The organism is Paeniglutamicibacter selenitireducens (assembly GCF_051550675.1).
Taxonomy (GTDB): Bacteria; Actinomycetota; Actinomycetes; order Actinomycetales; family Micrococcaceae; genus Paeniglutamicibacter.
Genome location: NZ_JBPULF010000001.1, coordinates 57672 through 115342 on the forward strand (window position 1 = coordinate 57672; position 57671 = coordinate 115342).

The 57671-nt window shown below is 67.9% G+C and carries 49 protein-coding genes (2 of these 49 cut by a window edge); 8 read left to right on the forward strand and 41 right to left on the reverse strand.

The features are described 5' to 3' along the window. Window positions 1–352, forward strand: the 3' portion of a protein-coding gene (locus tag ACSYDW_RS00215; RefSeq protein WP_438336688.1) for an HNH endonuclease. The gene continues 647 nt to the left of window position 1, outside the view; 352 of the gene's 999 nt are visible here — the last part of the coding sequence; its start codon lies off the left edge, out of view; the stop codon is at window positions 350–352. Between the two features lie 154 nt (window positions 353–506). On the opposite strand, the gene ACSYDW_RS00220 is transcribed toward ACSYDW_RS00215, so the two are convergent. Both ACSYDW_RS00220 and ACSYDW_RS00225 read right to left on the reverse strand, forming a co-directional pair. After that, window positions 507–1523: a helix-turn-helix domain-containing protein gene (locus tag ACSYDW_RS00220; RefSeq protein WP_438336689.1), complete on the reverse strand. Its 1017-nt coding sequence runs from the start codon at window positions 1521–1523 to the stop codon at window positions 507–509. 79 nt (window positions 1524–1602) lie between these two features. Further along, window positions 1603–2565 carry an alpha/beta hydrolase gene (locus ACSYDW_RS00225; RefSeq protein ID WP_438336690.1) on the reverse strand — a complete coding sequence of 321 codons (963 nt, stop codon included), beginning with the start codon at window positions 2563–2565 and terminating at the stop codon, window positions 1603–1605. A gap of 267 nt (window positions 2566–2832) precedes the next feature. Here ACSYDW_RS00225 and ACSYDW_RS00230 point away from each other — a divergent pair, with 267 nt between their 5' ends. Continuing rightward, window positions 2833–3258, forward strand: coding sequence for a DUF4190 domain-containing protein (locus ACSYDW_RS00230; protein WP_438336691.1), 426 nt, complete (start codon window positions 2833–2835; stop codon window positions 3256–3258). Between the two features lie 65 nt (window positions 3259–3323). Here the strand turns inward: ACSYDW_RS00230 and ACSYDW_RS00235 are convergent, their stop codons facing one another. The 11 genes from ACSYDW_RS00235 to ACSYDW_RS00285 all read right to left on the reverse strand — a co-directional run bounded on the left by ACSYDW_RS00235 (window position 3324) and on the right by ACSYDW_RS00285 (window position 19075). After that, window positions 3324–6320 carry an aminotransferase gene (locus ACSYDW_RS00235; protein ID WP_438336692.1) on the reverse strand — a complete coding sequence of 999 codons (2997 nt, stop codon included), beginning with the start codon at window positions 6318–6320 and terminating at the stop codon, window positions 3324–3326. Window positions 6321–6417: 97 nt separating this feature from the next. After that, window positions 6418–7365 (reverse strand): LysR family transcriptional regulator, encoded by a 948-nt coding sequence (locus ACSYDW_RS00240; RefSeq protein ID WP_438336693.1) that lies wholly within the window; start codon window positions 7363–7365, stop codon window positions 6418–6420. A gap of 33 nt (window positions 7366–7398) precedes the next feature. Further along, complete coding sequence (locus ACSYDW_RS00245) at window positions 7399–9036, reverse strand: amidohydrolase (RefSeq protein WP_438336694.1); 1638 nt, start codon at window positions 9034–9036, stop codon at window positions 7399–7401. Continuing rightward, window positions 9033–10040 carry a P1 family peptidase gene (locus ACSYDW_RS00250; protein ID WP_438336695.1) on the reverse strand — a complete coding sequence of 336 codons (1008 nt, stop codon included), beginning with the start codon at window positions 10038–10040 and terminating at the stop codon, window positions 9033–9035. Before ACSYDW_RS00250 ends, ACSYDW_RS00245 begins: the two co-directional genes overlap by 4 nt. Before the next feature lie 28 nt (window positions 10041–10068). Next, complete coding sequence (locus ACSYDW_RS00255; protein ID WP_438336696.1) at window positions 10069–10869, reverse strand: ABC transporter ATP-binding protein; 801 nt, start codon at window positions 10867–10869, stop codon at window positions 10069–10071. Beyond that, window positions 10866–11840, reverse strand: coding sequence for an ABC transporter ATP-binding protein (locus tag ACSYDW_RS00260; RefSeq protein ID WP_438336697.1), 975 nt, complete (start codon window positions 11838–11840; stop codon window positions 10866–10868). The genes ACSYDW_RS00255 and ACSYDW_RS00260 overlap by 4 nt, the downstream gene beginning before the upstream one ends. Beyond that, on the reverse strand, window positions 11837–12742 hold the full coding sequence (locus ACSYDW_RS00265; RefSeq protein WP_438336698.1) for an ABC transporter permease: 906 nt from the start codon (window positions 12740–12742) through the stop codon (window positions 11837–11839). Before ACSYDW_RS00265 ends, ACSYDW_RS00260 begins: the two co-directional genes overlap by 4 nt. Then, window positions 12739–13710: an ABC transporter permease gene (locus ACSYDW_RS00270; RefSeq protein ID WP_438336699.1), complete on the reverse strand. Its 972-nt coding sequence runs from the start codon at window positions 13708–13710 to the stop codon at window positions 12739–12741. The genes ACSYDW_RS00265 and ACSYDW_RS00270 overlap by 4 nt, the downstream gene beginning before the upstream one ends. Before the next feature lie 4 nt (window positions 13711–13714). Next, complete coding sequence (locus tag ACSYDW_RS00275) at window positions 13715–15301, reverse strand: ABC transporter substrate-binding protein (RefSeq protein ID WP_438336700.1); 1587 nt, start codon at window positions 15299–15301, stop codon at window positions 13715–13717. A gap of 483 nt (window positions 15302–15784) precedes the next feature. Then, entirely contained in the window at window positions 15785–17356 is a 1572-nt protein-coding gene (locus ACSYDW_RS00280; RefSeq protein ID WP_438336701.1) for a cation:proton antiporter, read from the reverse strand. A 282-nt stretch (window positions 17357–17638) separates the two neighbouring features. Beyond that, complete coding sequence (locus ACSYDW_RS00285; protein ID WP_438336702.1) at window positions 17639–19075, reverse strand: CitMHS family transporter; 1437 nt, start codon at window positions 19073–19075, stop codon at window positions 17639–17641. Window positions 19076–19304: 229 nt separating this feature from the next. On the opposite strand from ACSYDW_RS00285, the gene ACSYDW_RS00290 reads away from it, so the two are divergent. Both ACSYDW_RS00290 and ACSYDW_RS00295 read left to right on the forward strand, forming a co-directional pair. Further along, window positions 19305–20999 carry a sensor histidine kinase gene (locus tag ACSYDW_RS00290; RefSeq protein WP_438336703.1) on the forward strand — a complete coding sequence of 565 codons (1695 nt, stop codon included), beginning with the start codon at window positions 19305–19307 and terminating at the stop codon, window positions 20997–20999. Window positions 21000–21004: 5 nt separating this feature from the next. Beyond that, entirely contained in the window at window positions 21005–21673 is a 669-nt protein-coding gene (locus tag ACSYDW_RS00295; RefSeq protein ID WP_438336704.1) for a response regulator, read from the forward strand. 51 nt (window positions 21674–21724) lie between these two features. Here the strand turns inward: ACSYDW_RS00295 and ACSYDW_RS00300 are convergent, their stop codons facing one another. From ACSYDW_RS00300 to pyrR, 9 genes are all read right to left on the reverse strand, one after another. Next, window positions 21725–22204 carry a subtilase-type protease inhibitor gene (locus tag ACSYDW_RS00300; RefSeq protein WP_438336705.1) on the reverse strand — a complete coding sequence of 160 codons (480 nt, stop codon included), beginning with the start codon at window positions 22202–22204 and terminating at the stop codon, window positions 21725–21727. 49 nt (window positions 22205–22253) lie between these two features. Continuing rightward, the gene (locus tag ACSYDW_RS00305) at window positions 22254–23159 is read right to left on the reverse strand and encodes a 3-methyladenine DNA glycosylase (RefSeq protein WP_438336706.1); all 906 of its coding nucleotides are present in this window, start codon (window positions 23157–23159) and stop codon (window positions 22254–22256) included. 130 nt (window positions 23160–23289) lie between these two features. Then, complete coding sequence (gene pyrF / locus ACSYDW_RS00310) at window positions 23290–24162, reverse strand: orotidine-5'-phosphate decarboxylase (RefSeq protein ID WP_438336707.1); 873 nt, start codon at window positions 24160–24162, stop codon at window positions 23290–23292. Further along, the gene (gene carB, locus ACSYDW_RS00315; RefSeq protein ID WP_438336708.1) at window positions 24155–27469 is read right to left on the reverse strand and encodes a carbamoyl-phosphate synthase large subunit; all 3315 of its coding nucleotides are present in this window, start codon (window positions 27467–27469) and stop codon (window positions 24155–24157) included. Before carB ends, pyrF begins: the two co-directional genes overlap by 8 nt. Next, window positions 27469–28674 carry a glutamine-hydrolyzing carbamoyl-phosphate synthase small subunit gene (gene carA / locus ACSYDW_RS00320; RefSeq protein WP_438336709.1) on the reverse strand — a complete coding sequence of 402 codons (1206 nt, stop codon included), beginning with the start codon at window positions 28672–28674 and terminating at the stop codon, window positions 27469–27471. The genes carB and carA overlap by 1 nt, the downstream gene beginning before the upstream one ends. Then, entirely contained in the window at window positions 28671–29216 is a 546-nt protein-coding gene (locus ACSYDW_RS00325; protein WP_438336710.1) for a PH-like domain-containing protein, read from the reverse strand. Before ACSYDW_RS00325 ends, carA begins: the two co-directional genes overlap by 4 nt. 1 nt (window position 29217) lies before the next feature. After that, window positions 29218–30549, reverse strand: a complete 1332-nt coding sequence (locus ACSYDW_RS00330) for a dihydroorotase (protein WP_438336711.1) — start codon at window positions 30547–30549, stop codon at window positions 29218–29220. Window positions 30550–30574: 25 nt separating this feature from the next. After that, entirely contained in the window at window positions 30575–31555 is a 981-nt protein-coding gene (locus tag ACSYDW_RS00335; RefSeq protein ID WP_438336712.1) for an aspartate carbamoyltransferase catalytic subunit, read from the reverse strand. Further along, the gene (pyrR, locus tag ACSYDW_RS00340; RefSeq protein WP_438336713.1) at window positions 31552–32142 is read right to left on the reverse strand and encodes a bifunctional pyr operon transcriptional regulator/uracil phosphoribosyltransferase PyrR; all 591 of its coding nucleotides are present in this window, start codon (window positions 32140–32142) and stop codon (window positions 31552–31554) included. Before pyrR ends, ACSYDW_RS00335 begins: the two co-directional genes overlap by 4 nt. Window positions 32143–32258: 116 nt before the next feature. Between pyrR and ACSYDW_RS00345 the strand changes: the two genes are divergently transcribed. After that, on the forward strand, window positions 32259–33470 hold the full coding sequence (locus tag ACSYDW_RS00345) for a PrsW family intramembrane metalloprotease (protein WP_438336714.1): 1212 nt from the start codon (window positions 32259–32261) through the stop codon (window positions 33468–33470). A gap of 57 nt (window positions 33471–33527) precedes the next feature. Further along, the gene (locus ACSYDW_RS00350; protein WP_438336715.1) at window positions 33528–34166 is read left to right on the forward strand and encodes a hypothetical protein; all 639 of its coding nucleotides are present in this window, start codon (window positions 33528–33530) and stop codon (window positions 34164–34166) included. Between the two features lie 55 nt (window positions 34167–34221). On the opposite strand, the gene ACSYDW_RS00355 is transcribed toward ACSYDW_RS00350, so the two are convergent. From ACSYDW_RS00355 to ACSYDW_RS00430, 16 genes are all read right to left on the reverse strand, one after another. Continuing rightward, window positions 34222–35712, reverse strand: coding sequence for a peptidase M16 family protein (locus tag ACSYDW_RS00355; protein ID WP_438336716.1), 1491 nt, complete (start codon window positions 35710–35712; stop codon window positions 34222–34224). Window positions 35713–35913: 201 nt separating this feature from the next. After that, window positions 35914–36324 carry a transcription antitermination factor NusB gene (gene nusB / locus ACSYDW_RS00360; protein ID WP_438336717.1) on the reverse strand — a complete coding sequence of 137 codons (411 nt, stop codon included), beginning with the start codon at window positions 36322–36324 and terminating at the stop codon, window positions 35914–35916. Next, a complete protein-coding gene (efp, locus tag ACSYDW_RS00365) occupies window positions 36324–36884 on the reverse strand; it encodes an elongation factor P (protein ID WP_438336718.1) in 561 nt (186 codons plus the stop codon). The genes nusB and efp overlap by 1 nt, the downstream gene beginning before the upstream one ends. A 242-nt stretch (window positions 36885–37126) precedes the next feature. After that, window positions 37127–37711 (reverse strand): hypothetical protein, encoded by a 585-nt coding sequence (locus ACSYDW_RS00370; protein WP_438336719.1) that lies wholly within the window; start codon window positions 37709–37711, stop codon window positions 37127–37129. Beyond that, entirely contained in the window at window positions 37708–38799 is a 1092-nt protein-coding gene (gene aroB, locus ACSYDW_RS00375; RefSeq protein ID WP_438336720.1) for a 3-dehydroquinate synthase, read from the reverse strand. The genes ACSYDW_RS00370 and aroB overlap by 4 nt, the downstream gene beginning before the upstream one ends. A gap of 174 nt (window positions 38800–38973) precedes the next feature. Beyond that, complete coding sequence (locus ACSYDW_RS00380; protein ID WP_438336721.1) at window positions 38974–39567, reverse strand: shikimate kinase; 594 nt, start codon at window positions 39565–39567, stop codon at window positions 38974–38976. Beyond that, entirely contained in the window at window positions 39564–40766 is a 1203-nt protein-coding gene (aroC, locus tag ACSYDW_RS00385) for a chorismate synthase (RefSeq protein ID WP_438336722.1), read from the reverse strand. The genes ACSYDW_RS00380 and aroC overlap by 4 nt, the downstream gene beginning before the upstream one ends. A 32-nt stretch (window positions 40767–40798) precedes the next feature. Beyond that, window positions 40799–41713 carry a shikimate dehydrogenase family protein gene (locus ACSYDW_RS00390; RefSeq protein WP_438336723.1) on the reverse strand — a complete coding sequence of 305 codons (915 nt, stop codon included), beginning with the start codon at window positions 41711–41713 and terminating at the stop codon, window positions 40799–40801. A gap of 11 nt (window positions 41714–41724) precedes the next feature. Continuing rightward, window positions 41725–43926, reverse strand: a complete 2202-nt coding sequence (gene mltG, locus ACSYDW_RS00395) for an endolytic transglycosylase MltG (protein ID WP_438336724.1) — start codon at window positions 43924–43926, stop codon at window positions 41725–41727. Between the two features lie 178 nt (window positions 43927–44104). After that, window positions 44105–44593 (reverse strand): Holliday junction resolvase RuvX, encoded by a 489-nt coding sequence (gene ruvX, locus ACSYDW_RS00400; RefSeq protein ID WP_438336725.1) that lies wholly within the window; start codon window positions 44591–44593, stop codon window positions 44105–44107. 26 nt (window positions 44594–44619) lie between these two features. Continuing rightward, the gene (gene alaS, locus ACSYDW_RS00405) at window positions 44620–47301 is read right to left on the reverse strand and encodes an alanine--tRNA ligase (protein WP_438336726.1); all 2682 of its coding nucleotides are present in this window, start codon (window positions 47299–47301) and stop codon (window positions 44620–44622) included. Window positions 47302–47396: 95 nt separating this feature from the next. Next, entirely contained in the window at window positions 47397–47630 is a 234-nt protein-coding gene (locus ACSYDW_RS00410; RefSeq protein ID WP_438336727.1) for a hypothetical protein, read from the reverse strand. 137 nt (window positions 47631–47767) lie between these two features. Then, a complete protein-coding gene (locus tag ACSYDW_RS00415) occupies window positions 47768–48139 on the reverse strand; it encodes a DUF948 domain-containing protein (protein ID WP_438336728.1) in 372 nt (123 codons plus the stop codon). Window positions 48140–48309: 170 nt separating this feature from the next. Beyond that, window positions 48310–48936 carry a 30S ribosomal protein S4 gene (rpsD, locus tag ACSYDW_RS00420; RefSeq protein ID WP_438336729.1) on the reverse strand — a complete coding sequence of 209 codons (627 nt, stop codon included), beginning with the start codon at window positions 48934–48936 and terminating at the stop codon, window positions 48310–48312. A gap of 241 nt (window positions 48937–49177) precedes the next feature. Then, the gene (locus ACSYDW_RS00425) at window positions 49178–50686 is read right to left on the reverse strand and encodes a replication-associated recombination protein A (RefSeq protein ID WP_438336730.1); all 1509 of its coding nucleotides are present in this window, start codon (window positions 50684–50686) and stop codon (window positions 49178–49180) included. A gap of 120 nt (window positions 50687–50806) precedes the next feature. Then, entirely contained in the window at window positions 50807–52537 is a 1731-nt protein-coding gene (locus ACSYDW_RS00430) for an HNH endonuclease signature motif containing protein (RefSeq protein ID WP_438336731.1), read from the reverse strand. 251 nt (window positions 52538–52788) lie between these two features. On the opposite strand from ACSYDW_RS00430, the gene dtd reads away from it, so the two are divergent. After that, window positions 52789–53229 carry a D-aminoacyl-tRNA deacylase gene (dtd, locus tag ACSYDW_RS00435; protein ID WP_438336732.1) on the forward strand — a complete coding sequence of 147 codons (441 nt, stop codon included), beginning with the start codon at window positions 52789–52791 and terminating at the stop codon, window positions 53227–53229. Between the two features lie 694 nt (window positions 53230–53923). Further along, window positions 53924–54229, forward strand: a complete 306-nt coding sequence (locus tag ACSYDW_RS00440; protein WP_438336733.1) for a hypothetical protein — start codon at window positions 53924–53926, stop codon at window positions 54227–54229. Window positions 54230–54364: 135 nt separating this feature from the next. Here the strand turns inward: ACSYDW_RS00440 and ACSYDW_RS00445 are convergent, their stop codons facing one another. From ACSYDW_RS00445 to aspS, 3 genes are all read right to left on the reverse strand, one after another. After that, window positions 54365–55480 carry a hypothetical protein gene (locus tag ACSYDW_RS00445; protein WP_438336734.1) on the reverse strand — a complete coding sequence of 372 codons (1116 nt, stop codon included), beginning with the start codon at window positions 55478–55480 and terminating at the stop codon, window positions 54365–54367. Between the two features lie 58 nt (window positions 55481–55538). Then, a complete protein-coding gene (locus tag ACSYDW_RS00450) occupies window positions 55539–55862 on the reverse strand; it encodes a PadR family transcriptional regulator (RefSeq protein ID WP_438336735.1) in 324 nt (107 codons plus the stop codon). Window positions 55863–56321: 459 nt separating this feature from the next. Continuing rightward, a protein-coding gene (gene aspS / locus ACSYDW_RS00455) for an aspartate--tRNA ligase (protein ID WP_438336736.1) crosses the window boundary here: on the reverse strand, window positions 56322–57671 show its 3' portion. Its footprint extends 447 nt past the window's final position; only the last 1350 of its 1797 coding nucleotides appear in the window; its start codon lies off the right edge, out of view — the gene reads right to left on this strand; it ends in the stop codon at window positions 56322–56324.

The window sequence follows — 57671 nt, forward strand, 5'->3', positions numbered from 1 at the left end:
ATACAAATTCCAATATACTTCCGCTGGTGGAAACAGCGGACAGACGACGGGCATTAAACTTAACACCTCAACGCTTGACACATTGTCTGCGGTTCTCGTTGATAAAATACGCTGGACGAAATCTGCAGCGGGTCAGCGGGCTCTAATGACAGCGAAGCTGCGTGGCCAAATCAAAGAACGTGACGGGTATACATGTTTGCAGTGCGGTGTTTCGATTGCCGCCGAGCCGCATCTGCTGCTAGAAGTCGATCACATTATGCCAGTGTCCAAGGGAGGCCTCAGCACTCCCGAGAATCTTCAGACACTCTGCTGGAAGTGCAACCGTTCAAAGGGTGCAAAAATCACCGTCTAGGAGGGTGCCGCCAACTCCGGAAACAATCGCCAGATGCGAGATTCCGCCACTGAACATTTCGGGGCATTGCCCTCGGAGCTCGTTGTCGAATCTCAGAAATTTGCACGATATTTCCAGCGATTGACTAGTACTGTCCGAGGCAATCTTTTCCGGGCTACACCTCGTCGTCGAAACGCACGTTGGCAAGTCTGTGCAGCATGAGCGCGACATCGAGCCGGGTGCGACCAGCCGAGGTCGACGGGTCGTAGCCCAGGGTTTCGGGCAGTTTCTGCAGCCGGGCGCCCATGGTCGAGTGGTGAACCCCGGCCTCCGCCGCGAGGGCGCGTTGGCTCGCCCCGTCAACGAGGGCACGCAGCATCCGTTCGGTCCATGGACCCTTGGCCAGGGCGTCGATTGCCCGGGCGTCGGCGTGCGTCGTGGGCCGGCGGTCTTCGACCTCGGCAAGGGACAGCAGCGCGCCGAGATCGGCGGCCCGGACGACGGGGCGTTCACCGTCGGTGAGTCGCAACGCGATGAGTGCGGAACGCCAGGACTCGCGCAGGCCGTCGGCGGAATGCGCCGCGATGCCGATGCCCGCCTGCGAGGCCGGGGCCCCGCCGCCTGGAGCAATCACGGCGCGGACGATTCCGAAGCGGGTCCCGAGCACTGCCTGGGGGAGCGCCCGGTCCAGGTGAAGCGATGCAGGAACCGCGATGGCGTGGGTGGTTGCGTGGGCGCCGAGGGACAGTCGGGCGGCCGCCTCGGCGCGTTCGCCGTCGGTGGCATCCCCGGCCAGCAGCACCTCGACCGCGCGCCGGGTGGGCGCCAAGGTATCGAGCCGCCGGGAGAGGATCGACAGGGCAATCGCCAGCCGCTCAAGCACCATCGCGTCGTTCGCGTGAACCGCGTCCGCGCGCTCGAGCCACACCACGGATCCCTCGCCAGCCGGGGTCGAGGGCCAGCCATCGGGAGACCCCGAGGGCAGTTCGGTTCCGTCCGCGGCGAAGCGCCGGCCCGGTTCCCGGCCACCCAGACGGTGGCCGACGGGTGCCCCGCAGAGCACGGCAGCCCCGCGCAGCATGCCCTCGGCCCCGACGCGGCCGTCGATGAGCTTGTCGAAGTAGGCGATGACCTTGAGCGATTCGCTCGCCGCCGGGTCCAGGGCGCTGAGCCGGCCCGAAAGTTCCTTCATCGCCCATGTCCCTCTCGTCTGGCCGGTGCACCCCATCCTATGCGGACGAGGTGCACCGAATACCTGTCCGTGGTCTGTGTCAGGCCTCGAGCATGCGGGTCAGCCAGCGGTTGCGGGTGTCCACCATGGCGATCGAGACCTGGGCCTGCGGGGCGAGGCCGTCGAACCCGTGGAAGCCGCCGGGCCAGACGTGCAGTTCGGCGTTGCCACCCGCGGCCCAAATGCCCGAGGCGTACGCGACGCACTCGTCGCGGAACACCTCGGCGCTGCCCACGTCGATGAAGGTCGGGGGCAGGCCGGAGAGGTCCTCGGCGCGTGCTGGAGCGGCGTAGATGGACACGTCGCCGGTGCCCCGGCGCTCTCCGAGCAACGCGTTCCAGCCGGTGAAGTTGCTGGTGCGGTCCCAGACGCCGATGCCCTGGAACTGGTGGGAGGAGACTGTCTCGTTGCGGTCATCGAGCATCGGGTAGATCAACAGCGAGGCGCGCAGGGCCGGCCCCTGCCTGTCGCGGGCCAGGAGCGTGACGCCCGCGGACAGCCCGCCCCCGGCGGATGCGCCGCCGACGATGATGCGGTCCGGGTCGATTCCGAGCTCCGCGGCGTTCCGGGCAGTCCAGACGAGTCCCGCGTAGCAGTCCTCGACCGGGACGGGATCCGGGAACTCGGGGGCGAGCCGGTACTCGACGCTCACGATTACGGCCCCGTGGCTGGCGACGTAGGGGAGGAAGGCCTGCACACCGGCGAAGCGGTTGCCGATCACCATGCCGCCGCCGTGGATGTGGAAGATCCCGGGGCCGGTCGTGTCCTGGCCGGGACGGCGGTAGATCGACAGCACGATTTCAGCGCCGTCGAAGCCGGGGATCCTGCGCTCCTCGTGCACGGCCCCGACGGCGGCGACCTGCCCGTCGAGCGTAGGGTCGGCCGGCATCTGCCGCATGAGCGGGATCATCTCCGGGGTGATGGTGGCGGGGATGGACTCTGCGACGAGGCCGAGCGCGGCGTCGAGCTCTGGGTCGAACGGCGGTGCTGTGTAGGTGGACATGGTGGACCTCCAGTGTTCGGGTGGCCGCGTCGATGCGGCTTTGTTCCAAGGTGGTTCAATGCTGGCAAAGACATCCAACGGCCGCGACCGCCACCTGCGGCGGAATACGGCCTTGGCGCCCGCCACATGGCGGGAGACCCGGGAAGTACGCGTCGGAGGGACGCGAACCGCTCCGTGCAATTGCCAATGCGGGGGAAGGCTTCAGGTGGTCGGGTAGCATCATGGAGCTGCGGTGGATCGCCGCAGCAGCATGCAAAGGGGAATGTCGTGGTGGGTGGATTGCAGGGTTGGCACTTGATGGTGCTGCTTTTTGTTGTTGCCGTAGTTGTGGTCATTGTTCTGGTCGTCAAGGCCGCAAGCAAGCCCAAACAACCCGTTGTCATTGGCCCGAACGGGCAACCGGCGGTGCCTTCCCCCTACCCGCAGCACGTCCCTCCGGTGCAGATCGGCTACACCATGGATGGGCAGCCCATCTACCAGCAGCCAGCCCAGCCGGGAACAAACACCTTCGCAATTCTGGCCCTGGTGCTGGGGTTGGCGACAGGGGTACTTGGCATCGTGTTCGGGCATATCGCCCGGGCCCAGATCAGGCAGACCGGAGAGTCGGGGGACGGCATGGCCTTGGCCGGCCTGATCATCGGATACGCCTGGCTGGGCTTGATCGTTGTGGTCGTCATGGGCGGCGCCTTCTGATTCAGGCATGGCTCAGGGAAGTGCCCCTCCTCCCCTGAAGCCAACTGCCGATCCGTGCCGCAGAACTACCCGGCGAGTACCCGGTCAAGTGTCTCCACCACGAAGTCCGCGCTTGCGCGCGTCAGGCACAGGGGCGGCTTGATCTTCAGGACGTTGCGCCGCTCCGAGGTGGGCTGCGTGATGATGCCCAGGCCCAGCAGCCGCTCGCAGGCCAGCAGCGTTTCCTCGACCGCCGGTTCGTTGGCGGTTCCCGGTTTGACCAGCTCGACGCCGAGGAACAAACCCGTGCCATGCACGTGGCCGATGAGCGGGCGGCGCGTTGCAAGCTCGGCGAGCCTGCCCTGCAGGTACTCGCCCATGGTTGCGGCGTTTTCCATGAGCTTCTCGTCGCGCAGCACGTCGAGCACCGCGATGCCCACCCGGCAGGCCGCGGGTGAGCCGCCGGTGGAGGAGAAGAACTGGCCCTCGTTCACCAGCGACTCGGCGATTTTCCGGGTGGTGAGCACGCCGCCGAGCGGGAAGCCGTTGCCCATGGGCTTGGCGATGGTGACGATGTCCGGGATGACGCCCTGCAGCTCGAACGCCCACTGGCGGCCCAGGCGGCCGAACCCGACCTGCACCTCGTCCGCGATGCACACCCCGCCCGCGGCGCGCACGGCCCGGTACACCCCGGCCAGGTAGCCGTCGGGCAGCAGTACGCCGCCGGCGTTGCCCAGCACCGGTTCGGCGATGAACGCGCCGACCGGGGTGCCCGCTGCGCCGAGTTCGGCGATGCGTGCTGCGGCATCGGCGGCGTACGCGGTTCCGGCGCCCGGGCCGGTGTGGCTGCCGCGCAGCGGGTGCGGGACTTCCAGCAGCTCGACCCATTCGGGCCGGCTGTCCCCGGCATGCGGGTTGTCGAAAGCGCTGGTGGTCACGGCATCGGCGGCCATGGACCACCCGTGGTAGGCCTCGCGCAGCGCCAGCACGGTGTCCCGGCCGGTGGCGGCGCGGGCCAGTTTCAGCCCGAGCTCCACGGCCTCCGAGCCGCTGTTGACCAGCAGGAGCGTGTCCAGCCCGGAGCCCGCGGGGGCGAGGTCGACCAGCCGCCGGGAGTAGTCGGCCAGGGCGCGGTAGAGGAAGCGCGAGTTGGTGTTCAGCAGCCGCAGCTGGGCCGCTGCCGCATCGGCGATCGCGGGGTGCCCGTGCCCGATGGAGGTGACGTTGTTGACCAGGTCCACATAGGCGCGGCCCGTGGTGTCCACCAGGTGGTGGCGCCAGCCGCGCTCGAACTGCGGCGGGTCATCGAAGAAACGCTCCTGGGCGGGGGAGAGCACGGTGTTGCGGCGGTCCTGCTCCGTGTGCGGGTCGGGCTCGGGAGCCGCCGGCTCCAGCCCGAGCAGCACGGCCGGGTCGAGGGCCAGCCGCAGCCAAGCCGGTGCCAGGTCCGGGGTGGTGAACAAGGGAACCTCGGCGGGCGCCCCGGCGTCGATTCGTTGGAGGCAGACCGGGACCGGCAGCGCACCGGATCCGGCAAGCTCGGCAGGCCTCCGGGCAATGAACTCGCCGCGGGACACCTCCCGGGATCCGCCCTCGGGCAGCGCCCCGGTGAGGACCATGCGCTCGCCGGATCCCGAAACCACCTCCACCCGGTGTTCCGCCCCGTCGGAGCCGGCCACCAGCCGGCCGTCCCACGGCGCGGTGAAGCCGAGCGGCCCGCGGGTGTAGAGCTGCAGGGCCAGCGGGATGGTTGCCCCGGGTTCCGCGGAATCCCGCACGGTCCGGGTCAGCCGGGCCCGCCCGTAAGGCAGCAGGAGAACCGGGTGTTCCTCCAAGGCCTCGGAGAGCAGCTCGGCCTCGATGCCGGGACGGGTCCAGCGCCCGTCATCCAGCAGCGGGGATTCCACTCCCAGGTCCAGCACCGCGTGTCCGTCCAGGGTGGCGATCGGCGACGCGGCGGTTTCCGGGTTCGCGCCCGCGTCCCGCCGCGGGAAGCCGAGCACGGCAAGCACCGCCTGGGTGCCGACTTCCAGCGGCATGGCCGTGGCCGACTCGAAGATCGTCCATTCGTGGTCCATGCGCTCGGCCGCGTAGTCGTTGTCGGCTTCGAGTCCCACCTGCTCCCACCCCGAGGCGATCAGCACGGCGGCCCGCAGCACCAGCAGCGGCCACAGAGCCCGGGCCTCGGCCTCGGAGAGCGGGTTCTCGCGGTGGAACGCCGCGGCGGCCGCCAGCACGGATAGCGGATTCTCCGGCCGGTGGTGCAGCAGCGAGGAACAGAGCACCGCCAGCTCGGCCACGCGCCAGCCGTGGCCCAGGTCGCCGAAGTCGATCACCGTTCCCCGGACCCGGCCCGATTCCGGGTCGATGCGGAATGCGACGATGTTGTCGTCGGTCAGGTCGCCGTGGAGCGGCTGGACGGGAAGCGCATCGGCAAGCGGCGCCAGCAAGGCCCGGGCGGACTCGGCCGCCGCGGCAACCGCCCCGGCCTTGGCACCGTCCGTGATGGCCGGCAGCAGCCGCTGCACCACCCCGAACCCGCGGCGCAGGTCCCATTGCAGCTCGCGCTCCAGCCCCGGGTGCTCGAACTTTTCCAGCGTGCGCGATACCGACGCGGCAAGGCTGCCCAGCCCGGCAAGTGTCGCATCGCCCAGGTAGCCGGCGTCGACCAGAGTGCCGCCCTCGACGAATTCGAAGAGCCGCAGGTGCCGCACGGTGTCCCCGGCATCGGTGGCCAGCTGCAGCGTGTCGCCGTCCAACCCCGGCAGCACCCGCGCCGCGGACACCCCGCCGACGGCGGCACCGGAGGCGAAGAGCGCGACGGCCTGGTTCTGCGACAGCAGCTCTGCTTCGCCGAAGACCGCGTTGTCGAACTTCAGCACGTGGCACCGCCCGTCGCCGGAGGCCAGCAGGAAGTTCCGGTCCTGGTTGCTGCCCAGCTCCACGGCCGTGGCCTGCAGTCCGAAGTGGCGCAGTGCGAGCGCGGCGGCCCGCTGTTCATCCACGGCCGGGCGCACCAGGGGAATGGCGTCGAAATTCGGTCCAGAAACTGCGGATTCGCTGGCACTGCCGGGAGTTTGCAACGGATTCCTCCAAAAATGAGGGGCGGTAATGTGGTCTGCACCACATTACCGCCCGTGTCGGGTTCGCTCCAGAGCCGGTGCCTCCCGGACGGTCGCGTTACGGCACCGGGGAGGCCGGCGGGTGCAGTTGGGCCGCCGTAATCTCCTCGCCGATGGCCCGGATCGCATTCTTGATGGCGTTGATCTTGGCGCTTACCACCTCCGTGGGTCGCTGCACCAGGGCGATGCGCGGGATCTCGATGTCGCCGCGCAGCGGGACGGCGCTGACCTTCTCACCGCCGATCGCGTAGTCGTGGCGCGGGAGCTGGTTCAGGATCGCAAAGGCGTTGCTTGTGGCCACCACGCCGCGCAGCGCCTCCATGCTCGTGGTTTCACACACCTGTTCCACGCGCGCTCCGGCGCGGCGCAGTACCTGGTGGACGTATTCTCGGCTGGTGGCCAGGTCCAGCTGGACCAGCTGCTCGCCGTCGAGTTCCTCGAAACCGACGGAATCGCGGTGGGCCAGCCGGTGGTGCTCGGAAACCAGCAGGTATGGCCGGCAGCTGGCAATGTACTCGACCTCGAGGTCCACCGGGATCCCGTCGTCGTAGAGCAACCCGAAGGTCACGTCGGCGGCCCGCAACCGCTGCAGCACCCCGGAATACGACGAATCGACAAGCTCCACGCGCAGGTGCGGGTAGGTCTCGCTGATCCGCTTGTACAGCGGCGGGAAGAATGTCGGGATGAGCGTCGGGTAGCAGGCGATGCGCACCGTCCCGGCCACCAGCATGCGTGAGGCGTTGCTGAAGCGGGAGAGTTCCTCGCTGCGTGCCAGCAGGTCGGCCGCGATGCGCCGGACCTCGCGACCGTCGTCGGTCAGCCGCAGGCCCTTGGCGGGGACGCGCAGGAAGAGTGTCACGCCCATCTCCGATTCGAGGTGGAGGACGGCGGTGGAGATGCTGGACTGGGAGACCCGCAGCAGCTCCGCCGCACGGGCAGTGTTCAGCGTTTCGCAGGCCGTGACGAAATACCGCAATTGCGTCAGGCTGAACCCCGGTCCGCTCATGGCACCCCTCGGCTGTGTTGTTTTCACCACAGCCTAGCGTTCGCCGGAGCCGCCCGCGGCGTTGAAGACCTCCCGTGACCCGACCCAGGTGCTGCGCACCGTGGCCGTGCCGAGCGCGGCGGCCTCGAGCCGTTCCAGGTCCTCGTCGAACACCGCGAAGTCGGCAAGCTGCCCGGGCAGCAGGCTGCCCTTGAGGTTTTCCTCGCCGGAGGCCTCCGCCGACCCCCGGGTGTACATCTCGATGGCCTCGGCTAGGGACACCTTCTGGCTCCCGCCGACCTCCACCCCGTCGGATCCGGCCCGGGTGACGCAGCTGAGCAGTCCGAGCAGCGGCTCGAAGGGGCCGCACGGGAAGTCGGAGGAACCCGCCACGGTGACCCCGGCATCGCGCAGGGAACGGTGCGGGAACATGCGTTCGGCGCGTGCTGCTCCGTACCAGTTCAGGATCTTGGTGCCGTGGTAGTGGGCATAGGAGCCGAAGGGGACGGTGATCAGGTCCAGCGCCGCGATGCGCTCGATGGTGGGTTCGTCGGGCATCGAGCAGTGTTCGATCCGGTGCCTGACCGGGGCGGGTCCGTGGAGCCGGACATCGCGTTCCAGCGCAGTGACAAGTTCGCGGATCGCCGCGTCGCCGTTGGCGTGGACCGCCAGCCGGCTGTTGGCCCTGCGTGCGCGCCCGGCCAGCTCGGTGAGCTCCTCGACGGTGGCCACCTGCAGCCCGCGGTCCGTCGAGTCCTCGAAGGGCTCGTCGACCAGGCAGGTCCGTCCGGCCACGGCGCCGTCGACGAACGCCTTGTAGCCGCCGATGCGTACCCATTCGTTGCCGAGCCCGGAGACGATCCCGAGGCCCGCGTAGTCGTCGAGGAACCGGGCGGCGAGCAGTGCGTTGATGCGGACGGGGAGCTCGCCGGATGCCCGCAGGTCGCTGAAGAGGCGCAGTTGGTCCGGGCCGCAGAGCGCGTCGGTGGCCGAGGTGGTGCCGTGGGCGCTGAGCATGCCCAGGAACCCGAGCATGGCGCGGCGGATTTCCTCGGGGCCCGGCTGGGGCACCACGGTGCCGCCGGTGCGGGAGGCCGCGCTGTCCACGTAGTCGAAGATGGCCTGTTCGTGGAGCACCCCGTCCAGTTCGCCCCGTTCGTCGAGCCCCACGAACCCGCCGTCGGGGACGTCCCGCGCGGTGTGCAGGCCTCCCCGGCGCAATGCCTCGGAGTTCACCACGCCCCAGTGGCAGGCGGTGTGCAGCAACAGCACCGGGTGCGCGGGCGCGAGGGCATCGAGCTCCCGGCGGGTGGGCCCGGGGCCGTCCGGGTAGCCGGAGGGGTCGTAGCGTGTGCAGCGGATCCACTGCCCCTCCGGCGTGGTGGCGGCGGCCTCGGCGATGATGCGTTCCAGCTGCGCCCGGGTGCGGACGCGGGCCGGCGAGACGTCGTGGGCGGTGGCATCCCGCGCGGCGATCGAGGGGTGCATGTGGGCGTCGTTGAGGCCCGGAATGGCCAGCGCGCCGTCAAGCCTGACGACCTCGGCGCCGGCATCCCGCCAGGTCTCCAGCGGGCCGAAACCGACGATGCGATCGCCCAGCACGGCCATTGAGTCCCCGTCCCCGGCCTGCGGGCTGAAGAACCGCGGGCCGGTGAAGACGCGCAGCGGCGCGGCGGCCGGCTGCGGGCTCACCGGGCGGCCTCCGGCTCCGCGACCCGTGGCAGTGCTGCAGCGGGTTCCGCGGAGCGGGTGGCGCCCCCGCGCAGCGTGCTGCCGCTGGGGCTACCGTGCAGGTCGGTGGCGGCGCGTGCGGCGTCCCGGATGGCGTCGGCCACCACCGCTATGGCAGCCGATTCCAGCATGAACAGGTCCTGGGTCTCGACCTCGCCGGTGGCGATCGCGAAGGCCGTGTCCCCGTCGAAAGCCGAGGCCGAGGGGTGCACTGCCCGCGCGATGCCCAGGTGGGCGTCGCGGGCCAGCAGCCAGGCGCGGCGCTTGTCCAGCCTGGCGTTGGTTGCCACCACCACGAGCGTCGTGGCCATGCCCTGCTCCTTGCCGAATTCCCCGGAGCCGTTGGCGCACAGGTGCTCGGTGACCCCGACGAAGTTCCCGTCGACGTGGGCGCCGGCCAGCGTTGTGCCGTCGGTGTCCACGATGTCGCCCACGGGATTTGCCGCGACCCAGGCCGAGACCTGCAGCCCGCCATGCAGCTCGCGGGAGGCGTACCCGAAGCCCGCCTTGGTGGCGTGCTCGATGCCCAGCACCGCCCCGGAGAGGGTGCCGGTGCCCACACCCACGCAGCCGCGTTGTGCACGGGAGCCGGGAACCGCTGCGTCGTAGGCGAGTACCGCGGCATCCGCGGCGGGCCGCGAGCGTTCGCCGAGCCGGATGTCGTAGACCACCGCCGCGGCGACCGTCGGGATGGCCTTTTCATTCCCGGGGGAGTGCTGGGTGCGGCGGTCGAGCTCCAGGTGCAGCTCCATGGCGGAGGCAAGCCCGTTGGTGCTGCCGCCGGTAAGCACTATCGCATCGGCCTCGGACGACACCCCGTCCAGCCCGAGCGCGTGCAGGTTCAGCGTTCCGGTGTTTTGGCCGTGCCCCAGCCCCGCCACCACGGAGCCCGCGGGCGGGATGAAGACGCTCAATCCCGTGGCCGTGTCGGTGTCCGTCCAGTGTCCTACGCGTATTTGGTCCATCGAAGCCTCCTGTTGGTCGTGTTCCGTGCTAGTCGTGTGCCGTGGCGAGCCCGCTGGCAACCTGCAACGCGCGTGCGTAGGGCTGTTCGCGGGGTTTGTAGAAATCGGCGGCCGGTCCCTCGTCGACCACGCGGCCCCCGCGGAGCACGACCATCCGGTCGGCAACATAGCGGGTGGCGGCGATGTCGTGCGAGATGAACAGCGCGCCCATGGCCTGGGTCGTCTTGAGTTCGCGGATCAGCGAGAGGATCTGCGCCTGCACCGAGACATCCAGCGCGCTGACGGCTTCGTCGAAGAGGACGAAGCGCGGGTTGGTGATCAGCGCCCGGGCGATGCTTGCTCGTTGGCGCTGCCCGCCGCTGAGCTCGGAGGGGCGGCGTGCGGCGATGGCCGGGTCGAGCCCGACCAGCTCGAGCATGCCCGCCACGCGGCGGCCCACTTCCACCCTGTCCAGGCGTTCCTGGATGCGCAACGGCTCGCCCACCGAGGACCCCACGCTGTGCGTGGGGTCGAACGATGCCGCAGGGTTCTGCAGCACCGCCGCCAGCTGGCGGGGGCCGCGGCGTCGGGTGAACGGCGTGCCGTCGATCAGGTACTTGCCTGCCGGCACCGGTTCCAGGCCCAGCATGATGCGCCCGATCGTCGACTTGCCGGAGCCGGATTCACCCACCAGGCCCACGACCTCGCGCTCGTTCACCGCGATGCTGACCTCGTGCAGTACGGGGTCCAGCGTGCGGGCCACCAGGCCCCGCGACGGGTAGGCGAAGGTCAGGTTGGAGAGCTCGACGACCGGCCGGCCGGTGGTTGGCTGCTGTCCGTGGGTGCTCATGCTGGCTGCTCCTGGATTTGGCGGACCTCCTGGCAGAGGACCGTGCGGCCCTCCACCAGGCGGGGGACTTGCCGGGTGGTGTGGCAGGAATCGACGGCCCCGGCGCACCGCTCGGCGAATGCGCACCCCGGTGCCGGGGCGGTGAGCGTGGGGGGACGGCCGGGGATGGCCTTGACCTCGTCGTCGATGCCGGCCCGGCCGGGGATGCTGGCCAGCAGTGCCCGGGTGTAGGGGTGCCGGGGCTGCCGCATGACCAGCTCGGTCTCCCCGCTCTCCACCACGCGCCCGCCGTACATGATCGCCACCCGGTCCGCGTGGGTCAGCACGGTGTGCAGGTCGTGGGTCAGCAGCAGCACGGAGGCGTTCTGCTCGCGGGCCCGGGTGATCAGCAGCTCCAGCACCTCGGTCTTGACCGTGGCATCCAGCGCCGCGGTGGGCTCGTCGGCAATGAGCAGGCGCGGCTTGCGCGCCATGGCCATCGCGATGCACAGGCGCTGGGCCATGCCGCCGGAGAGTTCCCGCGGGTAGGCGCGCAGCACGCGCTCCGGGTCACGCATGGAGACGCTCTCCAGCAGTTCGACCATCGCCGCGTGCCCTCCGATCCCGGTGGCCCGGCGCAGCTGGGTGCCCACGCGGGCCGTCGGGTCCAGCGAGGCCAGCGGATCCTGCTCGACGAATGCGATCTGGCTCGAGTGCAGGGCGCGCAGCTGCTGGGCGGACAGCGATTCGATGTCCTCCCCGGCGAACAGCGCCTGCCCGGAGACGATCTCCGCGTTGGGCGGCAGTGCGCCGCCCAACGCCCTGGCCACTGTCGACTTGCCGGACCCGGATTCGCCGATCAGGGCCAGCACCTCGCCCTCGTGCAACTCCATGTCGGCGTCGTCCAGGGCGCGGATCTCGCCGGTGCGCAGCGCGTAGGTCGCGGCCAGGTTCCTTGCCTCGAGCAGTATCTGGTTCGTACTCCGGTTCATGCTCGTGCCTTCCTGGGGGTGCGGCGGCGTCGGGGCGTCGGGTCCCCGTACCGCTGGATGCCGTCGCCGATGAGGTTCACCGAGAGCACCGCCACGGCCAGCACGAGTGCCGGGAGCAGGGTGTAGGCGGGCAGGATGAAGAGGTACTGCCGGCCGAAACCGATCAGCGAGCCGAGCGATGCGCTGGGCAGCTGGACGCCGAAGCCCAGGAAGCTGAGCGCGCCTTCGATGAGCATGGCCACCGAGAGCGAGTAGGCGACCTGCAGGATGATGACGCCGCGGGCGTTGGGGAGCAGGTGCGTGAACATGACCCGCCACATCCCGGCCCCTGCCACGCGGGCGACCACGATGTAGTCCCGCCCCGCGACCTCGAGCACCTTGGCCCGCACTGTACGCAGCAGCAGCGGCACGGTGGCCACCAGGATGCCACACATCGCGGAGAACTGGCCGGGCCCGACGGCCACCGTCACCAGGATCGCGACGATGATCAGCGGGAAGCCGAAGAGGATGTCGGCAAAGCGGGAAATCACCTCGTCGACCCAACCGCCGCGGTACGCGGAGATGCACCCGAGCAGCGTGCCGAGCAGGGCGCCGGCGGCCACCGCCGTGACGGAGAGCAGCACGGTGGTGCCGATCCCCTCGGCGATGCGGGCCAGCAGCGACCTGCCCAGTTCGTCGGTGCCCCATGGGTAGCCCGGGCCACCCTCGGAGAGTCGCGGGCCCACCAGGGCGCCGGGATCGCCGAGCACGCCCAGGTGCCCGCCGAGCCCCGCGAGCAGGCACAGGGCGAAGAGGACCACGCCGCAGGTGCCCAGGAAATCCAGGCGCCGGCGGGGTGCCCGCCGGACCCGTGCCCGGGTTGGCGCGACAGTTGTTTCAACAATGCCCTTGGTGGTTGTCATGCCTGGCGCACCCCGCTCCCTGCCACGCGCGGGTCGATGATCCCGCACACGATGTCGATGATGATGTTCAGGACGACGAATGCCGCCGCGGCCACCAGGACCCCGCCCTGCACCGCCGGGTAGTCGCGCTGGGCGACGGCCTCCACGATGTAGCGGCCCAGGCCGTTGAGCGAGAAGATCTGCTCGGCCACCACCGCGCCGCCCAGCAGGAACGCCGAGTACAACGCCGCGGAGGTCAGGACCGGGACGGCGATGTTCCGCGGCAGGTGCCAGCGCAGCACCTGGGAGAAGGTCGCCCCGCGCTTGAGCGAGGCGTCCACGTACGGCTGGCCGAGGGTCTCGGTGACCGCCCGCCGGGTCGAGGTCATCACGAATCCGACTCCGACGATGCTCACGGCGACGGCCGGGGGGACGGCGGCCAGGAAGAAGCCCACGGGGTCCTCCCCGAACGGAACCCAGATGCCGATCGTGAAAGGGACCACGAACTGTGAGATCCCGTAGACGAAGAGGCTGCCCAGGAGCATGTCCGGCAGCGAGAGGGTCAGCGAGTTCAGGAACTCGGCACCCGGCGCGGAGCCGCGCCTGTGCTGGCGGATGCCCGCGAAGACGCCGGCGACCACGCCGCCGACCACGGCGATCACGCCGCCGACCAGGGCGATTCCGCCGGTCACCGAGAATCGGCCGATGAGTTCCTGGACCACCGGGGCCCCGCTGCGCATGGAGACGCCAAGGTCGCCCTGGAGGGCAAGGCCGATCCACGTGAAGAACTGGCTGACGACGGGTTCGTCGAGCCCGTACCGTTCAACCGCCGCGGCGCGCGCCTCGGGGGTCACCTGGTTGCCGAGCAGCAACGTCACGAAGTCGCCGGGAACGGCCCTGATCGAGGCAAAGACCGCGACGGCTATCACCAGCATGGTCAGCGCCGCAACCAGGAACCGCTTCCCGGAGAACCGGAGGAATGGGAGCACGGGACTACTCGCGACCCGAGTCGAATTCGGCGATCCGCTCGAACGGCATCGACATGCCGTCGACCTTGGCGAAAGCCGGGTCCAGGGTGTCGCTGCGGTAGGCGAAGGTCGTCGGCTTGGTGACCAGTGGGATCACCGTGGCGGACTCGTCGATGGCCGCTGCGGCATCCTTGAGGGTCTGGGCGGCGGTTTCCGGGGTTGCCTGGAGCGCCCGCATGATTGTCTCGTCGGTTTCCGGGTCCTTCGGGAGGAAACCGTCGGCGAACGGTGCCAGCTTGGGGACCCAGTTGCCCAGCACGTGGGTCGGTGCCCCGAAGGCCGCGTACCAGGAGATCGTGGCGTCCATCTTGGCGGGGTCGGTTCCCCACACTCGGTCCACCCAGACACCTTCCTCGAGGTCGGTGATCTTGGTGCCGATCCCCACGGCCTCCAGCTGCTTCTGGATGACCTGGGTGACGGCGCCGTAGGGTTCGTCGGAGTAGAGGATCTCGATGGACAGGCCGCTCACGCCGGCCTCCTTGAGCAGTGCCTTCGAACGTTCCGGGTCGAAGGCAACGGTGGAGGGCATGCCTTCGGGGAAACCGACGGACACCGGGCCTGTCGGTTCGCCCAGGCCGCCGAGCGCCACGTCGCGGATCTCGTCGCGGTTGATGGCGTGGGCGATGGCCAGGCGGACACGCTCGTCCTGCAGCTCCGGGATGCCCTGGGCGTTGAGGTTCAGGAAGTAGAAGTCGGGGCGCTTCTGGACCTCGACGGCCACGTTGGGCTTGCCGGCGAGCAGGGCCGGTGCGTCGGGATTCTCGAAGGAGGCCACGTCGATGCTGCCGTCGGCCAGTGCCGCGATGCGCGCGTTGGCGTCGGGCATGATCTTGATGTCGATCTTGCCGAGCTTTGCGTCGCGCCAGGCATGGGGGTTGGGCACCATGGTCCAGGACTGGTCCTGCTGGTGGGACTCGACCATAAAGGAACCGCTGCCGAGCATGGTTTTGCTCAGGTCCACGTCGCCGGCCTCGATTTCGACGCTGGGCATGATGGAGGCGGACACCGCGGCAAGGGCCGAGAGGAAGCCGGGGTTCGGTGCGGCTAGCTTGACGACGACGGTGTCCTTGTCCTCGGCGATGACTTCCTTGAGCTCGCCCGAGCGTGCGCTCCAGCTGCTGCCGGTGGACACGTCGGCGGCCTTGGTCAGCGTCCAGGCCACGTCCTCGGTGGTCAGCGGGCGGCCGTTGGAGAATTTCGCATCGGTGCGTATCTCGAACCTGTACTCGGTGGGCGAAACCTCGGTCCACGAGGTGGCCAGTGAGGGAATCGGCTTGAGATCATCGTCCAGGCCGATCAGGCGGTCGTAGACCAAGCCGATGACGTCCCAAGATTCGCCGAGGCTGGAGGTCAGCGGGTCCAGGGCGATGGCTTCGAGGGTCTTGCCCCACACCATGGTTCCGTTCTCGACGGAGGCAAAGGACGAGGACGGCGCTGCTTCTTGGTTGCTGCGTTGTGCACACGCGCCGAGCGTGATTGAGAGTGCCAGGGCCGTGCTCGTTGCCAGGCCTGCCCTGAAAATGGTGCGCGTGTTCGGTGTGGAAACCTTCATGATTTTCTCCAGCTCTTGGTCAACCCATCGTCGAAAAAACTCATCGCTCGCGGAGCGACAGGGATCAATCTAGCCAGAAGCGAATCAATTGAATACAAGCTTCTCAATCAATTTATTTGATCGACAATTCGCGGATATTCGGGGCCCGAATGGGGCCGAAGCGGCACAGCTGGTCATGGTGCCCGTCACGGGCCATCGCATTCCTCGAGTCCTGATAAATGACTCTGACATGGGGAATTCAATGGGCTGGCGTGGCGGTGGGGCATGTTCGGGCGGGCGGCTGCGCTTCCGTGCGGCGACGGATTCGGCGACGCCCGGGAGGGGTGCCGCCCGGGCACGGCGACCGAGGGGGAGCGTCTTGCGGTTCCGGGCGCGCGGGAGCCAATGTGACGTGTCCATGACTCCGGAGAGGTCCGTGAATCCCTGTGCGACGCGTCGCTGTGGCGCCGCGTCCTTCCGGGCTGCGGCCTGCGGCTGGCGAGGCTAGTGATCCAGGGTGACGGTGCGCAGGTCCAGACGCCGCAACACGCGGTCCACCAGTTCGGGGTCGTTGCCGGGTTCGTTGCGGGCCTTGAGCATTTCCTCGCGGGCGGCATCCAGGGCTTCTCGTTGCACGTCGTCCATGATGGTCAGCACCTGCTTCAGGCGCAGCATCTTTTCAGGGTCCTCCTCGAAGTCGGCCTCAAGGATGGTGTGCAGCGAGGACATGCGGCGGGCCAGCGCATCGCGGCGCTTCTGCGGCAGGGCGGCGGCCGCCTGGGAACGCTTCATGGTTTCCAGTGCAACCTTTTCCGCGCGGCGGGCCAGCGAGCGCTGGGTGCGTTCCTCCGCGGCATGGTCGGTGGGCAGCTTGAGCGCGCGCATCAGGGCGGGCAATGTCAGGCCCGGGAGCACCAGGGTCACCACCAATACGGAGGCGGCCGTGGCGACCACGAAGTTGCGGCCCTCCAACGGTTCGCCGTTGGCCAGGGTGGTGGGGAGCGCCAGGGCCAGCGCCAGGGTTGCCAGCCCGCGCATGCCGCACCAGGTGAGCACCAGGACTTCCTTGAGTGATCCCGGCGTGCGGTTCTTGCGCTCGGTGCCGCCGATCTTGAACATCGCCAGCATCCACAGGAAACGCACCAGCACCACGGCAACGCAGATCGCGGCGATTCCGGGAATGAACGTGAAGAGGTTCCGGCCCTCGTCCTCGATGATGTAGCGCATCTCGATGCCCACCAGCCCGAAGGCGACGCCCGTGGTCAGCAGCTCCACGACCTCCCAGAAGGCGGTGCGGGTCAGGCGTTCCTCGGAGTCCTGCGGCCGCGCGCGGCGACCCAGCTCCAGGGCCGTGACAACCACCGCCACAACGCCGGAGAAGTGGACCTCTTCGGCCAGCAGGTAGACGGCGTAAGGGGCGACCAAGGTGGCGGCCGATCGGGCCACAAGGTTGGGCACGAAGCGGTTGAGCCCGCCGACGATCCAGGCCATGGCCAGTCCCAGTACCACGGCGCCCGCGGCACCGATGAGGAACTTCGGAACGACTTCCCAGCCGACCTCCCCGCCGCTGAGCGCCGCGGAGACCGCTGCCTGGAAGATCACGATCGCCATCGCGTCGTTGAACAGGCCCTCGGTTTGGAGCACCGTGATGAGCCGGCGCCGCATCTTGACCTTGCTGGCGATGGCCTCAACGGCCACCGGGTCCGGCGGTGCGACGATCGCACCCAGTGCGATGGCCATCGGGAGGGTCATGGCCGGGGCGATGAACCAGGCCACGCCGGCGGCCGCGGCCGTCGTCGCCACCACCAACAGCACCGCAAGCAGCACGAGGGAGCGCCAGCGCAGGCGGAAAATCGACCAGGAACTTCGCTGGGCCGCCGCATATAGCAGCGGTGGCAGGAAGAGCGGAAGGATGAGTTCGGGGTTGATGTGGACTTCAGGGATGAACGGCAGGAACGCCGCCCCGGCGGAAAACACAAGCATCAGGATCGGGTAGGGCAGCCGTATTCGCTCGCCAAGGCCCGCAACGAGCACCGTCCCGAACAGCAGGCCAACCAACAACAGCAAAAATTCCACGTTTTAGCCCCTTTCCAGAATCTCGATTTTTTCACACCTGTGTGTCGGCGAGGTAAAAAGAAGTCGCCGTCCTTCCTCCTCGCACGTGGCCTTGCGCCGTCGCGTGCTATTGATCGCCCGCCGGCTGCCGCTCCCGGGCCACCGGGAGCGAATCCGCGAGACGTCCCGGCCATGGAACCGGCCGCGGACATGCAAACGGGCCGCGGACATGCAAACGGGCCGCATCCAGCTTTTCCACGCCGGCGTGGAAAAGCTGGATGCGGCCCGTTGGTGTTGCGCTTGTTAGCCGATGCCGATGGCCCCGGTCAGCACGCCCACGGTGAGCATCACCAGCGAAACGACAAGAGCGCGCCAGAGGACCTTCTTGTGGTGCTCGCCCAAATCGACCTTGGCCAGCGAGACCAGCAGCAGGATGGCCGGGACCAGTGGGGACTGCATGTGCACCGGCTGGCCGGTGATGGAGGCGCGGGCCATGTCCACGGCGGGGATCCCGTAGTGGGCGCCGGCCTCGGTGAGCACCGGGAGGATGCCGAAGTAGAAGGCGTCGTTGCTCATGAAGAACGTGGCAGGGATGGAGATCAACCCGGTGAGGATCGCCAGCAGCGGGCCCATCGAGGACGGGATCACGTCGACAAGCCAGGCGCTCATGGCTTCCACCATGCCGGTGCCCGAAAGCACGCCGGTGAGCACCGCGGCGGCCAGCACCATGGAGACCACGGCGATGACCGAGGAGGCGTGGGAGGAGATCATCTTGGCCTGGTCGGAGATCTTCGGGAAGTTCACCAGCAGGGCCACGGCGGTGCCGACCATGAACAGGTAGGACAGCGGCACCAGGTCCAGGATCAGCAGCACCATGATGGCCACGGTCATCGTCAGGTTGAAGATGAACAGCTTCGGGCGCAGGGTCTCGCGGGTCGGGTCCAGCACGGTGCCGTTCATCGTGGCCGTCTCCGTGCCATCGCCCAGGGTCGCGACCTGTTCCATGAGCGCGGTGCCGCGACCGCCGACGCTTGGGGAGCCGTTGGTGCTGCGTGCCGCCGGGGACTTGGGAGTGCCGCCGGAAAGGTTCAGGGTCGAGCCGGTGCCCCAGCGCAGCGGATCCTCGCGCTGCAGGCGCTTGCGCTCGGAGATGCCCATGGCCCAGGCGAAGGCGAAGACCGCGACAAGGCCGGCACCCAGTGCCGGAAGCATCGGGACGAAGACCTCGGAGGCATCGACATGCAGTGCGGCTGCGGCGCGGGCGGTGGGGCCGCCCCACGGGACGATGTTCAGCGTGCCGTTGGTCAGGCCTGCCACACAGGTCAGCACCACCGGGCTCATGCCCAGGCGCTGGTAGATCGGCAGCAGGGCCGCTGTGACAACGATGAACGTTGTCGAGCCGTCGCCATCCAGCGAGATCAGGCCGGTCAGCAGCGCGGTGCCGATGACGACCTTGGCCGGGTCGTTGCCGACAAGCTTCAGGATGCCGTCGACGAGCTTGTCGAAGAGCCCCACGTCGATCATGATGCCGAAGTACATGATGGCGAACATGAGCAGGGCTGCGGTGCCGGACATCGACTTGACCGCATCCATCACCATGTCGCCGATGCCGAGGCCCGCCCCGGCGAAGAGGCCGAAGATGGTGGGCACGATGATCAGCGCCAGCAACGGTGTCATGCGCTTGGTCATGATGAGCGCCATGAACGTGGCGACCATCAGGAACCCGAGTGCTACCAGCATGGGGATCTCCTTGGGGATGAGTGGGTGGGGCCGTGCCGGGTGCGCTGCATCGAGCGGCGGTCGGCTGTGACCCACAACGCTACGTGGGCCAGGTCACGTCCGCGGCGTTGTGCGCACAAAGCGGTCTTCTTCCCCTAAAACCCTTTTTGCTCATAAAGCTCGGGGATGGTTCTACACTTGGTTCATGCCCCCAGCAACGAAGCCAGGACGCAGCTTTGCGGTCAGGATCATGAGCCTGCAATTCGCAGTCGTCGGTGTCCTGATCCTCATCGCTGCCGCCGCGGCCTTCCGGGTCACCGTCGAACGGGTCAACGAACAGGCGGAGGAGCAGGCCCTTTCCATCGCCCGGACCCTGGCTTCCGAACCCGAGCTGCGGGAGGACGTCGCGCGCTACGCGGCCACCGACCGGCTCGACGCCGCGGAGCTTGCGGCCGGACCCGTCCAGAAGCGCGCCGAGGCGGTGCGGCTGAACACCGGTGCGCTCTTCGTGGTGGTCACCGAGGACCGCGGGTTCCGGCTAGCCCACCCCACCGTGGAGTTGCTCGGGCAGAAGGTCTCCACCGAACCCACGGCGCTTTCCGGGCGGGAGTCGGTCTCCCGGGAGCACGGAACGCTCGGCGAATCCGTGCGCGCCAAGGTGCCCGTCTGGGCGCCGGGAACGACGGCCGTGGTGGGGGAGGTCAGCGTCGGTGTGGGCGTCCAGGCGCTTGCCGCGAAGCTCGGGGACGCGGCCCTGACAGTGCTGCTGTACGGACTCGGGGCGCTGGGGCTCAGCGCCCTGGCCACGGCGTGGCTGGTCCGCAGGCTCAAGGCGCAGACCCTGGGCCTCGAACCGGCCGAGATGGCGCAGCTGCTCCGCGACCAGGACGCCGTGCTCTACGGGGTTGAGGACGGGGTGATCGGCATCGGCCGGGAGGGACGCATCAGCGTGCGCAACAAGGCGGCCCGCCAGATGCTCGGGCTGCCGCACCGCCACGACTCCGACGACATCGTCGGCCTGCCCTACACGCAGGCGGGCCTGCCCCCGGCACTCGTTGCGGCCATCGCCGGCGGCGAGACGCAACGGCTGCGGCTGGAGACCGACTCCTCGGCGCTGGTGGCCACGGTGCACCGGGTCCGCCGCGAGAACAGGGACCTCGGCCAGGTGGTGCTGCTGCGCGACGTCACAACCATCGAAAGCCTCGGCTCGCGGCTGGATGCCGTGGAAACCATGGCCGGTGCGTTGCGCGCGCAGCGCCACGAGTTCGCCAACCGCCTGCACACCATTTCCGGGTTGCTGCACAACGGCAACACCGCCGAGGCCCGGGAATACCTGGGCGAGGTGATTGAATCGGGCCCGGTGCGCGAACCCGTGCAAAACCTGCAGGCCATCGACGACACCTACCTGCGCGCCTTCCTCGGAGCCAAGGGGGTCAGCGCCCACGAACGCGGCGTGGTGCTGCGCGTCGGGGAGGAGAGCGCCCTCTACGGGAGGCTCAGCGACGCCCAGGACGCCATCGCGGTGCTCGGCAACCTCATCGACAACGCCCTGAGCGCCGCGGTGGAGGGCCCGGCGCCGCGCTGGGTGGAGGTCGACCTGCTCGGCGAGGGGAACACCCTGCACATTGCGGTTGCCGACTCCGGGCACGGGGTGGCGCCCGGGATGGACGTCTTCGCCGAGGGCGTCAGCACCCGCGCCGGAACCCCGGAGCAGGAGCATGGCCATGGCGTGGGCCTGCCGCTGGTCCGCCGGCTGGCCAGGGCCCACGGAGGCGACGTGTGGATCGCCGACCCGGGCGGCGGACGCCCCGACGGCGGCCGGCCCATGTCCGCCCATGAACCGGGGGAAGCGGCAACCGGGGGCGCCCCGCGCGCCGGAGCCGTGTTTGCCGCCCGCCTGCCCGGGGTCCTCACCCTCGATCCACCGACCACCGAAAGGCCATGATCCCCATGAACCAGAGCAACGACCTGCGCGTGCTGGTGGTCGACGACGACTTCCGGGTTGCCGCCCTGCACGCCAGCTACGTGGACGAGGTCCCGGGGTTCACGGCCCTGCCGCCGGTCCACGATGCCCGCATGGTTCCGCGCGTCGTGGCGGAGGAAAAGCCCGACCTGCTGCTGCTTGACGTGTACCTGCCCCAGGGCTCGGGCCTGGACCTGCTCTCCTCGCTGGACGTCGATGCGTTCGTGCTCTCGGCGGCCACCGAGGCCGACGCCGTGCGCACCGCCATCCGCCGCGGCGCCCTGGGCTACCTGGTCAAGCCGTTCGACCCCAAGCTGCTGGCCACCCGGTTGCGTTCCTACGCCCGCTACCGCAGGCAGCTGGAGACGGCGGGGGTGCTTGACCAGGGAATGATCGACAGGGCGCAGCGCACGCTGCTGGCCGCGGACGACGCGGGGAGTGCGGCAGCCCCGACCCCCACCGAGCAGGCCGTGCTGGCCGCGGTGGCCGCCACCGGCGAGCCGGCAACCGTCATGCAGGTGGCCACCGCCGTGGGCATCTCCCGGGCCACGGCCCAGCGCTACCTGGCGACCCTGGTCCAGGCCGGGTCGCTGCGCCTCGAGCTCACCTACGGCAGCCGCGGGCGTCCCGAGCACCGCTACCTCGCCCAGGGCTAGGAGGCCCGGGCCAGGTTCATCCGCCGAGCCGGGCTCCGCGGATGACGGGTGTCAATTTCCGGTGGGCTGTTCGACAAGCAGCGGCAGCGCGTCGCCCCAGGCGGAAATGCCGCAGCCGTTCTTCAGGTCGAACTCCCGGGACACGGCCTTGCCGTCGATGGTTCCGCTGACGCTCGCGGTGGCCGGCCCGCCGTACTGCTCGGTGCACATCTGGTTGGCGGGCGCGGGATCCAGGATCTGCGGGTGCTTGGACACCAGCTCGCAGGCCTCGGCCGCGCGCGGGTGCTTGCTGGATTCAAGGGCCGTCGCCCCCGCGCATTGCAGGGAGTACTCGGCGCTGGCGTTCTTGCCGTCGGCGCGGACCACGATGTCCAGGTCTATGTCGGCGGTGGCCGGGGACGAAACCGACGGTGAAGCGGGCGCCGTGGACGGGGACTGGCCCGGCACCCCGCCGTTGCCGCCGCAACCGGCCAGCAGCACAGCGGCCGCGAACAGCGTTGTCGCGACGGGGATCCGCATGCGGGGACTCATTCTGGTTTCTCGCTCTCCCTGGTCAACCGGGGCCGTGGGGTCCCGTGTACTAAGTCTGTTCCAGTGGCAGCGCCCCGGCAAGGGCCAGCAGCCTGCCGCGCAGCTCCTGCGCCCGGTCTGAGAAGTCCTTTTGACGGCGCACGTATTCGGCCTTGCCGGCGGGTGTTTCGATACGGATCGGTGCGTGGCCCCAGTCGGAGAGGTCGTAGGGCGATGCCTGCATGTCCATGGTGCGGATGTCCCAGGCGAGTTCGAAGCAATCCATCACCAGCCCGCTCGGCACCGCGGGGGTGAGCTTGTAGGCCCACTTGTACAGGTCCATGTTGGCGTGCAGGCAGCCGGGCTGTTCAAGGGTGCGTTGGGTTTCGCGGGTTGGCTGGAGTTCGTTGCGCGGCACGGCCTGCGGGGTGTAGAACCGGAATGCGTCGAAGTGCGTGCAGCGGATCTTGTGTTCCTCGACCACCGCGTCGGTGCCCGCGGCGCCCAGTCGCAGCGGCAGGTACTCGTGGCGGATGCCGTTGACCTCCGACTTGTAGGCCATGGCCCACTCGTGCAGGCCGAAGCAGGCGAAGTTCCCGGGGCGGGCGGCTGTCCCCGCCAGGATGATTCGGGCAAACCGGATGGCCTCCAGGCGTGCCTCGGCAAAGGCCCCGAGGTCCACGGTGTATCCGCGCTCGCCGGTGCCCTCGTGGAGCACCTCGCGGTAGAACTTCCACCCGGCGCGCTCCTGCGCAAGATCGCCGGCCAAAACCACCCCGGGACCGGGGTGCCAGCGGTAGAGCTGCCCTGGCTTCTGGGTGTAGTACGTGAAGAGGAAGTCCTCGATCGGGTGCTTCCGGCGCTTCATGCGCCGTTCGGTGAAGGGTTCCCCGAAGCGCCGGGAACGTTCCTCGTGGGCGTTCGCCAAGGGCAGCCACTGTTCTTCGGGGAGCCAAACCAGGTCGGGGGAGTGCATCCCCCCATTATCGCCGGGTGCCACCCAAAGCCTTAAATGCAGTGGTGGGGGGGGGGGGGGGGCGGGCCCCCCCCCCCCCCCCCCCACCCCCCCCCCCCCCACGTCTGCTGACGGCCTGGTGGGCCGCTGCCTAGAGCAGGGAATCCCTGGTGCGCAGGGCCGCTTCAAGCAGCGCCCGGGCATCGGGTCCGGCCTTGAGCACGTCGCGGCTGGAGGTGCCCAGCACCTGTGGCCAAAACGCCCCGAATGATTCCTTCATCTGCGCACCCGTGGCGCCCTGGGCACCGAGGCCCGGGGCCAGGATCGGCGCTGCCGAGGCGGCCAGGTCGATGCCCAGCTCCTCCAGAGCCGACCCCACGGTGGCGCCGATGACCAGACCGGTGGAACCGAACGGCACCCCGGCAAGGTTCTCCGCGGTGTTCTCCGCACCAACGGAGGCGATGATGCGCTTGGCAACGGACTCGTCGCCTCCCACATGCTGCACGGCCTTCCCCTCGGGATTGGAGGTCAGGCCGAGCACGAACACGCCGCGGCCGGTGGCTGCGGCGAGGTCGAGGGCCGGGCGCAGCGACTCGTAGCCCAGGTACGGGCTCAACGTCACGGCGTCGGCAGCCAGCGGGCTGCCCTCCCCCAGCCAGGCGTCGGCATAGGCTGCCATGGTGGAGCCGATGTCCCCGCGCTTGGCGTCGGCTATCGAAATCAGCGACGCGTCGGCACAGGCCGCAAGGGTTTCCTCCAGCACGGCCAGACCGCGCGAGCCGTGGCGCTCGAAGAGCGCCACCTGCGGCTTGATCGCGGCAATCTGGCCGGCCATGGCCTCCACGACGCGCAGCGAGAAGGCGCGCAGCCCCTCGACGTCGTCGTTCAGGCCCCAGGCCGCCAGCAGGCCCGGATGCGGGTCGATGCCCACGCACAGGGGGCCGTGCGCGGCCATGGCCAAGGCCAGGCGCTGCCCGAAGGCGGCGCGCCGGCCCGGCTCGGTGGTGTGCTCCGGGTTAGGCATGTGCCGCATCCCGGACCGCGGTGGCGGCGTTCAGCGTGGCGGCGTGCTCCTGCAGGGAGGAGACGTTCCACTCGAAGCTGCGCATGGCGTCGATGGCCTGGATCGCGGCACCGAACTCCGCGACGGTGGTGATGACCGGGGTGCCGACCGAGGTGGCGGCCGCGCGGATCTCGTAGCCGTCGCCGCGGGCTTCGCCGCCGGAGGGGGTGTTCAGGATCATCGCGATCTCGCCTGCTGTGACAAGGTCGACGATGTTCGACTCGCCCTCGGCGGCACCCTCGCGGACCTTGCGGACCACGGTGGAGGGGATGCCGTTGCGGCGCAGCACCTCGGCGGTGCCGCCGGTGGAGATGATCTCGAAGCCCATGTCCGCCAGGTGCTTGACCGGGATGACGATCGAGCGCTTGTCGCGGTTGGCCACCGAGACGAAGACCTTGCCGGAGGTCGGCAGCGGGTTGTTTGCCGCCGCCTGGGACTTGGCGAAGGCGGTGTCGAAGTACTTGTCGATGCCCATGACCTCGCCGGTGGAGCGCATTTCCGGGCCGAGCAGCGAGTCGACGACCTTGCCCTCCGGGGTGCGGAAGCGGGCGAAGGGCAGCACTGCCTCCTTGACCGAGACCGGTGCGCCGTCGGGCAGGTTCGCGCCGTCGCCGGTTTCCGGCAGCATCTTGTGGACGGAACGCAGGTGGGCGATCGACACGCCGACGCCGATCATCGCCGCGGCCTTGGCCAGCTGCACGCCGGTGGCCTTGGAGGTGAACGGCACGGTGCGCGAGGCACGCGGGTTGGCCTCGATCACGTAGAGGATGTCGCTGGCCAGCGCGAACTGGATGTTGATCAGGCCGCGCACGCCCACGCCCTCGGCGATGGCGCGGGTGGCCGCGACAACGCGGTCGCGCACGTCCTGGCCCAGGGTGATCGGGGGCAGCACGCAGGCGGAGTCTCCGGAGTGGATGCCGGCCTCCTCGATGTGCTCCATGATGCCGCCGACGTACAGGTCCTTGCCGTCGAACAGGGCGTCGACGTCGATCTCGATGGCGTCCTCGAGGAAGCGGTCGACCAGCACCGGGTGGTCCTCGGTGATCTCCGTGGCGTTCTGGATGTAGCGCGAGAGGTTTGCCTCGTCGTACACGATCTCCATGCCGCGCCCGCCGAGCACGTAGCTCGGGCGGACCAGGACCGGGTAGCCGATCTCGTCGGCGATGCGCTTGGCCTCCTCGAAGGAGACGGCGGTGCCGTTCTTCGGGGCGATCAGCCCGCCGGCATCCAGCACGCGCTGGAAGGCGCCGCGGTGCTCGGCCAGGTCGATGGCCTCCGGGGAGGTGCCCAGGATCGGCACGCCGGCATCGGCGAGTTCCTGCGCGAGCTTCAGCGGGGTCTGGCCGCCGAGCTGCACGAACACGCCGAGCACGCCGCCGGTGGATTCCTCGGCGTGGATGACCTCCAGCACGTCCTCGAGCGTCAGCGGCTCGAAGTACAGGCGGGTGGAGACGTCGTAGTCGGTGGAGACGGTTTCCGGGTTGCAGTTGACCATGACGGTCTCGTAGCCGGCCTTGCGCAGCGCCATGGTGGCGTGCACGCAGGAGTAGTCGAACTCGATGCCCTGGCCGATGCGGTTCGGGCCGGAGCCCAGGATGATGACCGAGGGCTTCTCGTGCAGCGCGACCTCCGTCTCCTCGTCGTAGGAGGAGTAGTGGTACGGGGTGAAGGCCTCGAACTCGGCGGCGCAGGTGTCGACGGTCTTGAACACCGGGCGGACGTTCAGCGCGTGGCGGATGCCGCGGACCACGGCCTCGGTCTTGTTGGTGAGCTTGGCGATCTGCGCGTCGGAGAAGCCGTGGCGCTTGGCGGTGCGCAGCACGTCTTCGGTCAAATCCGGGTTGGTGCGGATGAGCTCGGCGGTCTCGTTGATCAGCGCGAGCTGGTCAAGGTACCAGGGGTCGATGCCGGTCTGCTCGAAGATGTGCTCGATCGTGGCGCCGCCCAGCAGTGCGCGCTGCACGTTGGACAGGCGGGCGGTCGAACCCTTGACGGAGGCCGCGACGAGTTCCTCGACCTCGAATTCCATCGGCTTGGTGAACTCGAGCTCCGCGCCCTTCTGCTCCAGGGAGCGCAGGGCCTTCTGCAGGGCCTCGGTGAAGTTGCGGCCGATGGCCATGGCCTCGCCCACGGACTTCATGGTGGTGGTCAGCGTGGCGTCGGCGGCCGGGAACTTCTCGAACGCGAAGCGGGGGACCTTGACCACGACGTAGTCCAGGGCCGGCTCGAAGGAGGCCGGGGTCTTGAGCGTGATGTCGTTCGGGATCTCGTCAAGGGTGTAGCCCAGGGAGAGCTTGGTGGCGATCTTCGCGATGGCGAAGCCGGTGGCCTTGGAGGCCAGCGCGGAGGAGCGCGAGACGCGCGGGTTCATCTCGATGACCACGATGCGGCCGGTGTCCGGTTCGATCGCGAACTGGATGTTGCAGCCGCCGGTGTCGACGCCCACCTCGCGGATGACGGCGATCGAGATGTCGCGCAGCTTCTGGTACTCGCGGTCGGTCAGCGTCATGGCCGGGGCCACGGTGACCGAGTCGCCGGTGTGCACGCCCACCGGGTCGAAGTTCTCGATGGAGCAGACCACGACGACGTTGTCCGCCTTGTCGCGCATCATCTCCAGCTCGTACTCCTTCCAGCCGAGGATGGACTCCTCCAGGAGCACCTCGGTGGTCGGCGAGTACTGCAGGCCGGCGCCGGCAATGCGGCGCAGGTCCTCGGGGTTGTAGGCCATGCCGGAGCCCAGGCCGCCCATGGTGAAGGACGGGCGCACGACCACCGGGTAGTTCAGTTCCTCGACGGCGGCGAAGGCCTCGTCCATGGTGTGCACGATGACGGACTTCGCGGACTCGGCGCCGCAGCGCTCCACGACGCCCTTGAACTTCTCGCGGTCCTCGCCGAGCTCGATGGCCTCGATGTTGGCGCCGATCAGCTCCACGTTGTACTTCTCGAGCACGCCGTTCTTGTCCAGGGCGATCGCGGTGTTCAGCGCGGTCTGGCCGCCCAGGGTCGGCAGGATCGCGTCCGGGCGCTCCTTGGCGATGATCTTCTCGACGACCTCCGGGGTGATCGGCTCCACGTAGGTGGCGTCCGCGAACTCCGGGTCGGTCATGATGGTGGCCGGGTTGGAGTTCACCAGGATGACCCGCAGGCCCTCCTCGCGCAGCACGCGCAGCGCCTGGGTGCCCGAGTAGTCGAATTCGGCTGCCTGGCCAATGACGATCGGGCCGGACCCGATGACCAGGACTGACTTGAGGTCTTCGCGCTTGGGCATTACTTCTCTTCCTGAGTGGAGGCGGTGGTGGAGGTCGATGCGGCGGCGGTGCCCGCGGCGCGCATCACGTCGATGAAGCGGTCGAACAGGTGGCTTGCATCGTGCGGGCCGGAGGCTGCCTCCGGGTGGTACTGCACGGAGAACGCCGGCAGGTCCAGGCAGGCCAGGCCCTCGACGACGGAGTCGTTGAGCGAGACGTGCGAGACCTCGACGCGGCCGAAGCGGTCCAGCGGCGCCAGCGATGCGCCCTCGCGCGGGGCGTCGACGGCGAAGCCGTGGTTCTGGCTGGTGATCTCCACTTTGCCGGTGGCCTTGTCCAGCACCGGCTGGTTGATGCCGCGGTGGCCGTAGCGCAGCTTGTAGGTGCCGTAGCCCAGGGCACGGCCCAGGATCTGGTTGCCGAAGCAGATGCCGAAGTACGGGATCTTCGCGTCGAGCACCTGGCGGACAAGTTCCACCTGCACGTTCGCGGTGGCCGGGTCGCCCGGGCCGTTGGAGAGGAACACGCCGTTGGCGCCGGTGGCCTTGATGTCCTCGAAGCTGGCGTTGTACGGCAGCACGTGCACGCGCACGCCGCGCTCGGCAAAGCGCTGCGGGGTCATCGACTTGATGCCCAGGTCGATGGCGGCGATGGAGAACTCCACCTCGCCATCGAAGCCGTGGTCCTTGGGCTCCACGGTGTAGGCGGTGTCGGTGGAGACCACCGCGGAGAGGTTCAGGCCCTCCATCGGGGCCTGCGCGTTGACCTGGGCGACGAGCTCGGCGACGGGCGCCGCGGCGTCGGCCCCGGAGAACACGCCGGCCTTCATGGCGCCGCGTTCGCGCAGGTGGCGGGTCAGGGCGCGGGTGTCGACGTGCTGGATGCCCACGACGCCGTAACCGGCCAGCTCCTCGTCGAGCGTGCGCTCGGAGCGCCAGTTCGAGGGGCGGCGCGCCGCGTCGCGCACCACGTAGCCGGCGGCCCAGATGCGGGAGGACTCTGCGTCGGCGTCGTTCACGCCGGTGTTGCCGATGTGCGGGAAGGTCTGCACGATGATCTGCTTGGCGTAGGAGGGGTCCGTGAGGGTCTCCTGGTAGCCGGACATGCCGGTGGAGAACACTGCCTCGCCGAAGGTGGTGCCGATGGCGCCGTAGCTGCGGCCGCGGAAAACCCGTCCGTCTTCGAGCACCAGGAGGGCTGGCTCGGTCGTTGGTACTGCTGTCACTGGTTTTCCTTATCCTCGGCGGGTGGTGGGGTCTCGTCGTTCGGTGTTCCGGTGTGTCCCAGGGCGGCGATGCCCTCGGCCAGGACCGGCAGTTCTTGGTGGTAGCGGGGGCGGAAGCCGGTGTCGACGGCCTTCTCCCCCAGCGCCCAGGTGATCACCAGCAGGCCGTCCTTCTCGACGAACTTGCCGGCCATGCCGGAGGCGCGCTGCACGTTGGTGATGGATCCGGCGGGGATGAACACGTCGGTGGCTCCGTGGCGGGCCAGCAACACGCCGGCCGGGTGGACGCTCAGCGTGGCGTTGGTCCGGATGCCCAGGCCGTGCGCGGCGATGCGGTCCAGCCAGTCCCCGGCGGTGGTGGTGCACACGTACTGCCCCTCGCTGGGCTCGGCCAGCGACGCCCCGGGATCGGCGGGGGTCGCCGGCGGGGCCGCGATGCCGGCCTGGCGGCGCAGGCGGTTTCGCCACCCCAGCAGGACCAGGGCGACAAGCACCACGATGACGGCAACGGTGGTGAGCACCGCGGGGGTGTACTCTCCCACGCTACTCGGCTTCCACGAGTCGCGGGGTGGCCAGGGCGCCGTCGAGCACTGTCGGGTGGCCGTGGAAGAACACCGTGGTGACCTTGCCCGGCAGCGTCAGCCCCTTGAACGGGGAGTTGCGGCCCTTGGTGGCCATCGCGTACGGGTCAACGACCCAGCGGGCCTCGGCGTCCAGCAGCGTGATGTTCGCTGGCTCGCCCACGGCCAGAGCGCGGCCCTGGTCCGCGACGCGGCCGATTTCCGCCGGCGCGGCGGAGGTGATGCGGGCGACGTCGTCCCAGCCGATCAGGCCGGTCTCCACCATGGTGTGCTGCACCACGGAGAGCGCCGTTTCCAGGCCGGTCATGCCCATGGCCGCGGCGGCCCACTCGCATTCCTTGGCCTCGGAGGGGTGCGGCGCGTGGTCGGTGCCGATGATGTCGATGGTGCCGTCGGCCAGGCCGGCGCGCAACGCCATGACGTCGGCCTCGCGGCGCAGCGGCGGGTTGACCTTGAAGACCGGGTCGTAGCTCTTGACCATTTCGTCGGTCAGCAGCAGGTGGTGCGGGGTGACCTCGGCGGTGACCTGCACGCCGCGGGACTTGGCCCAGCGAATGATCTCCACCGAGCCGGCGGTGGAGACGTGGCAGACGTGCAGGCGGGAGCCGACGTGCTCGGCCAGCAGCACGTCGCGGGCGATGATCGACTCCTCCGCGACGGCCGGCCAGCCGGCCAGGCCCAGCACCGCGGAGACCTCGCCCTCGTTCATCTGGGCGCCCTCGGTGAGGCGCGGTTCCTGGGCGTGCTGGGCGATGACGCCGTCGAACGCCTTCACGTATTCCAGCGCGCGGCGCATGATGAGCGGGTCGAACACGCAGATGCCGTCGTCGGAGAAGACCCGGACCCGCGCGCGGGAGTCGGCCATCGCGCCTATCTCGCTCATCTGTTCGCCGGCCAGGCCGACGGTGACAGCGCCGACGGGGCGCACGTCGACCCAGCCGGAGCGGCGGCCCAGGGACCAGACCTGCTCGACGACGCCGGCGGTGTCCGCGACGGGGTTGGAGTTGGCCATGGCGTGCACGGCGGTGAAGCCGCCCAGTGCCGCGGCGCGGGTGCCGGTCTCGACGGTTTCCGCGTCCTCGCGGCCCGGTTCGCGCAGGTGGGTGTGCAGGTCGACGAGGCCCGGCAGGGCGATCTGGCCGGCGGCCTCGATCACGGTGGCGTGCGTGGCGGCCTCGTGGGTTGCCGCGTCGGCGCCCAGGGCGACGATGGTTCCGTCGGAGATCAGCAGGTCGGTGGCCTCGGCGCCCAGCGGCTTCGCGCCGCGGACCAGGTAGGTGTTGGTGGTGGTCATCGGTGACTCCCGTGTCGAAGGGTTCTTAGAGGCCGGAGGGACGCTGCTGGTCCCCCGAGAGCAGTAGGTATAGGACGGCCATGCGCACCGCGACGCCATTGGAAACCTGTTCCAGGACGGTGGAGCGCGGCGAGTCGGCGGCGGCGGAGGAGATCTCCAGGCCGCGGTTCATCGGACCGGGGTGCATGATGATGGTCCCGGACTGCCCCTGCGCGTCGAGCGCGGCCAGGCGTGCGTCGTCGAAACCCCACAGGCGCGAGTACTCGCGGGTGTTCGGGAAGAAGGAGGCGTGCATGCGTTCGCCCTGCACGCGCAGCATCATCACCGCGTCGATGCCGCCGGCCAGCGTGGCGTCGAGGTCGTAGCTGATGGCGCACGGCCACACGTTCGAGCCGTGCGGCAGCAGCGTCGGCGGGGCCACCATGGTGACCTCGGCGCCCAGGGTGCGCAGCAGCCACAGGTTGGAGCGGGCCACGCGGGAGTGCAGGATGTCCCCGACGATGGCGACCCTCATGCCGGCCAGGTCCGTGCCCAGGGTGGGGGTGCCGTTGACCCGCGCCCAGTGGTTGCGCAGCGTGAACGCATCCAGCAGCGCCTGGGTGGGGTGTTCGTGCGTGCCGTCACCCGCGTTGACCACCGGTGCGTCGATCCAGTCGGTGGCCGCCAGCCGGGCCGGGGCTCCGGAGGCCCCGTGCCGGATGACCACGGCGTCGGCGCCGATGGCCTGCAGGGTCTGCGCGGTGTCCTTGAGCGACTCGCCCTTGGAGACCGAGGACCCCTTGGCGGAGAAGTTGATGACGTCCGCGCTCAGCCGCTTGGCCGCGGCCTCGAAGGAGATGCGGGTGCGGGTCGAGTCCTCGAAGAAGAGGTTGACCACGGTGCGCCCGCGCAGCGCGGGAAGCTTCTTGACCTCGCGGGTCCCGACGGCCGCCATTTCCTCGGCGATGTCCAGGATCCGGATCGCGTCGGCGCGCGAAAGGTCAAGGGTGGAGAGCAGGTGTTTCATGCAGCGGCCTCGATGATGACTTCGTTGTTGTTCGCCCCGTCGAGCTCTCCCAGGTGCACGCGCACCTTCTCGGTGGTGGCGGTGGGCAGGTTCTTGCCGACGTGGTCGGCGCGGATCGGCAGTTCGCGGTGGCCGCGGTCCACCAAGACGGCAAGGCGCACGATGCGCGGGCGGCCCAGGTCGGCGATGGCGTCCAGCGCGGCGCGGATGGTGCGTCCGGAGTACAGCACGTCGTCCACGAGCACCACGACCTTGTTGTCGATCCCGCCGGCAGGAAGCCGCGTGGGAAGCGGGGTGCGGGCGGTGGAGTGGCGCAGGTCGTCCCGGTACATGGTGACATCCAGCTGGCCGACGATGGCTGCGGCGTCGAGTCCGGGTTCGGTGGCGGCGATGCGCTGCGCCAGCCGCTGGGCCAGCGGAAAGCCGCGGGAGGGGATGCCGAGCAGGACGAGGTCCTCGGTGCCCTTGTTTGCCTCGATGATCTCGTGGGCGATGCGGGTCAGGACCCTGTCGATGTCCTCGCCGGAGAGTACTGTCCGGGCGGTTTTGGGCGCTAAGTTCGGTGCCGCTGGGGCGTCGTCACTCATGATGCGGCCTCCTTCCCCGCCTCACAGGACGGAATTTAAAGGTTGCTGGCTCATATTCGGTGTTTTGCTGCTGCATCAAAATTACCACGACGCGCATCACACGTAGTCTTTAGTGCATGAGCGATACCTCACACCCCTTGCAGCGGTCCCCCGAGCCGAACCCCCGCGACCCGTGGACCGCGCTGCAGGGCACCGGGAGCGGCGCCCCGGCCGGGACGGGAACCCCCGGCGCGCGGGCGGCCGGCCCCGGCCCGGGGGTCGTTGCCGCCCTGGTGCTGTGCACCCTGCTGATGCTGGGCGTGGCCCGCTTCCTCGCCGGGGTCTTCGGCCCCGGCACCGTGCTGTGGCTCGGTGCGCTGGCCATGGTGCCGCTGGGGCTGTGCCTGCTCGGGCTGCGCTGGGTGGACCGCTGGGACCCGGAACCGCGGCCCGTGCTGCTGCTGGCCCTGCTCTGGGGCGCGGGCGCCTCGGTGGCCGGTGCGCTGCTTGTCGGCGACCTGTTCACCGAACTCTTCTTCAACCCCGCCGGGCGCATGGACCTCGATGTCTTCGGGGCCGTCATACAGGCGCCGATCGTCGAGGAGCTGGCCAAGGGCGCCGGCGTGCTGCTGGTCTTCTGGATCAACAGGGCGCATTTCGACGGTCCCGTCGACGGCATCGTCTACGGCGGCATGGTCGGCGCGGGCTTCGCTTTCACCGAGAACATCCTGTACTTCGGGTCCAGCTATGCCGAATCCGGCGCCCCGGGCGAGCTGGCCGCGGTGTTCGTGCTGCGCGGGCTTTTCTCGCCCTTTGCCCACGTCATGTTCACCGCCTGGACGGGTTTCGCCCTGGGGCTGTGCGCCGAACGCGGGGACCGCTCCCGCTGGCCGCTCTACCTGGTGCTGGGCCTGCTGCCGGCCATGTTCGGCCACTTCCTCTGGAACGGCGGGGTCGGCATTTTCTTCGAGTCGTTCCTGGGCTTCTACTTCCTGCTGCAGGTTCCGCTCTTTGCGGCCGCAATCGCCTCGGTGGTGCTGCTGCAGCGTGCCGAGCTGCGCCTTGTTGCCCGGCGGCTTGACGAGTACCGGCAGGCGGGCTGGTTCACTCCGGCCGAGGTCGCAATGTTCTCGACCCCGGCCGGGCGCAGGTCGGCCCGCAGGTGGGCGCGGGCCATCGGGCGCGGCCGGGTCATGAACGACTTCACGCACACCGCGATGCGGCTGGCCGGGGTCCGCCAACGCATTTCCGCGGGCCACGCCGATGCGGGCGACCGCGCCCGCGAGGTGGCGCTGCTGCACGAGTCCCACCGGCAGCGCGCGCAATTGCTGGCCGGCATCGTAGTCTAGGTCCCACAGGCACCGCGGTGAGTTGGCAGCGGCCGCAGCCACCGGCAAGGAGCACCGATGAAACACTCGCAACTGAAGTCCGCCCGGCTGGTGAAGGCGCTGGACTACCGGCACATGGTCGACGTGACGCTCAAGGGCCGGGACAGGGACCTGGTCCGGGGGTACGTCCTGGGAATCGGCGGCAAGTGGATCCTGGTGCACGAGACAACGCCCGGCGGCGCGCCGGACGGGACGGTGGCCATCCGGCGGAGCTCGATCGCCCACGTGGCCAGGACCAGGCACTTTTCCGCGCTGGCACTCGAGGCCCTGAAGCTCCCTGTCCCGGACTTGGAGCTGGGCGTCCAGGACCTGGACTCGACCCGCGGCGTGCTCATGGCCCTGGGCGCGGACGGGGAGCTGGTCAGCGTGTTGCGCGACGTGGCCCGGCCCGACTCCATGGTCGTCGGCTCGTTGGCGGAGCTGGACAGGAAGCGCGCGTGGCTGCTGGAGGTGACATACCGGGCGCGCTGGAAGAACCGGCTGACGGGCATCAAGCCCCGGAACATCTCCCGCATCGCCAGCGGCGGCGACTACCTGGAGCGGCTCGCCCTGGTGGCCGGCCCGCGGCCGCAGCGCAGCCGGAAGGGCCATCCCGCGCCGGAGGGCTCCCCCGCAGCGGGTGCACCTGAACGGGCGCCGGACGACAGCGACCGTTAGGCGGTAGATCGCCCGGCACGTCGGGTTTCGGCGATTCGCCGTGAATCGCCGACTCCTACTCCTCCGGGAATTCCCGCACGATTTCAGCAGGAAAGGACCGCAGCAATGCCCGCCTGAGGCTCTTCGCTCGCTTCCAGTCATCCGGGACAAATTCAGTGCTCCGACCTCGACGGGCCGTGAGTGAGATGCACCCGCACTGTCGACTCCCGACGACTGCAACTTCCGACAGATCGATCGATCGCGTCTTGCCACCCTTCTTCTTCACGAGTCGGTCAGTCGTGAGCCAGAGCGCGGCCTTACCGGATTTGTTCCTCCACGGAGTGAGACCGTCCAAATCGACCTCGGTTGGAGCGTTGACCCCCTGCTCCCATTCCCGCTGCCAGATGTCAAAGGGGTCCGAAGCCAGCCCCCAAGCAGCCGCGTCTTTCCTGCCGATCTTGAAGTTGCTGTCCACCGCAACAAGGAGCGTAGGCAGAGCCCCGCCCAGCACGCTCGTGAGTTCTTCTCCGCTCTGCACTGCAATGCGCCGGTGTAGTTCATCCAAAGTCGGCGTGGATCGTCCCAGGAGCCCGTCCACTGCCAGTTGGTCCAGGTAAGTGGAAGCGATGCCGTCTTCCCAAGCCAGCTCCACCCGGAGTGCATTGCGTGCGAATTCGACCGCGTCCCCGCTGAATCCGTGCTTGGCAATGTCCTCAAGGGCCGCCATGCCCGCACCGAAGGTTGTTCTGACGTTTGCGGGAAGCGGGTCAAGAACCAAATCCAACTGATTCCGGTGTTCATCGATGCGGGTGGTGAGCACGGTGACCGAATAGATCAATCCCCGGGTGCGGCGAAGTCTGGAATGCAATTCCCGGTATAAGGCCTCCCCCAGCAACGAAGAGAAAACCGTCGGGACCAAGAGCGAAAAAGCCACACCAGCCTTCGGTGAACGAACCACCGTGGGCGAGTCGATGATCTGCGAATGCGTTTCCCTGAACTGCGCTCTTCCCGACGGGAGCCGGATATCCAAGGATTCTGGAATGCGGCCCGAGAACGTCACTGCCGCGTTCTCCGCGGTGAACCAGCGCTCAACCCACTCCACGGCTTCCGAAAGGCGGATTCCGGTGGTGGAAGAGGCACCCATTTGACTGGCGCCGAGACCGCTGGCACCGAATCGATTTGTCAGCAAACCGTTCGAAACCGTACAAAAAGCCGAAGGGTCTTCGGCCTCGATTACTGACTTTTCGCGACTGAAAACCTCTTCAGGGACGCTGGAGAAGCCGGACACGGCGGCCGCGACGGCATTGAGAAACTGCGCGACTTCCTCAGCGTCACCTGTGGCGTGGAATTTCACCGAATCTTCGTCGACGACACCACCTAGATGGAGCGGGAAATGCTCAGCCATGTACAGCACAACGTGCTCGACCAGATGGGTGATGCCGGCCAGCGTCGCGGGTTCGTTGCGGAGCCCGACACCGAAGATCAGCGTTCCCGTGCACAGCCCGCTTCGGTCGGTGGCATACGAGGCAATGTTGTTGTGCAGGCCCGCATCAGGCATCTTCATCATGATCCGGATTCTTTCAGATCACGGTGCCAATCATCGGCATCCGGCAGGTACTTGGGCGTTTTCCGATGCGTCGGGCCCGCCCCGAACCAGCTCTCGCGTTGGGGTGAGACAACATCGTGGGCTGATTAAGAGACCGATGGCCGGGTTCCACGCACTGGTGCGTGGAACCCGGCCATCGGCCGTTGCCTGCGTTGTCGGCTGCTAGGCCAGCAGCGTCGGCTTCATCTGCTGGATGCGTCCGAGCAGGCCGTTGACGAACTCCGGGGATTCGTCGGTGGACAGCTCGCGGACCAGGGACACGGCCTCGGCCACTGCCACGCCGTCCGGGACGTCGTCGTTGAACAACAGTTCCCAGGCGCCGATGCGCAAGGCGGTGCGGTCGACGGTCGGCATGCGCTCCAGGGTCCAGCCCTTGGAGTAGGAGGAGAGGATCTCGTCGATCCGGTCCAGCTCCGACATGACGCCCTCGATCAGGGTGACGGTGTACTCGTTGATCGTGATGTCAGTTGCCTCACGACGCAAACGCATGGCGGCCAGCGGCGAGACGTCGCGCTGTTCCGCTTCGAAAAGGATGTCCAGTGCCCTGCGGCGGGCCTTGGCGCGGGCGCTCACTAGGAGACACGCCCCAGGTAGTCGCCCGTGCGGGTGTCGACCTTGACCTTGGTGTTCTGCTCGACGAACAGCGGCACCTGGATCTCCTTGCCGGTTTCCAGGGTGGCGGGCTTCGTGCCGGCCGACGAGCGGTCGCCCTGCAGGCCCGGCTCAGTGTAGGTGATTTCCAGGACCACGGAGGCCGGGAGCTCGATGTACAGCGGGGAGCCCTCGTGCATGGCGATGGTGGCGTTCTGGTTCTCCAGCATGTAGCCGGCCTGGTCGCCGACGACGGTGCCCGGAACGGTGATCTGGTCGTAGTCGCTCAGGTCCATGAACACGTAGTCTGCGCCGTCCTGGTACAGGTACTGGTAGTCGCGGCGGTCAACGGTTGCGGTCTCGATCTTCGCGCCGGCGTTGTACGTCTTGTCGACGACCTTGCCGGTGAGCACGTTTCGCATCTTGGTGCGCACGAACGCGCCGCCCTTGCCCGGCTTCACGTGCTGGAAGTCGATGATCGTCCAGAGCTGGCCCTCGATCTTGAGGACCTGTCCGTTTTTGATGTCGGTGGTTGAAGCCACGATCTACTCATTTCCCGTATGCGCCCGATGCTCCGCCGGCAATCACTTGCCGCGGCGGGCGGGGCCGCGAAAATGCGGCCGCCCGGGCGTGTTGTCAAAAATCCAAGATCCAGTTTAGCGCACGCAGCGGTGCCGGTGCCCAACTTTCCATGGTGATCTACCAGACCCGGGGTCCGGCAGGGGTGCCGGCCGGGTCCGGGGCGTCGCACGCACGGTGCCTCGCCCCGGACACGGGCGGTCCGCTAGAGTCCCTGCGCGGCAGGGGCCTCGAGGCGCGCGGTGAGCGCCTCGAGGCAGCGGCGCGAGGACTCGACGAGTCGGGCATCCGCGCCCTCGGCGATGCGCAGGTCAAGGGCATTGCGGAAACGGGTGGCAGCGGCGCGCAGGTCGCCGCTCTCCACGTACGCCATGCCCAGGTGCTGCTGCAGCAACGACTCGTGGGCGGTGCCGTTGAATTCGCCCAGCAGGGCGCGCAGGCGGCTTGCGGCACGCTGCGGGTCGCCCAGGGCGCGGGTCAACGAGGTGTCGAGCACGCGCATGGTGAAGTTCTGCGGTTCGGTGAAGCGGGTCTCGGCGACGAGCTCGCTTGCCGCACGGACCTGGCCGCGTGCCAGCAGCACCACCACCTGTTCGGCGGCGTTGCCGCGCGCCATCGTCTCGTCGGCCAGGGCCTCGTCGGAGATCGTCTGGCTCATCGTCAGCGGGTCGAAGCGCACGCCCGGGATGCCGGACTCGATGTTGTCGGTGGACGCAGCCGTCCCGGCGGCCGGCACCTGCATCAGTTCCTGGGTGTGCGTCAGGCCCTGCGTCATTTCCTGGATGGTCATTCGGCGATCTCCTGGTAGGCGGCGAAGAGCAGCGAGGTGTCGGGCACGTCGAGGATGCGGGGGTGCCCGATCTCGTCGAGCACCACGAAGCGCAGCAGGTCGCCGCGGGTCTTCTTGTCGCGGCGCATGCCGTCGAGCAGCGAGCTCCAGCGATCCCCGCGGTAGGTGGTGGGCAGGCCCAGGGACTTGAGGATCGCGACGTGGCGGTCGGCCACCTTGTCGGGGGTCTTGCCCACGGTGCGGCCCAGCTCGGCGGCGAAGGCCATGCCGATGGACACCGCTGCGCCGTGGCGCATCGAGTAGCGTTCGGCAAGCTCGATGGCGTGGCCCAGGGTGTGCCCGTAGTTGAGGAACTCGCGCTCCCCCGCCTCGCGCAGGTCGGCGGAGACGACGCGCGCCTTCACCGCGATGGCGCGTTCGATGAGTTCGCGCAGGCGGGCCGAGCCGGCGGTCGTCGCGTCCACCGGGTCTTCCTCGATGAGTTCAAGGATGCGCTCGTCGGCGATGAAGCCGCACTTCACGACCTCGGCCATGCCTGTGACAAGCTCGTTCTTCGGCAGCGTGGCCAGCGTGTCGAGGTCCACCAGCACGCCTGCCGGCGGGTGGAAGGCACCGACGAGGTTCTTGCCCTCGGCGGTGTTGATGCCGGTTTTCCCGCCCACGGAGGCATCGACCATGCCCAGCAGCGAGGTGGGGATGTGCACGACCTTCACGCCGCGCAGCCAGGTGGCCGCGACGAACCCGGCGAGGTCGGTGACGGCGCCGCCGCCGACGGCGACTATCGCGTCGGAGCGGGTGAAGTCGTTCTGGCCCAGCACCTGCCAGCAGAATGCCGCGACCTGGATGTGCTTGCCCTCTTCGGCGTCGGGGATCTCCGCGGAGAATGCCGCGTAGCCGGCCGCCGCAAGGTCTTCCTTGACGGTGTCGCCGGTGTTCCGCAGGGCGCGCGGGTGGATGACCATGACGCGCTTGACGCGTTCACCGAGGATGCCTGGCAGGCGCCCGAGTAGTCCGTTGCCGACGATGACGTCGTAGTTCTCGGCCGGGGCCGCCCCTGTGACGTGGATCGTCGTGGGCTCGGTGTTCATCGTGGGTCCTCCAAGTGCTGCGTAGCGCACAGGCCGGTCCGCGGATTGCGGGTGGCGGGTGCGTGAGTGAAAACGCGTCGCCTCCATTGCGGCGACTCTTAGCGGTTGGGCCGAATCAAGCTCGTGCCGGTCCAACTGAACTAGCGTACGTGCATCTGCACGCGAGAGGGTCGTTCAGTGGCCGGTATCACGGTATGCGGTCGCGATTGCCTCCGCGATGGCGGCGGGGCCAAGGGTACGCGTGTCAACGCGCAGATCCGCGCATTTCTCGTAGGTGTCGGCCCGCTCGGCGAAGATCCGGGACCAGGATTCCAGCGCCCCAGCCAGGCGGCCCTGCCCGTCTCCGGGCTCCTCGACGCGTGTGTCGCCGACGGACGCGCCGGAAGCAGGGGCCAGCAGCGGGCGCGTCGCATCTCCGGCGATCCGGCCCGCAACGGTTGCCGCGTCCGTGTACAGGTACACGGTGAACCCGTCGGCGAGGATGCGCCGGTTCTCCTCTGCGAGCACCGCTCCCCCGCCGGTGGCAACCACCAGCGGGGCCCGGCCCTGCTCTGCGGAGCGCCGGGCGGCAGTGCGCAGAGCCCCCGTTTCAAGGGTGCGGAACACCGGCTCGCCGCGGCGTTCGAAGATCTCCGGGATCGGGCCGTGCTCCTCGGCCACCAGTGCGTCGGTGTCCAACGCCCGGGTACCCAGCAGGCGGGCCAGCTCCGCGCCCACGGCGCTCTTGCCGCTGGCCATCGGCCCGATCAGGAAGATCGTGCGGCTCATGGACGGCGGACCGAACCCAGGGATTCGGGGATGGCGGCCAGGTAGGTGTCCAGGTTGCGCTTGACCTCGCCGAGCGAGTCGCCGCCGAATTTCTCCAGCATGGCCTGGGCCAGCACCAGTGCGACCATGGCCTCGGCGACAACGCCGGCGGCCGGCACGGCACAGACGTCCGAGCGCTGGTGGTGCGCGGTGGTTGCCTCGCCCGTGGTGGTGTCGATGGTGCGCAGGGCACGCGGGACGGTGGCGATCGGCTTCATGGCCGCTCGCACGCGCAGGACGTCCCCGATGCTCATGCCGCCCTCGATGCCGCCGGCCTTGTTGCCCGAACGGTCGATGACGCCGTCCTCGCCGCGCACGATCTCGTCGTGGGCGGCGGAACCTCGGCGCGATGCGGTGAGGAAGCCGTCGCCGACCTCGACGCCCTTGATCGCCTGGATGCCCATGAGCGCTGCGGCAAGCCGCGCGTCGAGGCGGCGGTCCCAGTGCACGTAGGAACCGAGTCCCGGGGGAAGGTTGTAGGCCAGCACCTCGACGACGCCGCCGAGGGTCTCGCCCTCCTTGTGTGCCGCGTCGACCTCGGCCACCATGGCCGCGGAGGTCTCCGCGTCGAAGCAGCGCAACGGGTCCGCGTCCAGCGCCAGGACGTCCGAGGCGCGCGGGAGGGCCGAACCCTCGGGCGAGGCGACGGTGCCGACGGAAACGGTGTGGGAGACGAGTTCCACGCCCAGCTGGGCCAGGAAGTTCGCTGCCACGGAGCCCAGGGCCACGCGGGCTGCGGTCTCGCGTGCCGAGGCGCGCTCAAGCACCGGGCGGGCGTCATCGAAACCGTACTTCTGCATGCCCGTGAAGTCGGCATGCCCGGGGCGCGGGCGCGTCAGCGGCGCGTTGCGCGCCATGGAGGCGAGTTCCTCGGGGTCGACCTCGTCGGGGTTCATGACCTTGGCCCACTTGGGCCACTCGGTGTTTCCCACCTCGATGGCCACGGGGCCGCCCTGCGTCAGCCCGTGACGCACGCCGCCCATGAACGAGACCTCGTCCTGCTCGAACTTCATGCGGGCGCCGCGGCCATAGCCCAGGCGCCGGCGTGCAAGGGCATCTCGCACGTCCTGCGAGGAGATGGAGATGCCCGCGGGCAGCCCCTCGATAATTCCAACCAATGCGGGGCCGTGTGATTCGCCCGCCGTCAACCAACGCAACATGCTCTCCATCCTGCCATGTCCCAGCGGCCCGATCAGGGCCGCGGTACGCCTACTGCGTCGCACATCACATTTGTGACGTGCCCCCAGTCGGCATCTTGAATTCCTGTAAAAAGTCTGACTTGTTCCACGCCTTGGTGCACCAGCATGCTCAGGCCGGAGACGACGGTGCCGCCGGCTTCCTCCCAGGCGCCGGCCAGGGCGGAAGGCCACGGGTCGTAGGCGACATCCAGCAGCACGGCGCCGGGCTTGACCGCGCGGATCGCGGTGCCCGCCGCGGTACCCGGACGCCGGCCCAGGCCGAGCTCCTCGATCCAGGCATCAGCGGCACGGGCCGGCAGCGTGGAGATCACCGCGTCGTAGCTTGCCAAGCGTCCTGCCCCGTCCGCGTACGGCAGGGCAACGGCCTCAAGGCCCAGGGTTGCGGCAAGCCGGAGGGCGTCGGCGGCGCGCCCCGGGTTTCGCACCAGCAATTCCACACGGCGCACGCCCATGAGCGAGCAGGCCTCGAGCGCGGCGAGTGCGGTGTTGCCGTTGCCCAGGATTCCCACCACTGCCGCGCCACGGCCCGACGCCGGCAGGTCCAGGGAACGGACGATGCCGTCGACATCGGTGTTCTCGGCCAGCAGCCGGACGCCGTCCCCCTCGCGGGAGACCACGATGGTGTTGAGCGCGCCGAGCCGCAGCACCCGCTCCGAAGGCTCGTCGATGAACGGGATCAGCGCGTCCTTCATCGGCATCGTGACTGAGACGCCGACCCAGCCGGGTTCGCTGCGCAGCCGCGCGGCGAAGGCCCCGGCCTGCTCCGGAAGCGTGTCGATGGCCGTGTAGCCGATCGACACGCCGAGCTCGCGGTACGCGGTGGAGTGCAGCAGCGGGGAGCGCGAGTGGCCGACCGGGTGCCCGAGCACCGCGGCGCGGGCACCGTGCGGCACTGCTGCGGCCGGCACGGCTCCCGCACTCACTTGCAGACGTCCGTGTTGTCGGCGCACCAGGCGCGGAACTCGTTCTGGTTGACCTGGTGCTCGCTGTAGGTCTTGGCGAACTTGGTCTCACCGGTGTTGGTGTTCACCGTGACCCAGTAGTAGTAGTCGTTCGCCTTCGGATGCGCCGCGGCCTTGATGGCCGAGGTGCCCGGGGAACCGATCGGGGTCGGCGGCAGGCCCTTGTGGACGTACGAGTTGTACTTGTTTGACGCGTCCTGCTTCTCCTCCTGGGTGAAATGCAGGGTGTAGCGGTCGAGCCCGTAGATGACCGTCGAGTCGACCTGCAGCAGCCCGTTGGTTTCGGTGTTGTCCGCGTGCAGGCGGTTCTCCAGCGCCCCGGCCACCGTGGCGTAGTCGTCAGGGCGTGCCTCCGCCTGAAGGATCGAGGCGACCTTCAGCGTCCGGTACTGCTCCGCGGGGTCGGTGATCCCCTCGGCCTCCAGCGACTTCTCGGTGGCGTCGACCATCAGCTGCAGCACCGACTTGGCGTCGGAGTCGATCGGGAAGCGGTACTCGCCCGGGTGCAGGTAGCCCTCCAGGTTCGGCACGTCGCCCTTGATGCCGAAGGCCGCGGGGTCCTCGGCAAGCTTCTGGAGCGATTCGCGTGACAGGCCGGTGGCCGTGGCGATTTCCTCCAGCACGGCTGGCATGCGGGTGTTCTGCTTGATCGCGACATAGCCGACCTTCTCGGGGCCGTCGCCGATCAGGATCGTGGCGGCATCCAGGGCGGGCATCTGCAGGCGCAGGTCGTAGGTGCCCGGGTGGATTTCCCGGTTCTCCGTTTCGACGAGCTGGATGGCCTCGAGGAAGAGCTTGTCGCTGGCGACGATGTTGTCATCCACCAGTTCGCGGCCGATCTGCTTGGGGCCCCAGCCCTGCTTGACCTCGAAGCTGACGGGGGCACCGCCGGGTGCCGGGAAGTCCTTGGGGTTCAGCTTGTCCATGACACCCTGCAGGACCAGTACGACGCCGAAAATCACGGCGCAGAAGCCCAGCAGCACGACGGCCATCACGGTGTTGCGGCGACGGCGGCGGCGCTTGCGGGCGGCCAGGCTCGCGGCGCTCGGGCCACCCACGAAGAGGCTCTCCCGCCCGGCTCCCGGAACCGACTGGTCGTGCTCCGTGTAGTGGTGCTCGTCGCCGGGGTAGTCGTGATACGCGTCATCCGGGTGTGCGGGGTATTCGGCGGGATGGGCGCCCTCGTCCGCATGGCCGTCGTGCGCGTCGTAGGCGGCTTCGTAGGTGACGGGTGCCGGTGTTTCCCCGTGGGACCAGGTATCGTCCGCGACTTCGCTGTCATGGCTGCCGGGATTGACGTTTTCGGCTGGCTCTTCGTGCTCGGGCTCGGTGCCGTGGGCTGCGAAGCCCTGGATCGAGTGGACCTGGGTGGCCGGGGCCGATGCCACGGCAAGCAGTCGTTCTGCGTGTCCGAAGGCCGGTGCATGGTCACGTACCTGGGCAGGCGACGGGTGCACGGGCTGCCGCGGCCGGACGGGAGTCTGGCTTTGGTGGGAAAGGATGTCGTTGAAGCTCATCGCGGCGTGGTTGCGGGCGTCCCAGGGGCGCGTTTCCGGCATGTGCTGCGCGGACTGACCGGCAACCTGCGCCGGGGCCTCAACGGCCGGAGCCGTGGCAGGGGCAGCGGGCGCTGCTGCCGTCCAGTGGCCGAGGCCGGCCCGGGAGCCGGCGCCCGATTCCGGTTCCCGGGAAACCCGGGCTTCCGGGCCGGCGTGGTGCTCCTGGTTGAACGGGGCATCGGCACCGACGGACTCGGGGCTCACGGCGCTGCGTCCGGACTCGGACCGGGCCCGGCGGGGCCCTGCCGCATTGGCGCGCAGGGTTTCACGCACACGTTCGGCCGCGGCGCGCTGCGCCTCGATGGCCTCGGAGCGGGCACGCAGGGCACTTTCGTTCCGGGCACGCTGGGCCGCGGCAATGGCCTGGGCGCGCTGGTGTTCGGCGGCAAGCTCGGCCTCGGTGGGTGCGGCAGGCACGGTTTCGAGGGCTTCTTCAGCCGAAACGGCCGATGATGCCGAGTAGGCGGAACCCGACTCGCGGTGGGGTGCAACAGGGTCGGTCCCGCGGGCCTCCGCCCGTTGGCGGGCAGCTCGTGCGGCGCGACGAGGCGAAACCTCGTGCTCGTGGCGCGAGGAATCGAACGACGATTCGTTAGTCATGCGGTGTTCTCCCTTGCCCGCGGGCAACGTAGTAGCCGAGGAGCGACGGAGTCCCACCTGTTCCTGTTCGGCTTTTTGAGATGTGACCTGATCGTAACCTAAAAGTGACACGTCATGCAGTCGTTCACCGGCACGCAGGCGGCTCCGCCGCGCGTGAACGCGGGCGGAATCGTGGTCCTCAGGAAGCATCAACTGACCCTGGATCCTCGGGCTCAACAAGCTGGCCGGGTGCGATTTGCCCATGTCGGCGCATTTCAAGCACTTGCTGGAGAATCTCCACGGCAGCGACCTGGTCGACAACCGAGCGGTGCTTTCGTCCGTCCAAGCCTGCCTCTCGCAACGACCTGTGTGCACTGACAGTGGTCAAACGCTCGTCCACGAGGCGAACTTCGACATCCAGCGGGACGCGCGCCAGGGCATTAGCCAATTCATCGGCATAATCCCGGGCCATAGCCGTCGAAGCGGTCTCCCCACCGGAGAGCGAACGCGGGAGGCCGACAAATATTTGTCTGACCTCGCGTTCCGCGGCGAGTCTCACCAACACGGCCACATCGCTGTTCTTCTTTGCGTCGCGCTTCAGTGTCTTCACCGGCGTCGCAAGCATGCCGTCCGGGTCGCTGGCTGCGACGCCGACGCGGGCCATGCCCACGTCGACGCCGAGCAGCACACCTCGTGCGGGGGTTGCCGCCGGGACTATGACAGGTCCTGGATCGAACGGACCATCGCCTCGATGGCCTCGGGCGTCTTGCTGACGTCCTGGCCACCACCCTGGGCGACGTCGTCCTTGCCGCCGCCGCCGCCGCCAAGGATCTTCGCGGCGGTGCGCACCAGCGCACCGGCCTTGACGCCCTTGGTACGGGCCGCCTCGTTGGTGGCAACCAGTACCAGCGGGCGCCCGTTCGAGGCGCCGGTCAGTGCGACGGTCGAAGCCTCGGAGCCGAGGCGGTCGCGCAGGTCCAGCGCCAGGGTGCGCAAGCCTTCCGCGGAGGAAACCTCGCCGGCGTCGTGCGCGATGACGCGGACGCCGTTGATGTCGCGGGCCTGGGCGACCAGTGTGCCGGCCTGGGCTGCCAGCTGAGCAGTGCGCAGGCGTTCGATCTCCTTTTCGGCGTTGCGCAGCTTGGCGACCGTGTCGGTGATGCGCTCGTTGAGCTGGGCCGACGGAACGCGGAACATCGCGGAGAGTTCGGAGACCAGTGCGCGCTCGGCAGCTCCGTGGCGGAAGGCCTCCATGCCGACCAGGGCCTCGACGCGGCGGTTGCCCGACCCGACGGAGGCCTCGCCCAGCAGCGTCAGCGAACCGATCTGCGCGGTGGCGTCCACATGCGTACCACCGCAGAGCTCGCGGCTCCACGCACCGTTGATCTCCACCATGCGCACGGTGTTGCCGTACTTCTCGCCGAAGAGGCTCATGGCGCCTGCGGCGCGGGCCTCGGCCAGCGGCATGACGTTGGTGAGGACCTGGTGGTTGTTGCGGATGGTGAGGTTCACGACCTCTTCGATCTCGTTGCGGGCCGCGGCGGAGAGCGCCTCGGACCAGGAGAAGTCGAAGCGCAGGTAGCCGGCCTTGTTGTAGGAACCCGACTGCAGCGCGTCCGGGCCAAGGATCTCGTGGAGTGCGGCGTGGACCAGGTGGGTGGCGGAGTGCGCCTGCTCGCCGGAGAGGCGGCGGGCGCGGTCGACCTCGGCCAGCACCGTGGCATTGGCGGGCAATTCGCCCTCGCGCACAATCGCCTGGTGGACGTTGAGTCCGCGGATCGGCGACTGGACGTCCAGGACCTCGAGGACGAAGCCGTCGCCGGTGATGAGTCCGACGTCGCCCGCCTGGCCACCGGCCTCGGCGTAGAACGGGGTCTCGTTGAGCACCAGTTCGATCTGCTGGCCCTGCTCGGCCACCTCGACAAGTTCGCCGTTGTGGACGATGCCGCGCACCGTGGACTCGCTGGTCAGCTCGTCGTAGCCGGTGAAGATGACGTCTCCGCGCTCGTGGAGCTGCGTGAAAACAGTCAGGTCGGCGTGGCCGGCCTTCTTGGCCTTCGCGTCCTTCTGCGCACGGGTGCGCTGTTCGGTCATCAAGGCGCGGAACTTGGCCTCGTCGACGGACAGGCCGGCCTCGGCGGCGATCTCCAAGGTGAGGTCGATCGGGAATCCGAAGGTGTCATGCAGGGTGAAAGCGTCCTCGCCGGAGAGCGATTCGCCCTTGGCCTTGGACTGGCTCATGGCTTCTTCCAGGCGGGTGGTGCCCGAGGCGATGGTGCGCAGGAAGGCACGTTCCTCCGCATAGGCGATGCGGGCGATCCGTTCGAAGTCTGTCTCGACGATCGGGTAGACGCCCTTCATGGCGTCGCGAGAGACCGGCAGGAGTTCGGGAAGTACCGCGGTTTCCACGCCCATCAGGCGCATCGCACGGATCGCGCGGCGGATCAGGCGGCGCAGCACGTAGCCGCGGCCCTCGTTGCCCGGGGAGACGCCGTCGGAGATCAGCATCAACGAGGAACGGATGTGGTCGGCGACCATGCGCATGCGCACGTCGTCGGTGTGGTGCGGGTCGCTGGGGTCCTCGGTGGAGGTGTACTCCTTGCCCGCGAGCTCGGCGGCCTTGTCGAGCACGGGACGGACCTGGTCGGTCTCGTACATGTTCTCGACGCCCTGCAGGATCATGGCCAGTCGTTCAAGACCCAAGCCGGTGTCGATGTTCTTCTTGGGAAGTTCGCCCAGGATTTCGAAGTCGTCCTTGCCGGTGCCTTCGCCGCGCTGGTACTGCATGAACACGAGGTTCCAGATTTCGATGTAGCGCGTGTCGTCGGCCTCCGGGCCGCCCTCGATGCCGTACTCGGGTCCGCGGTCGTAGAAGATCTCGGAGCAGGGGCCGGCAGGGCCGGGCTGGCCGGTGGACCAGTAGTTGTCCGCCTTGCCCATCTTCTGGATGCGCTCGGCCGGGACGCCGATCTTGTCGCGCCAGATTTCCAGGGCCTCGGTGTCCTCGTGGTAGACCGTGATCCACAGCTTCTCGGGGGGAAGGCCGAAGCCGCCGTCGGCAACGGGCGTTGTCAGCAGCTCCCAGGCGTAGGAGATCGCGCCTTCCTTGAAGTAGTCGCCGAAGGAGAAGTTGCCGGCCATCTGGAAGAAGGTGCCGTGACGCACGGTCTTGCCGACTTCTTCGATGTCACCGGTGCGAATGCACTTCTGGACCGAAGTCGCGCGAGTGTACGGCGGCTCTTCGCGAGCGGTCAGGTACGGGATGAACGGGACCATGCCGGCCACCGTGAACAACAGCGACGGGTCCGAGGAGACCAAAGAGGCGCTGGGAACCGCGGTGTGGCCCTTTGACTCAAAGTAGTCGACCCACCGGCGTGCAATTTCCTGCGATTTCATTGTTCCTCTTCGGTCCCTTCGTGCTTACGGGGTATCTGTGGTGCGCTGCGTGCCACCCGAATCCATGTGAATCGGGCAGAACGTCGCTAACAAGTTTAGTGGCGGCCGTGGCCGGTTGTTTCATCCAGACCCAGGGCCTGGCGCAATTCTGTTTCTCGTTCGTTCATTCCGTCTCGGAATGCGGCAGCGACTTCGTGCAGTGAATCGCTAATGCGCCCCACCGTGCGGTTCAACCCGTCGGGGCTCGCCAGCGACTTTGCCTCGCCGATCTTGCGAGCTGCCAGTACGCCGACACCGATGCCGATGCCGACCCAGAAAAGCTTCTTCATCTCTGCTTCCTCTTCTTCCTGTTGGGTCCGGGCCGCCGTGCGCGCCTCGTGTCTTCCGCGGGGAGAACGACCCAACGTCCGGTGCCGTGCCCATCACATTCGATCCACAGCTGCCGGGATCGATAACTGGTCGTTGCCTAGCGGCTGCGGCGTCCCCTGCCCGAAGGCTTGGCGCCCAGCGCCGCGCGAACTCCGGAAGAGAACGCGGCGACCTTGATCAACGGCCTGCCGACGGTTGCCGCGACGAGTGAGGAAAGGGCGCTGATGTTGGCAGAGGCGTCGGACACATTGTTTGTAATGCCTTCGACCTTGCGCAGCTGGTCATTGGTGGTGGCAACCGTCGTGGTGACCTCGGTCAGGAGCGGAGTGGTCCCGTCGGACACGTCTCGGACCGCAGCCCGTAGCTCGTCAAACACCTTGCCGAGCTTCCAGATGGGAACTGCCAACAGTGCCACAAGCACCGCAAATACCCCCGCTGCGATGAGTCCGGCGATATCCGACCCTGTCATGTGCTTTTCCTCTGCCGTTGGTGACGTGTGCTGTTCCACCTTACCGAATCGTGGCCGGTGGCACAGAACCGAAACCGGCTGATCGGGGCCCGGATAGCACGAAGCCCGCGACCAAGGCCGCGGGCTTCGTGCTGCACTGCGTCATTCGGATGAGCCTGAGCCCGTCGAATTTAGCGTGCGTAGTATTCGACCACGAGGTTCTCTTCGCAGGTTACAGGAACCTCGGAGCGCTTCGGGCGGCGAACGAGCTTGGCCTGGAGGGCTTCAAGCTTGACGTCCAGGTAAGCCGGAACGGCCGGGAGAACGTCGCGGTGAGCACCGGCAGCGGCGATCTGGAACGGGCCCATCTTTTCGCTACGCTCGTGAACGTGGATCAGCTGACCCTCGGACACGCGGAACGAGGGACGGTCAACGCGCTGGCCGTTAACCAGGATGTGACGGTGCACAACCAGCTGGCGAGCCTGGGCGATGGTGCGGGCGAAGCCTGCACGCAGAACCAGGGCGTCCAGACGCATTTCCAAGAGCTCGACCAGGTTTTCACCGGTCTGGCCCTGGGTGCGCTTGGCTTCTTCGAAAGCACGGGTCATCTGTGCTTCGCGGATGCCGTACTGGGCGCGCAAGCGCTGCTTTTCGCGCAAACGCACTGCGTAGTCGCTGTCCTGCTTCTTGCGGGCACGGCCGTGCTGGCCCGGACCGTAGGGACGACGCTCCATGTACTTTTCAGCTTTAGGAGTCAGAGCAAGGCCGAGGGCGCGCGAGAGGCGAACCTTACGGCGGGCACGAGTGTTGTTAGCCACGAGTGTCCTTTTCTTTTTAGAGCGACTGTTTATCTAGCTGGCCTCCATCGTGGAGAGTTGTGGGAAGCCGCTTCCCAATTCACTACAACCCATGCGTGCGCACCAGCGGGAACCGAAGTTTCGCAGGAGATGAACACAAGGCTTGCCAGCCAAGGATCCATCCTACCACCCCGGGCAAATCCGCGTCGCATCGCGGAGGACCCGTGTCGCTGCCCTCCGGTGGTCGGCATTTGGTACCTGTCTACTTCCTTCCGCGGAACTTCGCGCGGATGATGCCCCTGATCCGCTCGAGCCGTTCCCCGATGAGGCGTTCGGCACCATTGACCGTCGGGCGGTAGTAGTCGACGCCCTGCAGGTCGTCTGGTGCGTACTGCTGCGTGGCGATCGAATGGGGGGCGTCGTGCGAATAGATGTATCCCTTGCCGTGCCCCAATTGCTGGGCGCCGGCATAGTGGGCGTCGCGCAGGTGCATGGGAACACCCCTTCCGCGCCCCGCGCGGACGTCGGCGACCGCCTCGTTGATCCCGTTGTAGGCGGCATTGGACTTTGGCGCCGTTGCCACATGGACCACCGCATGGCCCAGGATGATGCGCGCCTCGGGCATGCCGATGAGTTGGACGGCCTGCGCTGCGGCGACCGCGGTCTGCAGGGCTGTTGGGTCAGCCATGCCGATGTCCTCCGACGCGCTGATCATGATCCGCCGGGCGATAAACCGCGGGTCTTCGCCTGCTTCAAGCATCTTTGCGAGGTAGTGGAGCGCCGCGTCGACGTCCGAGCCGCGCACCGACTTGATGAAGGCGCTGATGATGTCGTAGTGCTGGTCCCCCGCCTTGTCATAGCGCTGGACGGCGGCGTCCATGGCTCGCTCTGTGTGCTCGAGCGTGATTCGGATCCGTGGTTCATCGGCGGCAGGGCCGTCGGGGTCCCCGTCTTGATTCGCACGGACTGCGGTATCCGCATCGGAGCCTGGCAGGTCGGTTCCGGCGGCCTGCGTGGCTTCGCCGGAAGGTTCCGGGAGCTGCCGCGCAGCCTCCTCCGCACTCCATGCGACGCCTGCTGCTGCCTCCAGCGCCGTCAGTGCGCGGCGGGCGTCTCCCCCAGCCATGCGCACCAGGTGGTCCAGCGCGCTCATCTCCATGACGAGTTCGTCATTGAACCCGCGAGGGTCCTCAAGGGCACGGGTAATCAAGCCGGCGATGTCGGATTCGTCCAGGGGACGCAGCGTGAGTAACAGCGAGCGTGAGAGCAGGGGGGAAACGACGGAGAACGACGGGTTTTCGGTGGTGGCCGCGACTAGCACCACCCACCGGTTTTCCACACCCGGGAGCAGAGCATCCTGCTGGGCCTTGTTGAACCGGTGGATCTCGTCGAGGAACAGCACGGTTGTGAGCCCGCGCAGGTCGCGGTCTTCCAGCGCCTGGTCCATGACCCGGCGTACGTCCTTGACTCCTGCGGTAATGGCACTGAGTTCCACGAATCGACGTCCCGGGGCTCGGGCGATGACGTGGGCGATGGTCGTTTTCCCGGTGCCGGGTGGTCCCCAGAGGATGATGCTCGAAGGCCCGGAAGGACCTGGCCCGTCGACGCCGGCCAATTGGCGCAGCGGGGAACCCGGCTTGAGTAGGTGCTGCTGGCCAACAAGCTCTTCCACCGAACGGGGCCGCATCCGGACCGCGAGCGGCGCGCGGGGGCGGACGTACTCGTCGTTGTTGTCTTCGTCGTCATCCAACGCGCTGAGAAGATCGTTCACTCCCCTAGCCTAGTTCAGCCTGTCTGCTCCTGAGTCCAGGCGGAGGCCCGGCTCCCCCCGATGGCGCTCTCCGTACAACTCGATGTGTACCTGCGGCGGATTCCCGACATGGTGGCCGGATCAGTCCGCGAACAGCGGTGGCGTGTATACGGAGATGCGGAGTTCCGGATGCCAGTGAAAGTTGCGCTCCGGTTCGCCGCGCGGTTGACCGGCCCGTTCAACGAGGTGCGGGACGCCACCGATCATCTTCATCGTGATCAACCCGGCGTGGACCTGCAAGTGGTGATACAAACAGAGCAATGCACCATTGCTGACGCTTGTCTCGCCGCCCTCGAGCCATGGCTTAACATGGTGGGCTTCACTCGTCGCGGCCGATCTGACGCAGCCCGGAACCGTGCACCCGCGGTCCCGAAGCGCCAGTGCCCGACGTTGGGCCTTGTTGAAGCCGCGGGCCTCTCGCCCTAGGTCTAGCAGTTCTCCCTCGGTACCCAACACTGCTGGAAGCAGGTCTGCATTGCAGGCCATCCTCCTGATGTTTGCCGCCGAAACGGGTCTGCCGTGGCCGGTGAGGCCTGCTTCCTCGAGCTGCCCGAGGAGGCTTTTGTATCCGATAAGAACACCGATCTTGACGCGCATCCCTCCGCTATCGGCTACGTCGCCATTCGAGAGCACTCCGGCGCACGCAGCAACGACCGCATCGAGCAGCAACTGCTGGGCGCTGCGCCGATCGGCCGCCCCGGCCTCGAACGGTTCGACCGGCGGCACCCCGCAGTCGAGCTGACTCAGTGGCCAGCTCGACTGGTCGGTCCCCGGGGCCACGGCCCATTCAGGTGCCGGCGTTCCTGCGGGGCAATAGGTTGGGGTGCCCGAGGCCGGGTACATGGCATGGGCATCCGGCGGTGCCGAAGGCGGCCTTGTGACTGCCGCCGTTGAGGCGGATGCCGGCGGGAGTTTTTGCGATCGCGGGTTGCTCCACGCTTCTCCGAAAGCGAGGAGGACTTCGGAGTCGATGGGATCGCAGCGAAGCAGGAACTCGTCGCTCCCGTCCCTGTAGCCACGGTAGAACATGCCGCGTTTGGCGAGGATCTCTTCACTGGTGATGGGTGAGCCGTCCTCGGCCAGGAAACCCTCCCAGTCCCGCAGTGCCTTGCCGCAGGATTTCGGTTCTCCTGTTCTTGCCTCGTGCACGAGTGATTCCTCGATCGCGGTCGTCACGGCTCGTGCGTCGGGCCGCGGCGATATCCGCGGCTGCATGCCTTCAAGCCGCGCCGCGAGGGACGCGAGATTTCCGACGTCGGCCGTCCCGTCCGAGGCTGCGCCGGCCAGCACCGGGTAGCTCGCTTGCGGGGCGGCAGGAGGACGGGCCGTGTCCGTGTTCCCGGTTCCCGGTACCGGCGTGGGCGGGGGCGCCGGAGCGATCATCAGGCGCGCACCCGTCAGACGGCGACGGGCCTCCGTGGCGGAAATGTGCAAATGCGCCTGGGTATAGGCGACAGTGTTCCGGTGCGGTGCCATGCCCCGGCACATGACGACCGGTGGAATCTCCACTGTTCCCTCGGCAAGCGCTTCTGGATCGGCAACCAAGTCGTCCACACGCTGGGCTGTCGTGGGGTCGAGCCGGTGGACTTCGGCGGCGTCGGCCTCGAAAGTGGCCACGAGCTGGGCATAGGCGATGGCGCGGTGCCCCTGTTCGAGGAGGCCGAGCATGACAGCACTTGCAGCGGCATCAAGGGACGCCGCTGCAAGCCTTGCTGTCAGTTTCCGCAGGCCGAGCACGGCAGTGGCCATGTCCTGCCCGACTTTTCCGGGGTCCGTGTCCACCTCCGGCAGTGCGCTCGTCTGCGTGTTCATGCGCATCATTCTCCGCTTCCCCAGGGATTCGTGCGGGCCAAAAAGGGCAACTGTGGGGGGAAGTTACTAGACCGGCTGACCACACCGCCCCCCCATTCTGGCGGCGGTTTCACGAAAGATGCAGACGTATACGACGTGTCTGTAGAGTCAAATGCGGCGTGTTGCATGATGCCCACCGGCGGGGCTACCCGCATCGCTTGGGTTCCGGATGCTGATTCCGGGCAAGTGCATTCTTGGAGACTAAGGAAGTTATGAAGGCAGTTTTGCAGGTTGTTTCACGAGCAGCGGTAGAAGTCGAGGGGGAAGTCGTCGGCAAGATCGAGGCTCCGGGTTTGCTCGTGCTGCTTGGCGTAACCCACGACGACACACCGGCGCTGGCCGCAAAGCTTGCTGCAAAGGTTTGGCGGTTGCGGATGCTCGCAGGTGAAAAATCTTGCGAGGACCTGGATGCACCTTTGCTTGTCGTCAGCCAGTTCACCTTGTACGGGGATGTGCGCAAGGGACGACGCCCCGGCTGGACGGCCGCAGCTCCGGGTTCGGTGAGCGAGCCGCTGTACGAGGAGTTCATGGCCCAGCTGCGTGCGTTGGGAGCGCACGTGGAGTCGGGCGTGTTTGGGGCCATGATGGAGGTTTCGCTCGTGAATTCGGGTCCGTACACGCTCGTCGTCGACACGGACGACTTGCCGGGATAGCAACGTTCCCGAACCAACCATTGCGGTACGGCGCCGCCTCATGTGGGCACCGTGCCTCGAGCGAAGGAGCAGGCCCAACCGGCCGGCACCGGGGCCACGTGACTGAGTAATCGTGCAGCGACCAAGCGTAGGCGCGCGAATGCCGGTCCTCTATGTTGTCCGTGAAGTTGGTACCGGTGCAGGCGTGCGGTTGACGGCATTTAGGCGCATACTTCGAGTTGAACTGGGGGAGCATCTATCCCATAGATTCTCGAGGTTCGCCATGAAATTCTCCAGAAGATTGGCCCCTGCGATGTTTGCCGCGGCGGTCTTGGTGACAGCGGAGCTGCCTCAGGCTGGCTTGCCGGTCCCGATTCCCCGACCGGCTTCTTCGGAAGCGATGGGAGCACAACTCTATGTGCAACCTGTGCTGGGCCGAAACGCTGGCTTGGGGCTCACCACAGCATTGGCGATCACACCGTCCGCGCACACTGGCAGCCCACCAGCCCAAATCCCGTTCCGGTTCGCATCCGCCGGTCCGGCCAGCAGGTCGTGGTTGCAGGTTGCCGTAGGCACGCGCCTACCGGTCATGCCTCACTTTGCTACACCACCATCGAAATTCCGTTCCAAGGTGCGCGCCGTACTGAACCGGTATGGCTGTTCGTCCTCGGGCATCAGTGTCAACGACAGGCGCCTGGGCAGGTACGCCAACGGCATGTCTGATTGGTACAAGAACGTGGTCCTGGTGCGTAGTTCCATGCCGGCGAGCCGGGTAACGTATGTAGCTGCCCACGAGTGCATGCACATGCGGCAATACCGGGCCTACAGGGGAAACGTGAAGAGGCTTTCCGCCGCCATGAACCGGATCTACGGCGGGAAGGGATTCGCCGGGCTGGAGCGCAACGCGGACTGCATGACCCGCCTGATGGGAATCAGGGTCACGAACAGCGCATATGCTTCATCGTGCAGCGGGGCCAAGAAGGCAGCGGCGCTGAAGGTTCTCAAGGGCAAGCGGGCCTGAAAAGCCATCACCCAGGGCACCGAATCCGACCCGCTGGCATCCAAGGGCGTTCATCGCCGACGGCCGGGCTCAAGTGTGTGGAACTCAGATCCGTGATCCTGCGCGTGTCGCTCCCCTGTGAACGAGTCTTCTAGATCAGTCGTCGTTGCGACTCAACGCCCTGGCTTGCGCCGTGCGTCGCTGCCGCAGTCTCCTGGCGTCGGCGGCGATCCGCGTCCGCCTCCAAGATCTGGCCACAATCACCGACGCCATCACCAAGACAGCGATGTTCAGCCCGCTTCCCCAGGTCAAACCTTCCTCGAGCAGCCGGGCAAGCACAAAGAAGACGGCGAACCAGGCTAGTCCAACGATCATCAAGACACGCTTCGCGAGGAGGCTACGCCTGATCGCGGACGGATTGATGGCTGCGAGTTGGGCCGCGAAGACCTCGACGCTCCCAAATTCCGTGGCGGGGGCACCTGCATATCCAGTGTGGGCACGGTGCGCCTTTGCCTCGCGCAATGCTTCTTCCGCTTGGGCTCGGGAGAACAGGTAACGGCCGCGAAGCAGATTATCCGCATGCAAAAACCAACGCGAATCCTCCCACTTCGAGTCATCGACCATTCGTTGTCCTGTCTTTGGGCGCAGGGGAATCCCTGCGGCGAAGAGCCCCACGCCAGCCAGGGGGATGCTCCAGTTCGGGGGCGCAGGGATCAGGTCTTCTGGCATGGTGGAAACCAAGATGATCGTTCCGGCGGTCCAGGCAAGCACACCGGCCCACGTCACGCCGGCCTCAACCAGTTTGCCCCGCGTTCGCAACACCCACCCCCAGATGCCAAGACCCACCGATGCTGACGTCAGCGGGAAGAGCACGACAAGCTGACCTTGTGCGCTGTGCCCGTTCCAGCCATCGTCGATTCCTATCCACAACCCCAGGGCCACAAGCATAGCGCCCAGCGACAGCAGCATCACCTGGAGGCCCGCAACGGGGCTCCGAAAAGGCAGATCCTTTTCAAGAACGTCCGACGGAGGGCGCAGGCGCATGCCAAAGTTGCGGCCAAACGCTTCTGGCTTGCCGAACAACGACGAAGGTGTCTGACCACTTGCCAAAATGCTCGCACGAACTTCCGCCAGCTTGAGCCCGACGTCTTCCGCATCGGCGCCAAAGAGGCGCATCGCGGCTGCGGCGCGCATCGCCCAATCCCGGTGCTCGCCGGTCCATATGCCAACTTCCAGCCGCCACGGCTCTGCCTGGCTTTCCCGCTTGTTCATGCCGTCCTGTTCGTTCGAATGTTGTGGTGTCGCGGATGCCTCGATCCGACGCGGTAGGTCAGTTTCGCAGGACGGCGTCCTTGAAGTAGAACCAGAGTTCACGTTGGGCCGCGAGGTGCCCGCGCCCGGAACCGGTGAGCGTATAGACCTTGCGGCCAGGTGCCCCGTCGCCGTCTTCCCACGTGCTGTCCAAAAGGCCGGCGGCTTCGAGCTTCACCAACGCCGGATACAAGGTCGACCCCTTGATGGGTGAAAAGCCCCGCCCTTCGAGGCTCTGGGCCAGTGCGTACCCGTGGTTCGGCCCTCCCTCCAACGCGTCCAGCAGGCTCATGGGGAGCATCGCCCTTTGCCAGCTGCCCGGGAACTTCTTCTCTTCGATCATGAGGCCCACTCCCCCGCCGCAGCCCGTAGGGCAATGCATGTTGAACGTGGTTCCCGACGATGCAATGTACAGACAAAACGGGGCATGTCTTGGCCTTTCTTTGGGGGTGGGTATGCTTGCCTGACGCACGCCGCCGAAAACTCGACTAAGTCAAAAATTTATCTAGATAACAAATGGTAGCAAAGTTTTCAACAATTGGAATTGGACGTTGCGGGTGTGTTCAAATTGTCGCCGGCGAGCAACAGTGTCCGTGGATTCCCTTTGTATACGCGCTGCCGACGATGGCCCAGGAACCTCGACACTCGCGGCGAACTTGCCCTGCCCGCGCCCGCCACCTGCAGTCTGGCGGTTCCCGCGCTGGCGAATCCCCGCGTTAACGCCGCGGGGCGGGGGAAGGACGCCGATCCATGTGGATCAGTGCCCCTCCCCCGCCCCGCGGGTCGAACCGGGTGGTGCGGTCTACTTGGCGTCGACCGTTTCGTTGGCATCGGCCTTCTTGGCCTCCGGCTTGGCGTCAACGCCGGCTTCCTTGCGCTGCTGCGGCGTGATCGGCGCCGGTGCAGCGGTCAGCGGGTCGAATCCGCCGCCCGTCTTCGGGAAGGCGATGACATCGCGGATCGAGTCGGAACCGGTGAGCAGCTGCAGCACGCGGTCCCAGCCCAGGGCGATGCCGCCGTGCGGGGGCGCGCCGTACTTGAAGCCCTCAAGCAGGAAGCCGAACTTCTCCTGTGCGGCTTCCTCGTCGATGCCCATCATCTTGAACACGCGTTCCTGCAGCGCGGCCTGGTGGATACGGATCGAGCCGCCACCGATTTCGTTGCCGTTGCAGACGATGTCGTAGGCGTAGGCGAGTGCCGATTCCGGGTCGGTGTCGAAGGTGTCCATGAACTCGGGCTTCGGGGAGGTGAAGGCGTGGTGCACGGCGGTCCACGCACCGGAACCGACGGCGACGTCGCCCGAGGCAACCGCCGCAGCGGCAGGCTCGAACATCGGGGCATCGACAACCCAGACGAAGGCCCAGTCGCCGTCCTTGATCAGGCCGGTGCGGTGGCCGATCTCGACGCGGGCGGCGCCGAGCAGCGCGCGGGCCTCGGTCTTGGAGCCCGCGGCGAAGAAGATGCAGTCGCCCGGCTGGGCGCCGGTGGCATCGGCCAGGCCGGCACGCTCCGCGTCGGTGAGGTTCTTGGCCACCGGGCCGGCAAGCTCGCCGTCCTCCTTGAAGAGCACGTAGGCAAGGCCTTTGGCGCCGCGCTGCTTGGCGAATTCCTGCCAGCCATCCAGGGTGCGGCGGGGCTGCGAGGCGCCGCCGGGCATGACCACGGCACCAACGTGCGGTGCCTTGAAGACGCCGAACTCGGTGTCCTTGAAGAACTCGGTCATGTCGGTCAGCTCGAGGCCGAAGCGCAGGTCGGGCTTGTCCGAGCCGTACTTGGCCATGGCCTCGTGGTAGGTGATGCGGGCGATCGGGGTCGGGATCTCGACGTCGATCAGCTTCCAGAGTTCCTTCACCAGGGCCTCGCCGAGCGCGATGATGTCATCCTGCTCGACGAATGATGCCTCGATGTCCAGCTGGGTGAACTCCGGCTGGCGGTCCGCGCGGAAGTCCTCGTCGCGGTAGCAGCGGGCGATCTGGTAGTACTTCTCGAAGCCGCCGACCTGCAGCAGCTGCTTGAACAGCTGCGGGGACTGCGGGAGTGCGTACCAGGAGCCCGGGGACAGGCGTGCCGGCACCAGGAAGTCGCGGGCGCCTTCCGGGGTGGAACGGGTCAGCGTCGGGGTTTCGATCTCGCAGAAGCCCTGGTCGTGCAG

Excerpts from the sequence above, each read along its gene's own strand:
- ACSYDW_RS00305 (WP_438336706.1), bottom strand. The coding sequence starts at position 23,159 with ATGCACTCCCCCGACCTGGTTTGGCTCCCCGAAGAACAGTGGCTGCCC.
- ACSYDW_RS00240 (WP_438336693.1), bottom strand. The coding sequence starts at position 7,365 with ATGAGCGGACCGGGGTTCAGCCTGACGCAATTGCGGTATTTCGTCACG.
- ACSYDW_RS00415 (WP_438336728.1), bottom strand. The coding sequence starts at position 48,139 with ATGACAGGGTCGGATATCGCCGGACTCATCGCAGCGGGGGTATTTGCG.
- aroB (WP_438336720.1), bottom strand. The coding sequence starts at position 38,799 with ATGAACACCGAGCCCACGACGATCCACGTCACAGGGGCGGCCCCGGCC.
- ACSYDW_RS00250 (WP_438336695.1), bottom strand. The coding sequence starts at position 10,040 with ATGGACCAAATACGCGTAGGACACTGGACGGACACCGACACGGCCACG.
- ACSYDW_RS00330 (WP_438336711.1), bottom strand. The coding sequence starts at position 30,549 with ATGACCACCACCAACACCTACCTGGTCCGCGGCGCGAAGCCGCTGGGC.
- ACSYDW_RS00255 (WP_438336696.1), bottom strand. The coding sequence starts at position 10,869 with ATGAGCACCCACGGACAGCAGCCAACCACCGGCCGGCCGGTCGTCGAG.
- ACSYDW_RS00440 (WP_438336733.1), top strand. The coding sequence starts at position 53,924 with ATGTCTGATTGGTACAAGAACGTGGTCCTGGTGCGTAGTTCCATGCCG.
- alaS (WP_438336726.1), bottom strand. The coding sequence starts at position 47,301 with ATGAAATCGCAGGAAATTGCACGCCGGTGGGTCGACTACTTTGAGTCA.
- ACSYDW_RS00380 (WP_438336721.1), bottom strand. The coding sequence starts at position 39,567 with ATGAGCCGCACGATCTTCCTGATCGGGCCGATGGCCAGCGGCAAGAGC.
- aroC (WP_438336722.1), bottom strand. The coding sequence starts at position 40,766 with ATGTTGCGTTGGTTGACGGCGGGCGAATCACACGGCCCCGCATTGGTT.
- ACSYDW_RS00430 (WP_438336731.1), bottom strand. The coding sequence starts at position 52,537 with ATGAACACGCAGACGAGCGCACTGCCGGAGGTGGACACGGACCCCGGA.
- ACSYDW_RS00345 (WP_438336714.1), top strand. The coding sequence starts at position 32,259 with ATGAGCGATACCTCACACCCCTTGCAGCGGTCCCCCGAGCCGAACCCC.
- ACSYDW_RS00355 (WP_438336716.1), bottom strand. The coding sequence starts at position 35,712 with ATGATGAAGATGCCTGATGCGGGCCTGCACAACAACATTGCCTCGTAT.
- ACSYDW_RS00285 (WP_438336702.1), bottom strand. The coding sequence starts at position 19,075 with ATGCTGGTAGCACTCGGGTTCCTGATGGTCGCCACGTTCATGGCGCTC.
- ACSYDW_RS00450 (WP_438336735.1), bottom strand. The coding sequence starts at position 55,862 with ATGATCGAAGAGAAGAAGTTCCCGGGCAGCTGGCAAAGGGCGATGCTC.
- ACSYDW_RS00370 (WP_438336719.1), bottom strand. The coding sequence starts at position 37,711 with ATGACCATCCAGGAAATGACGCAGGGCCTGACGCACACCCAGGAACTG.
- dtd (WP_438336732.1), top strand. The coding sequence starts at position 52,789 with ATGAAGGCAGTTTTGCAGGTTGTTTCACGAGCAGCGGTAGAAGTCGAG.
- ACSYDW_RS00220 (WP_438336689.1), bottom strand. The coding sequence starts at position 1,523 with ATGAAGGAACTTTCGGGCCGGCTCAGCGCCCTGGACCCGGCGGCGAGC.
- pyrF (WP_438336707.1), bottom strand. The coding sequence starts at position 24,162 with ATGCCTAACCCGGAGCACACCACCGAGCCGGGCCGGCGCGCCGCCTTC.
- ACSYDW_RS00265 (WP_438336698.1), bottom strand. The coding sequence starts at position 12,742 with ATGACAACCACCAAGGGCATTGTTGAAACAACTGTCGCGCCAACCCGG.
- mltG (WP_438336724.1), bottom strand. The coding sequence starts at position 43,926 with ATGACTAACGAATCGTCGTTCGATTCCTCGCGCCACGAGCACGAGGTT.
- ACSYDW_RS00300 (WP_438336705.1), bottom strand. The coding sequence starts at position 22,204 with ATGAGTCCCCGCATGCGGATCCCCGTCGCGACAACGCTGTTCGCGGCC.
- ACSYDW_RS00290 (WP_438336703.1), top strand. The coding sequence starts at position 19,305 with ATGAGCCTGCAATTCGCAGTCGTCGGTGTCCTGATCCTCATCGCTGCC.
- ACSYDW_RS00350 (WP_438336715.1), top strand. The coding sequence starts at position 33,528 with ATGAAACACTCGCAACTGAAGTCCGCCCGGCTGGTGAAGGCGCTGGAC.
- carB (WP_438336708.1), bottom strand. The coding sequence starts at position 27,469 with ATGCCCAAGCGCGAAGACCTCAAGTCAGTCCTGGTCATCGGGTCCGGC.
- ACSYDW_RS00225 (WP_438336690.1), bottom strand. The coding sequence starts at position 2,565 with ATGTCCACCTACACAGCACCGCCGTTCGACCCAGAGCTCGACGCCGCG.
- ACSYDW_RS00275 (WP_438336700.1), bottom strand. The coding sequence starts at position 15,301 with ATGAAGGTTTCCACACCGAACACGCGCACCATTTTCAGGGCAGGCCTG.
- pyrR (WP_438336713.1), bottom strand. The coding sequence starts at position 32,142 with ATGAGTGACGACGCCCCAGCGGCACCGAACTTAGCGCCCAAAACCGCC.
- ACSYDW_RS00260 (WP_438336697.1), bottom strand. The coding sequence starts at position 11,840 with ATGAACCGGAGTACGAACCAGATACTGCTCGAGGCAAGGAACCTGGCC.
- ACSYDW_RS00410 (WP_438336727.1), bottom strand. The coding sequence starts at position 47,630 with ATGAAGAAGCTTTTCTGGGTCGGCATCGGCATCGGTGTCGGCGTACTG.
- ACSYDW_RS00445 (WP_438336734.1), bottom strand. The coding sequence starts at position 55,480 with ATGAACAAGCGGGAAAGCCAGGCAGAGCCGTGGCGGCTGGAAGTTGGC.
- ACSYDW_RS00335 (WP_438336712.1), bottom strand. The coding sequence starts at position 31,555 with ATGAAACACCTGCTCTCCACCCTTGACCTTTCGCGCGCCGACGCGATC.
- ACSYDW_RS00295 (WP_438336704.1), top strand. The coding sequence starts at position 21,005 with ATGAACCAGAGCAACGACCTGCGCGTGCTGGTGGTCGACGACGACTTC.